The sequence below is a fragment of the Luteolibacter sp. genome (assembly GCF_039920825.1).
Lineage (GTDB): Bacteria > Verrucomicrobiota > Verrucomicrobiia > Verrucomicrobiales > Akkermansiaceae > Luteolibacter.
This window is the reverse complement of sequence record NZ_JBDSCX010000039.1, coordinates 57672-115342: the sequence shown is the minus strand read 5'-3', so window position 1 is coordinate 115342 and position 57671 is coordinate 57672. Positions and strand designations below refer to the sequence as shown.

Annotated in this window: 30 protein-coding genes and 1 tRNA gene (2 of these 31 cut by a window edge); 25 read left to right on the top strand and 6 right to left on the bottom strand. The window is 59.9% G+C overall.

Translation table 11 applies throughout. From position 1 onward, the window contains the following. From ABIQ96_RS10855 to ABIQ96_RS10800, 12 genes are all read left to right on the top strand, one after another. On the top strand, positions 1-111 hold the 3' portion of the coding sequence (locus ABIQ96_RS10855; protein WP_348214605.1) for a CAAX prenyl protease-related protein. The gene continues 729 nt to the left of window position 1, outside the view; only the last 111 of its 840 coding nucleotides appear in the window; its start codon lies off the left edge, out of view; it ends in the stop codon at positions 109-111. Continuing rightward, a complete protein-coding gene (locus tag ABIQ96_RS10850) occupies positions 108-1310 on the top strand; it encodes an NAD(P)/FAD-dependent oxidoreductase (RefSeq protein WP_348214604.1) in 1203 nt (400 codons plus the stop codon). The genes ABIQ96_RS10855 and ABIQ96_RS10850 overlap by 4 nt, the downstream gene beginning before the upstream one ends. Positions 1311-1409: 99 nt before the next feature. Beyond that, positions 1410-1495 (top strand) — tRNA-Tyr (locus ABIQ96_RS10845). 895 nt (positions 1496-2390) lie between these two features. Continuing rightward, positions 2391-6479: a discoidin domain-containing protein gene (locus ABIQ96_RS10840; RefSeq protein ID WP_348214603.1), complete on the top strand. Its 4089-nt coding sequence runs from the start codon at positions 2391-2393 to the stop codon at positions 6477-6479. Positions 6480-6609: 130 nt separating this feature from the next. Continuing rightward, positions 6610-6900 carry a hypothetical protein gene (locus ABIQ96_RS10835; protein WP_348214602.1) on the top strand — a complete coding sequence of 97 codons (291 nt, stop codon included), beginning with the start codon at positions 6610-6612 and terminating at the stop codon, positions 6898-6900. A gap of 24 nt (positions 6901-6924) precedes the next feature. After that, positions 6925-8361, top strand: a complete 1437-nt coding sequence (locus ABIQ96_RS10830; protein WP_348214601.1) for a family 43 glycosylhydrolase — start codon at positions 6925-6927, stop codon at positions 8359-8361. Between the two features lie 107 nt (positions 8362-8468). Continuing rightward, positions 8469-9329, top strand: a complete 861-nt coding sequence (locus ABIQ96_RS10825; RefSeq protein WP_348214600.1) for a hypothetical protein — start codon at positions 8469-8471, stop codon at positions 9327-9329. Between the two features lie 104 nt (positions 9330-9433). Continuing rightward, positions 9434-11392 carry an RICIN domain-containing protein gene (locus ABIQ96_RS10820; protein WP_348214599.1) on the top strand — a complete coding sequence of 653 codons (1959 nt, stop codon included), beginning with the start codon at positions 9434-9436 and terminating at the stop codon, positions 11390-11392. A 58-nt stretch (positions 11393-11450) separates the two neighbouring features. Continuing rightward, positions 11451-12248, top strand: a complete 798-nt coding sequence (locus tag ABIQ96_RS10815) for a hypothetical protein (protein WP_348214598.1) — start codon at positions 11451-11453, stop codon at positions 12246-12248. Positions 12249-12368: 120 nt separating this feature from the next. Continuing rightward, positions 12369-12578, top strand: coding sequence for a hypothetical protein (locus ABIQ96_RS10810; RefSeq protein WP_348214597.1), 210 nt, complete (start codon positions 12369-12371; stop codon positions 12576-12578). Between the two features lie 96 nt (positions 12579-12674). After that, positions 12675-16091: an autotransporter-associated beta strand repeat-containing protein gene (locus tag ABIQ96_RS10805; RefSeq protein WP_348214596.1), complete on the top strand. Its 3417-nt coding sequence runs from the start codon at positions 12675-12677 to the stop codon at positions 16089-16091. Positions 16092-16352: 261 nt separating this feature from the next. After that, positions 16353-18767, top strand: coding sequence for an SGNH/GDSL hydrolase family protein (locus tag ABIQ96_RS10800; protein WP_348214595.1), 2415 nt, complete (start codon positions 16353-16355; stop codon positions 18765-18767). A 611-nt stretch (positions 18768-19378) separates the two neighbouring features. On the opposite strand, the gene ABIQ96_RS10795 is transcribed toward ABIQ96_RS10800, so the two are convergent. The 4 genes from ABIQ96_RS10795 to ABIQ96_RS10780 form a co-directional block, all read right to left on the bottom strand. Continuing rightward, the gene (locus tag ABIQ96_RS10795; protein WP_348214594.1) at positions 19379-24082 is read right to left on the bottom strand and encodes an autotransporter-associated beta strand repeat-containing protein; all 4704 of its coding nucleotides are present in this window, start codon (positions 24080-24082) and stop codon (positions 19379-19381) included. A gap of 224 nt (positions 24083-24306) precedes the next feature. Next, the gene (locus ABIQ96_RS10790) at positions 24307-24942 is read right to left on the bottom strand and encodes a response regulator transcription factor (RefSeq protein ID WP_348214593.1); all 636 of its coding nucleotides are present in this window, start codon (positions 24940-24942) and stop codon (positions 24307-24309) included. A gap of 281 nt (positions 24943-25223) precedes the next feature. Further along, positions 25224-25766 carry a response regulator transcription factor gene (locus ABIQ96_RS10785; protein ID WP_348214621.1) on the bottom strand — a complete coding sequence of 181 codons (543 nt, stop codon included), beginning with the start codon at positions 25764-25766 and terminating at the stop codon, positions 25224-25226. An 89-nt stretch (positions 25767-25855) separates the two neighbouring features. After that, positions 25856-28399 (bottom strand): histidine kinase, encoded by a 2544-nt coding sequence (locus ABIQ96_RS10780; protein ID WP_348214592.1) that lies wholly within the window; start codon positions 28397-28399, stop codon positions 25856-25858. A gap of 261 nt (positions 28400-28660) precedes the next feature. On the opposite strand from ABIQ96_RS10780, the gene ABIQ96_RS10775 reads away from it, so the two are divergent. The 5 genes from ABIQ96_RS10775 (at position 28661) to ABIQ96_RS10755 (ending at position 34515) form a co-directional block, all read left to right on the top strand. Further along, on the top strand, positions 28661-29020 hold the full coding sequence (locus ABIQ96_RS10775) for a hypothetical protein (RefSeq protein WP_348214591.1): 360 nt from the start codon (positions 28661-28663) through the stop codon (positions 29018-29020). Between the two features lie 17 nt (positions 29021-29037). Next, a complete protein-coding gene (locus ABIQ96_RS10770; RefSeq protein ID WP_348214590.1) occupies positions 29038-30579 on the top strand; it encodes an MFS transporter in 1542 nt (513 codons plus the stop codon). Next, positions 30576-32144, top strand: coding sequence for a glycoside hydrolase family 43 protein (locus ABIQ96_RS10765; RefSeq protein ID WP_348214589.1), 1569 nt, complete (start codon positions 30576-30578; stop codon positions 32142-32144). Before ABIQ96_RS10770 ends, ABIQ96_RS10765 begins: the two co-directional genes overlap by 4 nt. Beyond that, complete coding sequence (locus ABIQ96_RS10760; protein WP_348214588.1) at positions 32141-33217, top strand: serine hydrolase domain-containing protein; 1077 nt, start codon at positions 32141-32143, stop codon at positions 33215-33217. Before ABIQ96_RS10765 ends, ABIQ96_RS10760 begins: the two co-directional genes overlap by 4 nt. Before the next feature lie 191 nt (positions 33218-33408). Then, on the top strand, positions 33409-34515 hold the full coding sequence (locus ABIQ96_RS10755; protein WP_348214587.1) for an alginate lyase family protein: 1107 nt from the start codon (positions 33409-33411) through the stop codon (positions 34513-34515). Here ABIQ96_RS10755 and ABIQ96_RS10750 read toward each other — a convergent pair. Then, entirely contained in the window at positions 34512-35795 is a 1284-nt protein-coding gene (locus tag ABIQ96_RS10750) for an IS4 family transposase (RefSeq protein WP_348214586.1), read from the bottom strand. The genes ABIQ96_RS10755 and ABIQ96_RS10750 overlap by 4 nt on opposite strands. 86 nt (positions 35796-35881) lie before the next feature. Between ABIQ96_RS10750 and ABIQ96_RS10745 the strand changes: the two genes are divergently transcribed. The 5 genes from ABIQ96_RS10745 to ABIQ96_RS10725 all read left to right on the top strand — a co-directional run bounded on the left by ABIQ96_RS10745 (position 35882) and on the right by ABIQ96_RS10725 (position 50521). Further along, a complete protein-coding gene (locus ABIQ96_RS10745) occupies positions 35882-39052 on the top strand; it encodes an autotransporter-associated beta strand repeat-containing protein (protein WP_348214585.1) in 3171 nt (1056 codons plus the stop codon). A 91-nt stretch (positions 39053-39143) separates the two neighbouring features. Continuing rightward, complete coding sequence (locus ABIQ96_RS10740) at positions 39144-43070, top strand: glycoside hydrolase family 97 catalytic domain-containing protein (RefSeq protein ID WP_348214584.1); 3927 nt, start codon at positions 39144-39146, stop codon at positions 43068-43070. 141 nt (positions 43071-43211) lie between these two features. After that, positions 43212-44372, top strand: a complete 1161-nt coding sequence (locus tag ABIQ96_RS10735) for a glycoside hydrolase family 88 protein (RefSeq protein WP_348214583.1) — start codon at positions 43212-43214, stop codon at positions 44370-44372. 147 nt (positions 44373-44519) lie between these two features. Continuing rightward, entirely contained in the window at positions 44520-48782 is a 4263-nt protein-coding gene (locus tag ABIQ96_RS10730) for an autotransporter-associated beta strand repeat-containing protein (protein WP_348214582.1), read from the top strand. Between the two features lie 107 nt (positions 48783-48889). Then, a complete protein-coding gene (locus tag ABIQ96_RS10725) occupies positions 48890-50521 on the top strand; it encodes a hypothetical protein (RefSeq protein WP_348214581.1) in 1632 nt (543 codons plus the stop codon). A 2-nt stretch (positions 50522-50523) separates the two neighbouring features. Here ABIQ96_RS10725 and ABIQ96_RS10720 read toward each other — a convergent pair whose 3' ends face one another. Further along, entirely contained in the window at positions 50524-51573 is a 1050-nt protein-coding gene (locus tag ABIQ96_RS10720; RefSeq protein WP_348214580.1) for a LacI family DNA-binding transcriptional regulator, read from the bottom strand. A 627-nt stretch (positions 51574-52200) separates the two neighbouring features. On the opposite strand from ABIQ96_RS10720, the gene ABIQ96_RS10715 reads away from it, so the two are divergent. From ABIQ96_RS10715 to ABIQ96_RS10705, 3 genes are all read left to right on the top strand, one after another. After that, complete coding sequence (locus ABIQ96_RS10715; RefSeq protein WP_348214579.1) at positions 52201-53784, top strand: beta-xylosidase; 1584 nt, start codon at positions 52201-52203, stop codon at positions 53782-53784. A 115-nt stretch (positions 53785-53899) separates the two neighbouring features. Next, positions 53900-55696, top strand: a complete 1797-nt coding sequence (locus ABIQ96_RS10710) for an ABC transporter ATP-binding protein (RefSeq protein WP_348214578.1) — start codon at positions 53900-53902, stop codon at positions 55694-55696. A gap of 87 nt (positions 55697-55783) precedes the next feature. Beyond that, positions 55784-57671, top strand: the 5' portion of a protein-coding gene (locus ABIQ96_RS10705; protein WP_348214577.1) for an autotransporter-associated beta strand repeat-containing protein. The gene runs 1403 nt beyond the window's last position; the window shows 1888 of its 3291 coding nt (coding positions 1-1888); the start codon lies at positions 55784-55786; its stop codon lies off the right edge, out of view.

The window sequence follows — 57671 nt, the reverse complement described above, 5'->3', positions numbered from 1 at the left end:
CTGTTATGCGTCTGGAGCAAGAATCTCGGTGCCTGCGTCATCATGCACGGCACTGCGAATTTCCTGATGGGCGTTTACATCATGCGCACCGGCAATTTCGGACTGTGGTGAAACCTCCGTCACTCCGCATCGCGATCGTCGGCTGCGGCACCGCGGGACCGGCTGCGGCGGTGCTTTTGAAACGGCTCGGCCATGAGGTCGTCCTTTTTGAACGGGCCGACGAGTGCAAGGCGGTGGGTGCCGGTTTCCTGCTCCAACCTTCCGGGATGGTGGTCCTGAAAGAGCTTGGCATCCTCGATGAAGTCCTCGCCCATGCCGCGAAGGTGGATCGTCTGCATGTCCTCGATTCCACCGGAGACACGCTGCTTGACCTTCGCTACGGCGAGATCGGGAAGGGGAGTTTCGGAGCCGGGCTTCATCGTCCCGTTTTGCTTCATCACTTGATCGCCGCGATGAACGAGGCCGAGGTGGATGTCCGCTGGGGTTGGGAAATCGAAGATGCTTCCAAGTCCGACGGTCGCTGGATTTTGAAATCGACCGATGGAAACAAGTGTTCTGGATTCGATCTCCTAATCGTGGCCGATGGCGCGCGCTCGAAACTCCGAGACCTCGCCGGAACCGGCGGTGTGAACCGCGGCTATCCATGGGGCGCGCATTGGTTCATTGGAAAAAACGACGGCGTTTTCCCCGAAAACGAACTTTACCAGGTCGTCCACGGCACGCGCCGGTTGGGAGGGTTTCTCGCCACCGGCCGTGATCTCGACGGCGGCGATCCTTTGGTCAGCCTGTTCTGGAGTATCAAAATCGGGGACGACGCCGCATGGCGGGCCCGGCCCATCGAGGAGTGGAAACGGCAGATTCTCGACATTTGCCCGAAATCCGCAGGCCTGCTGGATCAAATCACCGGTTGGGATCAAGTCCTCACCGCCCGCTACGGCGACGTCAGGATGCGGCGCTGGTATGGCGAGGGAATCGTCGTCCTCGGAGATGCCGCCCACGCGATGAGTCCGCAGCTCGGCCAAGGAGTGAATCTCGCGCTTGCCGACGCCTCGTGTCTTGCGGATTGCCTGGCTCGCCACCCGTTGCCGGAAGCGCTGGTTCTGTACCAACGCCGCCGGCGGTTGGCGCTCCGCTATTACCAGTTCGCGACCCGCTGGCTGACCCCGTGGTTCCAATCCGACCACGAGTGGCTATCTCCGATCCGGCGCGTATTTTTCGGCATTTCCCGGCGCATTCCATTGGCGAGGCTTCTCATGACGCTGTCGATGGCCGGTCTCGTTGGCACCGGGCGCTGTTCTTCGGAAAAATAGGCAATGCGGGATCGCGTAATTTTTTCCCGTCGCGGGGAAGGTTTTTCTTGTCAGGTCCGGCCCGCTTCCTCATACCTCCGCCCCGCGTTAAGCGGGAATGGGTAGATGCCCGAGTGGCTAAAGGGGGCAGACTGTAAATCTGCTAGCGAAAGCTTACGTTGGTTCGAATCCATCTCTACCCACCATTTTTATTCTAAGCAACTTAGGGGGCCGAGAGGTCTCCTTTTTTGTGCATCGGTTCTGAGCGAAGAGTGCAAAAAGAGTGCATTCGTGTCCGGCATTAACCCACAGTTCGTTCGATGGTTTGCAGGCTGCGGATCCGGTTGATGCTCCTCCTGCGCGGATCCACGCTCTCCGAGCCCGACTCCCTGCGGATGTCGTGAGCATAACCCGGCGCTTCATGCCGTCGCCTCTGAGTTCGTGAATCGTCTGATCGCCCTGCAAGGCACCGTTCCGGCGTAACTCACCCGCGTCGAGGCCGGCAGGAAGTGGGAGAATATCGACGTCTGGGCCGAGATCAATGATTCCCATCCAGTCGTAATCGAAGACAAGATCGACACCATAGACCACTCGGATCAGTTGCCCCGATACCGCAGGATCGGGGAGGGCTGTTGCCGGGAACACGGGTGCGAGCTGATGAGAATGCGGGTAGGCGGCACAACGGATGCAACACCAGTGTCGCCAAGGCTTGGGGAGGCCGATCTTCCCAAGGCGAACCCAGCCGTAGTCAAGCGGGTCCGCGTGGGAACTCGACGAAGAACAAATGCCGATCCAAATCGGACCGGTGTCATTTGCCGGGGCCGAGCATCCGGAACGACCTGCTGCCAACTGGACTCGACATGGTAGTGGTTCCATTTGCTGGGCTGATTGGAAGGCGTGCCTCCGGGCAACCATAAAAATCGCTTTTGACGAGGGGAACGGAGCAAGCGAAGGAGGAATAGGAGTTCAGCCCCCCCTTTCGTGTGGTGGACGTAAATGTATTTGCCCGCCTGAACTCCCGCACAGAGAAAGACGGGTTTAAGAATCTCCTGCCGCTGGAACCGACCCTTCGTTTCGCCGGCACGACCTCCGCGCCATCCAATGAATATTCCTCCTGTTCTCAGCAAGCTTGCCGCGGTGCTGGCGCTGTCTTCCTTGGATGCCCGGAGCCAGACGTTCGCCCCTTATGCGATCGATGCCACGACGCTTCACCTTTGGCATCTGGACGAAACAGCCGCGCCCGCCAACGACGTCATGAACGGAAATCTGCCGCTTGCAGGCCTGTTGAACGGGGCTGCTCTGGGAGCCGCTTCATTGGCAGGCTTCGGCTCCACCTTGAGCCCTAACACCGGTAACAACATCGCCGGGCTGCTTGCCGCGACCGCCGCTGCCGAGGACGTGACGTTTTCCCACGCCGACCCGACGACAGGTGCGTTCACTTATGAAGCGGTCATCAAACTGGATGCCGGATACGATCCCCTCGCCCAGGCGACGAGCGAGCGGAAAATGCAGATTGTCTCAATGGACAACGAGGTCACTCCCCGGATTTTCCAGTTCCTCTATGTCGGCCGGACAACGACCGCAGTGCCAAAGTTGCGGTTCATCAACATCGGCAACGGCAGCCAGACTTTGGAGGCGAATCTCCCGATCTCCGGCACCGATGCCGTGACTAACAGCGACTGGTTCCAGGTGGCGGTCACTTATGATGGAAATGCCGGGGTAACGGGGAACATGCGCTTGTTCTGGACCAAGCTCTCCGGTTCGCCAACCCAAGCCGCGCAGGTGGCAACCCGCACGATGACCAGCGATCTCCTCACGGGAACTGCGGATTTCGCCATCGGAAACGAGGCCCGTGACGCGTCAGGCGAAGGTTTTGCCGGCTTGATCGACGAGGTGCGCGTCAGCGGCGTCGCGCGCGCGGTCACGGACTTCCTGTTCTATCCGACCGTCACGGTTACGGCCAGTTCCTTCCAAACCGGGAACGGCCCGGAGAATACCTTGGATAACAATCCGGCCACGCGCTGGGCGGCGGATGGAAACGGCCAATGGATCACTTACGATCTCGGCCGCACGTTGTATGTCCCGTCGATTGACATCGCCTTCCACAGCGGCACGGACCGGATTTACACGTTCGATGTCCTTGTTTCCACGGACAACTCCACCTGGACGCCGGCATTGAGCGGAGCCCGGAGCAGCGGTGTCACGACGGCCTCGGAAAACTTCGTTCTCCCGGAAATCACCACCGCCCGCTACGTTAAAATCGTCGGCCACGGCAGTACCGCCGACACGTGGAACAGTTTTTATGAAGTCGCGGTCCGCCGGACGACTTCGGGCCCTTCGTCGGATACGGATGGCGACGGTTTGCCGGACGCTTGGGAAAATCTCTATTTCAACACGCTCGCCTACGGCCCGGCCGATGACCCGGACCACGATAGCTTCACCAATCTCGCCGAGAAGGCCGCGGGCAGCAATCCCAACAACGGCGCCTCCATTCCCGGTGATGTCGATGGCGACGGCCTGCTGGATTCGTGGGAAATGGCGTATTTCAATTCGTATTCCTACGGCGCGACAGACGACCCGGACGGCGACACTTTCGAAAATGCCGCCGAACAAGCCGGAGGCACGAATCCCGGAGACGCCTCGTCCTATCCGGGAGCTCCACCGGACCCCGGCAAGCCGGACGGCCTCATGGTGAACCTGCTGCGCTACCCGGCCCGCACCACCGTGCCGGACACCCAACCGAAGTTCTCATGGATTTTTCATCCGGTGAAACGAGGCGAAATCCAGAGCGACTATCAGATCATCATCTCGTCCACGGCCCTGCTCGCCGGAGCCGCCAATGGCGACGTCTGGTCGAGCGGCCGGATCACCTCGCCCGAATCCGTTAATGTCGCCATGACCGGCAGCGCGCTCGCCCGCGGCTCCACGTATTTCTGGCGTGTTAGAACCTGGGGTATTTCGCCCACTCCCAGTTCGTGGTCGGATCCGCAGGCGTTCACCATCGAGCCGACCTCCCCGCCATCGGGAGCGCGCACGATTTATAACAGCTCGACAAATATCTGGTCCGGCCGCTATCAGCCGGGCTTCGATACCAGCGTGGCTCCCGTCTCCGTGGTGAACAAGGGCGGCGGGAATTTCTTCATCGACTTCGGCAGGGACGCGTTCGGTTTTGCTGGAATCCGCCTCAACGGCAATTTCGCCGGGCAGTCAATGGAAGTCCGCATGGGCGAAAAAGCGATCGGCAACAGTGTCGATACCGCGCCCGGCGCGACCATCCGCTATGGGACGACCACCGTGGCGCTTTCCAACGGCGACGTGACTTATGACGTCCACAAGGCGAGCACCACCACCGGCATCAGCATTTCATGGTCCGGTGGAGTCATGCCATTCCGCTACGTGGAATTGCTGAACTGCCCGGCCACCTTGACGGCCGCCGACATCCGCCAGCAGATGCTGCATTACCCGTTCGATGACACTTCCGCCGGGTTCACCTCATCCAGCACCACGTTGAACTCCGTGTGGGACCTCTGCGCCCATTCAATCAAAGCCACCAGTTTCTGCGGCGTTTATGTGGACGGTGACCGCGAGCGCAAACCCTACGAGGCGGATGCCTACATCAACCAGCTAGGTCACTACGGCTTGGACCGCGAATACACGTTGGCCCGCTACAGCTACGAATATCTGCTGGACCACCACACCTGGCCGCTCGAATGGCGCTTCCATTTCCCGCTGATGGCATGGGCGGACTACATGCAAACCGGCAATGCCGATGCACTGGCGAAAAACTATCCGGCGATCAAGGCCTTCCTCCGGACCGACCGGGAGCGGGTGTCCGACAGCCTGTTCCAAGGCTGGTCTAACAACGGCACCAGCGATCCCTCCGACATCATCGACTGGCCTTCAGGGGAGCGCGACGGCTACGTCCAGACCAGCTATAGCGCGGTGATCAACGCCTTTCATTACAACAATCTGCGGGTGATGGCGCAGATTGCGACGGTCCTGGGAAATACGGCGGACGCCACCGATTTCACCACCCGCGCGAACACCATCCAAACCTCCTTCAACTCGGTATTCTGGGACGCCGCCAGCCAACGGTACAAGGACGGCGAAACCTCCTCTCACATTTCCGCCCACGGCAATTTCTTTCCGATGGCCATGGGAGTCGTCCCGGCGAACCGCGTGGCTGCCGTGATGAGCTACCTCAAGACCAAGCGCATGGCACCGAGTGTCTATGGCGCACAGTATTTACTGGAGGCGCTGTTTGCGGGCGGCGAGGAAGATTACGCGATCGGCTTGATGGCGGACAACGACTCCTCCTACAAACGCAGTTGGAACAACATGCTGACCGCCGGCTCCACCCTCACCATGGAAGCCTGGGACAACACCTACAAATCCAACCAGGACTGGAACCATGCCTGGGGAGCGGCCCCCGCCAATATCATCCCGCGTTTCGTGCTCGGCGTGAAACCTCTAACACCCGGCTTCAGCCAGGCGGAAATCAAACCGCAGCTTGGCACCGGCACTGCCACCGCCGGTCTAACCACGGCTTCCGGAACTGTTCCCACCATCCGAGGGCCGATCACCCTCAAGGTGGAGAATTCCGCGACCACCTACAAGCTGCGCGTCAATATTCCCGGGAACATGACCGCAAAAGTCCTCATGCCGAAAAAGGGCTACCTCAACCCGGTTCTTGTGTACGACGGAAAAGTCGTCGCCGCCGCCACCATCGACGGACGACTGGTGCTCGACAATGTTTCCAGCGGCGAACACGCCGTCTGGCTTAGTTCAACGGCCACACCGACCGCGGCCGTTCTCAAGGACAACTGGCTGGCAGCGATGTTCGGCGATGACGCCTCAAACCCCGCGGTCGCGGGCGATTTGCTAGACCCTGATAACGACGGACAGTCGAACGAAAACGAATTTCTAGCAAACACCAACCCTCTCGATCCGGCGGACCGGTTCGCCATTGAAGTCATCCATTTCGAGCAACCCCACACGTCGTTCCAAGTCACCATCCAGGGCAAAGCGGGTCGCCGCTACGTGTTGGAACGCACTCTTTCGCTCGCGTCACCGTCATGGACAGAGATTGATTCTTCCACACCCGCCCAAGACGCGGATCACCTCACTCTATCGGACACGTCCCCGCCGATGCCTAGTGCATTTTTTCGCGTCCGCGTGGGACTGCCGTAGTTGCCCCCCTTTTGGTGTGGGTCACGCGAATTGAATGGTTTGGGGAGATTTGGAACCCGTATGTTCCACCGATCTCAAGGTGAAGCTGCCTCCGCCTCGTTCAACTTGCAGCCAATCCTCCAAAAAACCCATGAAGGCCCGCACGACATCCAACCCGTTCCTCCGCGTCTCCAGCCTTGGCCTAACAGCCATTGCCGTGTTGATGTGCAGTCCGCAATCCGCGCAAGCCGCGAACCTGACTTGGGACATCACGACGGGAGACGGGGCTACAATTACTCCGGGCAGCGGCACTTGGGGCAACCCACCCTCGCCGTGGCATCGGTCATCTCCGCCGGACGCCCGCATTGCGTCAGACGTCCCTCCAAAGAGGGATTACAACCGGTCCTACGAGGTCCAGGGTCAGAGTCACCGCCACAGGTAAACCCATCATTGACCGCCAACCCATATGAACATTCCACACCGCGCCTGGCGCATCGGCTCGCCGATACCTCGCGCTTTCGTCACCCGTGCATTCGGTCTCAAACCGAAAGCAATCGCTCTAACGGCTCTTGCAATGCTTCTAACTGTAGCGTTGCTGCCGTCCCGGGCTTCGGCCGCCAACCCCGTGCTGCCGGGCTACAACGCGGATCCCTCGATGTATTATTTCGCCGGGAAGTATTGGATCTATCCCACGGCCCAGGAAGTGAACAGCTACTCGCAGTTTCACGCTTTTTCGTCACCAGACATGATCACGTGGACGGATGAAGGCGTGGTTCTGAATTCGCAAAACATTCCGTGGACGGGAACCAAGGACTGCTGGGCACCGGCCGTGGCCTTTCGGAACAACACGTATTATTTCTATTACTCGGTCGACGGGAGCGGAAGTGACAGCAAGATCGGCGTGGCCACCGGTCCGACCCCCAAGGGTCCGTTTACCGATGCCCTCGGCCAGGCGCTCGTTTACACCTCCATCAGCCCCCACAGTTGCGAAGCGATCGATCCTTCGGTGTTCATCGATGACGATGGGCAGGCTTATCTGGCGTATGGCGGCATGTGGGGATGGAAACCCGGCATCGTAAAGTTGAACGCGAACATGATCTCCTTGAACGGGGCGTCCACTCTCTTTCTGAGCGGGTTTACGGGTTACACCGAAGGACCGTGTCTGACCAAGCGCAACGGCATCTACTACATGTCTTATTCCTCCGGCCAATGGTTCGACGGCACTTACAATGTGCGCTATTCGACCGCGAGTTCGCCGATGGGCCCGTGGACTTACAAGGGGCAGATCATGGTCTCCGACGCCACCCGGAAGGGTCCGGGCGGTCATACCTTCATCCAGTTGCCGAACTCGGAACATTGGAGAATCTGTTATCACTATTGGGATGCCGGCATGGTGGCGCGTCGCACCGCGATCGATTACGTCGGCTACAATTCCGATGGGACGATCCGGCCAATTATCATGACAGGCGGTAACGGGCTGGCCGACAACCGCACCTTCCGCATTCGGAACCGCCATAGCGGCATGGTTCTCGGGGCAGTGGCGGGCAGCGCCAACTCCACCCCGTTGACGCAAGACACCTGGACGGCCGGCACCAATCAAGATTGGGTGGCCCATGCCTTCAGCAACAACCAGTATTGCTTCACCGGCGTGGCCAGCGGCCGGGCGGTGGACGTCCCCGGGTGGTCCACGGCTGATGTTCAATTAAAACTGTGGGATTACAATTCCAGTAACGCGCAGAAATTCACCGCCACGCCCACGGATAACGGTTTTTACCGGCTAACGAACGTCAACAGCGGCAAAGTAATCGAAGTCCTGAACCAGTCCACGGCCAGTGGTGCCGCGGTCTATCAATCCACCTGGTGGGGCGGCAACAATCAGCAGTGGATGTTCCTGCAGAAGTAATCGTGGAAATTCGGCGGGCGTGCCATTTCGCGCGTCCGCCATCCACCCTCGAAACAATGGTGCGGCGACGTTGCCAACGCCGCCGCTTCGCCAGCGCAATGACAGCCATGAAACGAATCCCTTTCACAAAAATCATCGCGGCTGCCGCAGTCGGTGGCGCGTTGATGATTTTCGGCATCGTTCTCTGGATCAGCGTGCCGGAATCGGACGCTTCATCTGATGCCGGGCGATCGGTGTCCGCACCGATGGAGACGGCTGCGGCACCGCTTCCTCTTGCGGAACCCGGAGAGCCTGATCGCTCCACGGAATTTTCCGCAGAGGACGACATCGGCACACGAATGGCATCGCTGGCGCGCCTCGCAAGCAGCGACCCTGCCGCCGCGGCGCTCTCGCTGGACGGGATGCCCGCGGGGGAAGAGCGCACGACTGCGATGCGCACGGTTTTTCGCCAGTGGGCCGCGACTTCTCCGCGGGATGCGCTGGCGTGGATCTCGACGATGAATGCGGAGCCGGACCGGAACAAGGCTCGCGAGTTTCTCTGCCACCGCGTGGCGGAGGACGATCCGAAGCTGGCACTCGACTTCGCGCGGGAAGCCGGCGCGGACACGGCGACCTCCCTCGTTCAGGACCTCGCCCAGCAGTGGGCTGGCTCGGATGCGGCGGCGGCGCGGGATTGGGCGCTCGCGCTTCCCGCCGATGCGGATCGCGACCAGATTCTGGCTCGGGTCTGCCAGGTGTTGTCGCAAAGCGATCCCTTGACGGCTGGTGCGATCGTTTCCGGCGAGATCGCCGCCGGTTCCGTGCAGGACGAGGCGGCCATGAGCGTGCTTCACCAGTGGGCGATTCGCGATCCTGCCGCAGCCCGGGAATGGGTCGCCCGTTTTCCCGACGGTCCTCTGCGAATCCGCGCGGAGGGAGAACTGGCGGGCATTCGAGACTATCAGGCTAACACGAACGAGACACCGTGACGTAGAGCCCCTATCGCATGATTGCACGCATAAACCAGGTCCGACCGCAAAACCACCTCTCCTAGCCAAAACCACAAAAAACCAAACCTACACAAAACCCAAATATGAATATACTCCACTCCTCGTGGCGCAACAGTTCGCTGATGCTACGCGCTTTTGTCACCTGCGTATGCGGCCCCCTGGCTTCCACGGCTTCGGCCTGGACGTCCACGGATGCCACCACGATCTTCAACTCCTACAACACCGCGTTCTACAACGCCAACGGCGGAAACGCCTATTACAAGAACGACACCACTGGTGGGGTGTCGGGCTTTTGGACGCAGGTGAACATCATCGAAATGGCGGAAGACGCCTACGATCGCACCGGAAGCACCGCCACGCGCGACCAAATCACCGCGCTGTGCAACGGATTCACGAGTTCCAACGGCACAAACTGGTCCGGGAACACCTTCAACGATGACATCATGTGGGCGTGTATCGCATTCAGTCGCGCCTATCAAATTACCGGGAACACCGCATTCCGAGATCGGGCGAAGGCGAACTTCGACATCGTCTGGACCCGTGCCTGGAGCACGGCGCTCGGCGGCGGATTGTGGTGGACGACGGCCCAAGCCTCGAAAAACGCGTGCGTCAATGGACCGGGTGCCATTGCCGCCTGCTACATCTACAAGATGTATAACGACTCCGCCTATCTCACGAAGGCGCAGCAGATCTTCGATTGGCAGCGCAACACGATTTTCAATCTAACGACCGGAGCCATCGCGGATTACATCAACGCATCCGGCACCATCGGCTGGGGCTCGCTCAGCTATAATCAGGGAACGTTTATCGGCGCGGGCAACTTCCTCTACCAATACACCGGCAATCGCCAGTATTACAAAGACGCCTGGCTGGCCGCCAAGTATTTCCGGAGCTCTCTCTGCGACGCCGCCGGCAGGCTTTATGTCAACGGCACCGGGTCCAATGACGGATCGGGATTTGGCGGAATCGGGGTTCGCTGGATGGCGCGTTTCGCGAAGGATCAGAACCAGTGGGCCTATTTTTACCCTTGGCTCAAATATAACGCCGACCTCGCATGGAATGTCCGCCGGGCCGACAATCTCTCGTGGAACCAATGGGCTACGGCAACGGCCACCGGCACCCGGTATGCGTGGGAGTGCTTTCCCTCTGTCACCGCGCTGCAGGTGGTCCCGGCGAACAACCCGGCACCGACCTTCATGCTTGTGAACAAGAACAGCGGCAAATGCGCTGATCTCCCGAGCGGAAACACCGCCAACGGCACGCTGATCCAGCAGCTGACCTATAGCTACAATCACCCGAACCAAAACTGGTCGATCGTGCCCAATGAAAATGGAGATGGCTTCCTCATCGTTCACCCGGCCTCGACGAAAGTCCTTGGCGTGGTGGGAAATTCCACCGCCACAAATGCCGATGTCGAATTGTCGACCTACACGGGAGCCACGGGACAGCAATGGGCCCTCATTCCCACGGGTTCCGGTTGGTTTAAGATTCAGAATATGAATAGCGGACTCATGCTCGAAGTCACTGGTCAGGGCATCTCCGATGGCATCCTGCTGCAGCAATACACGGACAATGGGGTCAACGCCCAACGCTTCCGGATGCAGCCCTCGGGTGATTATTTCGTCAAGGCGACGCACTCCGGCAAATACATCTGCATCACGAACAGCGGCAGCTCAAATGGCAATGCGATCGTCCAATATTCCTGGGAGAACAATCCGTGGTTCAAATGGAGATTCGAATCCGTTGGCGAAGGAACGCTGAAAGCTTCCAGTCTCAATGCGCTGACGCGAACGATCAGCGTGGTGGGAGGTACCTCGGCCAACGGGAGCTCGTGCGAGCTCAGGGATTACAACGCGGCCAACAATGGATACCAGAAATTACGGATCGAGCCGCTGCTTGATGGCCGGTTCAAGATCTTCTTCGTCCATTCGTTGAGGAGCTGGGACATCCCAGGCGGAGCGACCGGCAACAGTGCCCAGATGGAGCAGTGGGACTACGTCGGCAATCCCTGGCAGAAGTTCCTACTGGAGCACACCTGGTGATAAAATGCGGGGGTCGGATTCTTGCCGGCCCCCGCATCCCTGCCTTAAAGTTTTTTTTATGGAGCGATTGATCATTGGCTCGGCGATTGCCGTCACGCTCGCGGCGGGTGCCATTCTCTTCTGGTCGACGATGGATTCGACGGAGACGCGGAGTGGTTTGTCCGCCGTGCCCGCGCGCAATGGGATTTCCTTGCGCGCGGGCACGGCGGATCGACCCTTCACGAAATCGAAGAGGAAGGCCCCAACCCCTGCTGCTACGGATAAATTCGAGGAACGATCCGCCGAGATTGCCGCGACGCCGCGAACAACCGAACGCGAAAATGCCATTCGTGAGCTTGCCCACGAGTGGGCGGCAAAGGACCTCATCGCCGCCGAGCGGTGGGCGGCGGCCTTCGTCGATCCGGAGGATTGGGAGAGGGCGATGACCCACGTTTGTCTCGAAGCGGCGGGTCGCGATCCACAGGAAGCGATCGAAATTGTGCAACGGCACAAACTCAACCCAGGCACAGTCGAGTCGATCGTCGAGCAGTGGGCGAAATCCGACTTCGAGGCGGCGGCGGATTGGGTGGGTGAGCTGTCCGCCGGGAAATTTCGGGACAATGCTCTTGCGAGGCTTGCGCTTGTCCGCGCAGAGACCTCTCCGGCCGAGGCGGCGGCGATGGTTTCCACGTCCCTTGCGGCCGGAACCGCGCAGGAGGAAGCGGCGATCTCGGTCTTGCATCAGTGGCTGCGGCAGGACCCGGAAGCCGCGCGTCAGTGGGTGGACTTGTTTCCCGATGGAAAGCTCAAGGAGCGTGCTGAATCAGAGATCCAGGGAATGGCGGCCCATCGCGCTGAGTTGCAGGCCGCTCAATAGTCGACATATCGCGAAGGCCGCGACGTTGAGCGTGACATTCTCCGCTGTGGCTTCAGGAGCGGCTCCAAGATCCCGGAAAGCTCTTTGACAGTCACGCCTCCAAGCTGAAACCGGTTCTCGATGAGGTCCAAAAGAATCGGGCGTCGCATCCCCGGCGTGCTCGGCGTGAAGCCTCTAACTATTGGATTTAGCCAAGCGGAAATCAAACCGCAACTCGGCACCGGCACTGCCACCGCCGACCTAACAGCAGTTTCCGGCTCTGTCCCGAGCATCCTCGCGTGGAACTGCCGTAATTGCCCCCCCCCTTTTGGTGTGGGTCACCCGAATTGAATGGTTTGGTGAGATTTGGAACCCGTATGTTCCACCGATCTCAAGTCGAAGTGGCAACCGCCTCGTTCAGCTTGAAGCAAATCCTCCAAAAAACCCATGAAAGCCCGCACGACATCCAACCCGTTCCTTCGCTTCGCCAGCCTTGGATTAACAGCCATTGCCGTGATGACATGCAGTCCGCAATCCGTGCAAGCCGCGAACCTGACGTGGGACGTAACGACAGGAGACGGGTCCACGATTACTCCGGGCAGCGGCACATGGGATACCGTTGCGGGCAACTTGAAGTGGAATAACGCAACTACTAACATCGTGTGGGCTGCGGCAAACGTTGGCATCTTCGGAGGAACGGATGGCACCTATGCGATTGCGCTTGGCTCTTCGTTTTCGGCTCAGGCGATTACTTTTAACAACAGCGGTTACACTCTGGGCGCCACCAGCGCTCAGACCCTATCACTGACTAACGCTTCCGGCAACCTCGTCACCGTGGCAGCGGGCAAATCCGCCACGTTAGGCAACAATGTCACCGTGGCATTGAATGCGAACGCCGCCACTTCCACGACCGCAACGGCAGGAAACGACTCGACCCTCAACATCGACAGCGGCGCGACCCTAACCAAGAACGGCGCAGGGGGGACCGGGCAACTCCAGTTTACCACCACCACTGCCAGTACCAACGGCATCGTCAACGTGGCCGGGACCGTGAAGTATGAAGTTACCTCGGGCACGGCGGCCATCGTCATCGGCCAGACCAGCGGGACCACAACGATGAACGTGAATTCCGGAGGCTTGTTGACCACCAACTCCACGGGAGCAGCTGCCACCTCGGGGAGTATCATCCTTGCGAATAACGGTGCCACGGCGGTCCTCAACGTGGCGAGTGGCGGCGCGGTCACCATATCGAATACCGGCACGAATTCAGGCTTGAATATCGCGAGATTGGCAGGGGGCGTCGGCACGGTGAATTTCAACGGAGGAACCATCACGACACCCCGCGTTTTCAAGGGCACCATCGGCGTAACCGGAACTTCCAGCGGGACCTTCAACTTCAACGGCGGCACCCTTACCGCCAACGTGACGAATAACAGCGATTTCATGACCGCTCTGACTCGGGCAAACGTGCGCGACGGCGGCGCGAAGATCGACACGGGCAGCTTCAACATCACCATTGCCCAAGCCCTGCTTCACTCTAACATCATCACAAATAATCCGGTCACCGGCACCCCGGACGCAGCCACCGACGGCGGCCTGACGAAGAGCGGCTCCGGAGTGCTGACCCTGAGCGGCGCGAACACCTACACCGGTGGCACGGCAGTCAACAATGGCACCCTGAGTCTCACGGGTTCCCTCACCTCGGCCATCAATGTCGCCAACGGTGCCACCATCACCGGCACCGGCAGCACGACCGGATCGCTGACCATGAGCGGCGGATCCACCTTCGCCGCCAATACCTCGGGGAGCGCTTTGACGGCCAATGGAGTTACCTTCAGCGGTCCGACGAGCCTCATCTTCAACGGTGCCACCACCAACGGTTCCACTTACGATCTGTTCACCTATGGCGCGGGCGGCGTAACGGGACTGGCCAACCTCTCCTCGACCTTCCGCACCACCTTCAACGACACCGGCACCAAGATCACCGGCACGGTTTCCACCGGCACACGCACGTGGAACACCACCAGCGGAGTTTGGGAAATCGGCGGGGCCGGCACCAACTGGTCCGAGGGCGACCAGAAATACTTCAACGGTGACACGGTGATCTTCGGCAATCCGGCCGCTGCAAGCACGATCACTATCAACGGCACCCTGCTGCCAGCGGGCGAAGTGACGGTGGACAATACCAATGCCTACATTTTCAGCGGCAGCGGCTCCATCGGCGGCGGTGCGGGACTGACCAAGACCGGCACCGGCGATCTCACGATTTCGAACGCCAACACCTACACCGGCGCGACCACGGTGAAAAACGGAACGCTCGTGCTCAGCACAACCGGCAGTCTGGCCAGTTCCGGCTCGCTGATTCTGGGTGACGGCACGACCAACACCAGTGGCATCTTCCAACTGGGTAACGCGGGTGGGGCGGCCAGCGCAACTTTAGCCAGCATTGCGGTCGCGGGCACCGGCACCGGCAACGCGGTGGTGGGCGGTAACGCTGGCGTCTCGACACTCACGATCAACAGCGCTTCCAACGTGACGTTCGCCGGCATCCTCGGCGGTGCCGGAACCAACCAGAACAATCTCGGACTGACCAAGTCCGGCGCGGGCATCCTGATTTTGTCCAACACTGCTAACAGCTACACCGGTCAGACCATTATCAGCGGCACGGGATCTTCCGGCACCGTGCAGATCGGCGCGAACGAGGTCATTCCGGATGCCTCCGAGGTGGTGATTTCCAATGGTGGCAAATTTGTAATCGGCCTCGATACTCCGGGAAATTATACGGAGACCATCAAGGGACTCAGTGGTGCTGCTTCCGCCGCATCCTTGGTGCAAGCATTCGACGCCGGGACCGGCGGCACAGGCATCACTGGCAATTTGATCATCAACACCGCGGGCGGCACCTTTGACTTCGGTGGATTTGTACGTGACCGGGGCGGCAGCATCATGACTCTCACCAAAAGCGGCGCCGGCACGCAGATCCTGTCCGGTGCCAATAGCTACTCCGGCCTAACAACGATCAGCGGTGGAACCTTGCAGATTGGAAACGGCGGAACCACCGGCTCCCTCGCCTCGACCACCGCCATCACCAACAATGCGACTCTGGCCTTCAACCGCTCGAATGCGCTGGCTTTTAACAATGTCATCTCCGGGACGGGAGACGTCACCCAGATCGGTGCGGGCACCACGACCCTGGGCGGCGTCAGCGACTACACCGGGGCTACCACCATTGTCGGCGGTACGATCGCACTCACCGCGACCGGCACGATCGACGCCACCAGCGGGGTTTCCCTCGGCACCAGCGGGACTTTCGATGTTTCCTCCAAGGGCGGGGCCGGTTACACGGTGAGCAAGCTCACCGGATCGGGCAATGTCGTCGGTTCGCTAACGGTTTCCACCCAGCTGGCCATCGGCAACTCTCCGGGCACCGTGAATTTCGGAGGCAATCTCACTCTGGGTGCGGCGTCCACCGTCGCCACGGACATCACGAGTGGCGCAGCTCCCACGATCGGCAGCGCGGACCTCGGAAACGTGGCGGGCAACCTGACGATCACCGCCGGATCAATCCTCGATCTCGTCCAGCTAGGGACCTACACGATCGGGAACAAGTTCACCTTGTTCGGCTACACGGGCACTCTCGCCGGAAACTTCCAGGACGTCTCCAACACCGTTCTCAACGACGGCGACATCTTCAACGATGCCGGCGGCGCATGGGTGATTGACTACAATGACGTCTCCCCGGGAGCTAACGGAGGCACTGGTAGCAATTTCGTGACCATCACCGCAGTCCCCGAGGCCGGACCCGCCGCGCTGCTTGGAGGGCTCGGGGTTCTCGCCCTGTTGCGCCGCCGCCGGGCACACTAACAGACACATCGCTCCCTGAGCGGCATCAGATGGAGAATTTCTTCCAACGGATCAAACGCAATCGAAGGATCGCAACGCGATCTGCGGAAGTTTGCATGAACTTCATTCTCCTCGCCGTAAGCCTCGACCGGATCCACTCAATTTAGGCTTTCAAACACTCCATGGAAACTGATAGATTGCTCCGGCGGGATTTTCCGCCAGCAAGGCGGGAACCCGATCTTCAAGTCCTCCCTCGAATCCCGAACTCACCCAATCATTTCCATGTTGTATCCCACCCTCCGGGGCATCTGCCTGTTTTCCGCAATCCTCTGCGCGGTGATGATCCCTGAACTCAAGGCACAGGGCACCGTCCGCGTCATGCCGCTTGGCGATTCGATCACCTACGGGATGGGTGCCGGCCAAGCGAAAATTCCCGGCGGCTATCGCGATCCTCTTGCCCAACTTTACGCCGCCGGGACGATTCCGTTCCTCTTCGTGGGCAGCGACTCGGGAAATACCACTCCCTATTTGGTCGCTAACAGTCAACAGAGCAACGAGGGCCACACCGGTTACCGCATCGACCAGATCCAGACGAATCTCAACGCCTGGCAATCCAGCGCCACTCCAGATGTCGTCCTGCTCCACATCGGCACCAATGACATCCTCAATAATATCAATCTCGGCACGGGCGTGGGAAATGACACCTCCACCGCCATTGCCCGCCTCAGCACTCTCATTTCCACCCTGTATACGAACAAGCCTTCGCTCAAGATCGTGCTGTCCACCCTCATTCCGATTCAGGATGCGCGCGACCTTTATGTGAAAAACTTCAACGCCGCGCTGGCGTCCACCGTCATCCCTAACTTCACCGGTCAGGGGCGCAGCATCGTTCTGGTGGACAACTACGCCAACTTCGTCCTCCCGGATTCGAATTGGGACACCAGCAAGTTCGCTGACTACGCCCATCCGAATGCCAGCGGCTACGCCGCCATGGCCAACACGTGGGCCACCTTTCCACTCCCGATGGTGGAAGGCATTGTGTTCACTCCGACAACGGCGAACGGCAGTGCCGGTCTGGACTCCTCCGTGGCGGTCAATCTCGTTAGAAATGGCCAGGGCACCCTCGGCAGTGTCAGCGCGCCCACCGGATCGATCAGCGGGACATTCCCCGTTTCGGGCCTGAATGACGGCAGTGCGGCGGGCTCTTCCAATTTCACTTACTACTCGGTGACGAATGCCGCCAACGGCGCCACGAAAATGCCGGATACCGTGACCTTCGAGCTGAACACCAGCGTCAATACCTCCGGCTACGACATCACCAGCGTGCAGGTGATCTCCGGCTGGGGCGATCACAACCTCGGGGCGCAACGGTTCCAGCTACTGCTTTCGACGAATCACGAGGAGTATATCAATTACGGCACCTATACCAATGCCGCTTATGTGAATGACGGAAACTCTTCCTTTCGATCCACCGTCGCCCACAGCACCGGAACCCTCGCCCGAAACATCACCGGCGTGCGTTATATTTTCATGAATCCGGACACTAGCAACGGCGCGACCTCGACGGGTGCCACGCAGGCAGTCTCCAGCGGCGGCACGGTGATTCGCGAGTTGCAGGTTTTCGGAACCGCTTCCGCGATTCTTCCTCCATCGCCCTATCTCTTCACCGCGGAAAGCAGCGCCACCAGCACGGGGAAAGACTCCGCCATCGCCGTGAACCTGCTCCGCGCCGGACAAAGCACGCTGGCCGGCGTCACGGCTCCGAACGTCGCTATCCCCGCCAATTTCACCATCGCCGGTCTCAATGACGGCAGCGCGGCGACATCTTCCAAGCTGAGCTATTACTCGGTCACCGATACCGCTAACGGGGCGCAGCCATTTCCCGCCACAATCACCTTTACCCTCAATACCACCGCCAATCCCTACGGCTATGACATCAGCAGCATCCAGGCGATCTCCGGATGGGGCGACCACAGTCTCGGTGCCCAGCGCTTCCAGCTTCTGCTAGCGATCGACAACGGACCCTACACCGATTATGGAACCTATCGAAATGCGGACGTCGTCAATGGAGGTAATTCCTCGTATCTGTCCACAGTCAGCAGCGCTTCGGGAACAATCGCCAGCCACGTTACCGGCATCCGCTTCGTTTTCAAAAATCCCGACGCCAGCAACGGCACCGCCAGCGTGGGAAGCAGCCAGGTCGTCTCCAGCGGCGGCACCGTCATCCGTGAACTCCAGGCGTTCGGCACCCCTTCCGCCAACCCATCGCCCTACCTCTCCTGGGCCAACGTGACTTACGGTCTATCTGGAAATGATGCCCTGCCCCAGTCCGACCCGAATCACAACGGAATCACCAACCTCGTCGAATACGCGCTTGACGGAAACCCGGTCAACGGCAGCACCGGCCAAACCATCCTGCCGGTTTCCCAAATCGTCGCCAACCACACGCAACTCACCTTCACCCGCTATCTCGACCGCACCGATCTCAACCTCACCGTCGAGGCCAGCGAAGATCTAGCAACTTGGACCGACCTCGCAAAAAGCACCGGCGGAGGATCTTTCGCCGTCATCGAAGCGGGAACCACCATTACGGAGACGGGTTCGGGGAATTCCAGATCCATGACTGTTGTGGATCCCGTCGCGGTCACCCATCCCTCCCAGCCCAATCGATTTCTCCGCCTGAAGGTTTTTCGATAGTCAATCGATTTGGGGTTTCACCCCGTGCTCGCCAACGAAGCGATCCGCCGGGTTGTCGCGATGAGTTCCAACTTGACGCGTCTCCAGCAGCATTGCTGTGAAAGTCCGTCTTAAAAATGAGAAGCGTCGATATTCTATCGACTATTTGCGCCCGACATCCTGTCGGACTAAATCGGAAATGCCGCCGGACAGGATGTCCGCTGCAAATAGCGTTCAGAATGAACGCGCTCCTTTTCGATTTTTCAGTCCGCCTCTGAGACCGGCACCGTTTTGAAAAACATCTATCGACTGAAAAAATGGCGGCCCGGAAACCCACCGGGCCGCCATCCCCTGAAACCCAAATCCAGGAATTCCCCACGGGATCTGTTTTCAGGAGATCCGGTGAAAATCTTTGTCGAAATTGGCGAAATGCCGGACGCCTCCGGTTCCGCGCCTGTGCCGTGTGCATTATCCTAGAAAAGAAAATGGAACCACAGATAGCTCAGATAAACACAGATAATGAATGAATTAAATCAATTGAGGTAACCACCCAAAGGGTGAGTGTCATATCTTTAGTAACATCTTATCAGTGTCCTCTGTGTAATCTGTGGTTCCTATCTTCCTTTTAAGCATTATTTCACAGCCTTGAGACGGCCGAAAAGCTGGGTATTGCCAGCCTTGGCCACGGTGACCTTCAGGTGATGGGTGCCGCCGCCGTTGTCCGTGACAGTCACCGGCGGACCGGTGACGAGGTTGTTGTTTGACGGGATCGCCACGGAGGACGGCCACGACGCCAAGGTGGTGCCGTATTCAAAGGTCAGTGTCACCTCGGCCACCGAATCATCCCTGCGGTCGAAATCGAAGTAGAAGTTGGAAGCATCCTGACTGGAGATCGGAAGTTTGCCGGTGTCGGAGGCCAACGGGTTGCCATTGAGAACGAACTCGAGTACATTGGAAATGCCGTCGAAGTCCGGATCCTGGGTCGCGCCGTTGTTGGCACCCGTCAGCCCTTTCGAAGAAGCCCAGGCGTCATAGGCACCGGAGGGACCGGTCGTGACGGTGAGGGTGCCCGTGCCGGAAAAGTGGGTGTCATCGATGTGCGCCGCTCCCGATCCGGTAGCACCGTAGGTCCCGGCCGCCTTGGCGACACCGGCAATCGTCAGTTCATCCACCGTGTCGGTTCCCGCAAAGCTGAGTTGGAGCTTGCCGCCGGCGGCGATCAGAACATCCGCGGAGTTTTCCAGATAGGAACTGGTAATTTCCAAGGTGCCGGCGTTGACGATGGTGTTTCCGGTGTAGGTGTTAGCTCCTGACAGTGTCGTGGTTCCCGTTCCGGCCTGCACGACCACGCCAGCCCCGGAAATGATGTTGGCAACGGTGAGAGAATCGGAGCGGTTGAAGGCAAGGGTCGCATTGTCCACCACAGCGGCGGTGGATGGGATGGAGCCGGAGGTGCCGCCGTTTCCGATTTGCAAAGTGCCAGCGGAAACGGTGGTGGTTCCGGTGTAGGTGTTAGCGTTGGTGAGCGTCCAGGTGCTGGAATTCGATTTGGTCAGGCTGAGGACGCCCAAGGTGTTGGAGATCACACCGGTGACGGCGTTGCCGCTGCTGGTCCCATCCAGGGTCAGGGTCTTGGCGAAATTGGTCGCGTTGTTGAATGCTCCGATGGCGAGCGAGGCTGTCGTCGGGTTGAAAACAATGGCACCGGCGAACCCGCCGGTCGCGCTGATCGAGTTCACTCGGAGGTTGTAGCCATTGGCTCCGGTGACGTTGAGAGTCGCGTTGCCGAAGTTGCTCACCGTGCCGTCGAGACTGATCACGCCGTTGGTGCCGCTGCCGTTGTTGTTCACGTCGATGGTGTTGACCAGGCCGGTGCTGCCGCCCAAGCCGATGGGCATGCTGATGCTGCCGCCGCCGTCGATGTGCAACTGCGCCGTGGAGTTGTTAGAGCCGGCGGCGAAAGCCAGCCGGCCGGTTCCCGCGGCCAGCGGATGGGTGATGGTCAGCACCGTTCCGGCAACGTTGAAAGTCGTGTCGCCGCTGTAGTTGTTAGGTGCTGACAGCGTCGTGGCAACCTTGGGATTGACTCCCGCCGAGCCGCTGATGGCGTTGTCCACCGTCTCGGTCAAAGTGCCGCCGGTGATCGTCAGGGTGTTCTGACTGATCGCCCCGGCTGCTTGGAGACTCAGCGTCCCGGCGCTGAGTGCGACGGGAGTATTGCCCAGAGCCCCGGTGATGGCGAGAGTGCCGCCCGTGACAGAAGTGGTGCCGGAGTAGCTGTTATTCCCGGCGAGGGTCAGCATGGACGTGCCGTTTTTTGTTAGCCCTAAAGTCCCGACGCCGCCGTTTTGCAGGACTCCGCCGTAGATCGTGTCGACCGTGCCGTCGACGGTCAGCGTGGCGGCCGCAGCTCCAAAGTTTTCGATCGATTCGCCATCAGCACCGCCGGTGAGCGAGGAAACAGTCAGAGAGTTTCCGTTCAACAGGAGCCTGCCTGCGCTCAAAGCCGGGAAGGTCAGGGAGTTCGTGACCGCTCCTGAGGCACCGGCAACTCCCACGTTCAGGACGCCGTTTTCATCGAGGGTGATTCCCCCGCTGAAGGTGTTCGCGGCGTTCAAGGTCAGGGTTCCTAAGCCTTTGACGGTAAGGCCGCCGGTGCCGCTGATCACGTTGGGGTAGCTCTGGTCGTTGCCGGCGAGATTGTAAACCAGGCTGCCGTTGTTGATGATCGCACTGCTGCTGGCGATGGAACCGTCGGTGGAGCCGTTTCCAATCTGGAGCGTGCCCGCACTGATGGTTGTCGGACCGGTGAACGTGTTGTTAGTGAGGATCGTCAGGGTGTTGGTTCCGCTTTTGGTGAGGTTGCCCGCGCCGGCGATGCCAAAACCATTCGAGCTGCCAAGCGTGTAAGCCTTCGTACTGTTGTCAAAGGTGACCGCGACGGGGCTCACATAGGCTGCGGAGATATTGGGCGTGGTCGTGGTCGCTGTGTCGTCGAACAACACGATATCTCCCTGAAGGTAGTCGGTGGCGGTGCCGGCAGTGATCAGTTTCCAATTCTTCGGCGCGGTGAGCGTGGCGGTGGACCAAGTGCTGTTAAGCGCTCCCGTCCATTTCGGACTGTCACCCGCAATGGCGACCTTAATGAACCCGCCGGCCGAGGAGAACGTCGGCGTCTGGCGGGAGCTGAAGCCCGTGCCCTTCTGGAATGCCGCGACATTTCCCACGAAGGAGCCGTATCCGATCAAGTTGTAGGTCGAGCCGTTCACCAGCGGCGTGCCGGGCGTCACATTCACCGTGATGGTGTTGGCGGTGACAGGTACCGTTAGGGCGCCGGTCACCGTAAGCGGCGCGGTGGTCAGGGTGGCTCCGCCGATGGGCGAAAGCGCGAGCGAACCCGCGCCGTTGAAGGTCAGCGACGATCCGAGGGTAAGGGTTCCGGTTCCGGTGCCGCCGTCGCCGTTGGCGACAATGCCGCCGGTGCCGGCCCCGACGGTGACCGCGCCACCGACCGTGGTCGTGCCGTCGAGCGTGCCTTGAGTGACCGTGATCGGAACATTGAGGCTGGCCGAGCTGTCCTGAAGCAGGAGGGCGGTTGGACCGTTGATAGAAACGCCGCTGCTGCTGTTGATGGCACCCGTGCCGCTCAGTTTAAGTGTTCCCGCTGTCACCGCGGCGGCTCCGGTGAAGCCTTGGCTGGCCGTGACGTTGAGCAGGCCCGCGCCCGCCTTGGTGATCGGGCTGGCGAAACTGCCTGACACGATCACGGTCGAGCCGGAGCCGACTGTGGTCGAACCGGTATAGCTGTTAGCTCCCGAGAGCGTGGTGGTGCCTGCGCCGGTGAATCCCATTCCACCGCTGGCATTCACGCCGGTGGTTCCGACGGCCGCCGTCGCCGCCGTCACGGGGGAACCGCCGGTTAGACTTGCCGCGGTCGGAAGGACGGTGAAATCCCCCGGACTGGTGATGGTGATGGTTCCCACCTTGTAAGTTCCATTGCCCGATCCGTCATCGACCATGTTCGCAACCGCGGTTGCGGCCCTCCCCGTGCCCCCGGTGAACTGCACCACCGGCGCGCCGATGTAGCCCGCGCCCTGCGTGCTGACGGTGACGGTTTGGACACCGCTTCCGGTCGGCGCGGCGAGCACTTTGCCGACCGTGATGGATGTGCCGTTGTTATCGATCGAGCCGCCGCCGCTGAAAACGGTGACGCCATCGATATTCGCGCTGTTGAGGAAATTCACTCCCGCGTTGGTGGCTGTGGCCTTCAGCGTGCCGCCGTTGAAGTTGATGAGCGCCGTGGCGTTGGCGGTGGCTCCGAAGGCGGTGGAAACGGTCAGCGTCCCGTTGGTCAGGAGGTTCACTGCATTGGTCCCCGTCGCATTGAGCGTCGCCATGGAGAGTCCGACGGCGGTGGTGGCGGTGCTGCCCGTGCCTTGCGTGACGGCTGCGGGATCCACCCCGCCACCCACATTGAGGACGGCGAAGTCTCCCGCCTGATAGCCCATTTCCAAGGTCGCGACGCTGGTACCGGCGAAGGTGACGGTGCCGCCGGTGACGTTGAGGAGGCCCAGATTGGTGCCGCTGCCGTTGCCGCGGGCGATGTTGAGGCCGGTGTTGGACGTCGCCAAAGTGCTGGCTCCGCTCACTTCCATGACCCCGGTGGTGCCGTTTGCCCGGGCACCGATGCTGATCCGCCTCGAGGTCAACGTTCCGCCGGTCATGCCGTAGTAACCGTAGCCGGCGGTACCGGTGCTGCCGGTGGCTCCCAGCGAGAAAATCCGGTCGGAAGAAGCCGTGCCGGAACCGGCGGTGGTATCCGTGAGGCTCACGGCGCCTCCGCTTTGATAGATCGCTCCCGCGCCGGTCGTCGCACCGCCAACAGACAGGTTCAGGGCGGTTAGGTCGGAGGAGAGGGTGACCATCGATTTGTTCCCCGCCGCGACTCCGACGGAAACGTTGCCGAACGAGGTCAGGACGTCGGTCGTGTTAGGAGTGGCGGAGATCCCGCCTGAAAGGGTGGTGCGTCCGGAATTGTTGACGGTGAGCGTGCCGATCAACTGGCCGCCATTCAGATAGACCGTCTGGCTGACAACGCTGTTGTTTGAGGTGATGTCGAACACCGCCGACTCGGTGGTAGTGGGGATGGCGAGGGGATCAGGCGTGGCCGCGCCGGCGGCGGTGGACCACTTGGTCAGGTCGTCCCAGTTTCCGGTGCTGCCATCCCAGTAAACCGGGGCGGCGGAGCCGGATTGCGGGCCGAACGCCATCACGGCGGCGGTGAAGCCAAGGGTGGTGACGCGGAGGAATGGGTTTGAGCGGCGATTGGGTTTCATGGAGTGGTGGATTTGGGAATTGCGCGAATGGCAGAAGTCCGGAACAGCGACACGATTTGTGCGCCTGTCAGAGGATTTGCCGGGAACTATCCCGGAAGACTTCGCGCAAGCAATCCAAGACCACCTTACCCAAACGAAAAGGGGGGGGAGTTCTCCTCCCTTGGAAATCGCGTCAAATTGCGGCTCGCGCCCCGCGGTGGAAGGTTCCCACCGGCAACTCCGGGTCACTTCCCGAAATATTTCATCACCGCCTCCGTCCGGGTCCGGACGTGAAGCTTTTTATAGATGTTATGGAGATGATAGCGCACCGTTTCCGTGCTAATCGCCAGTTCGTCGGCAATCTCCTTGTAGAGCTTTCCCTTGGCGAGCAAGTCGAGGCATTCCGTTTCCCGCGGCGTGAGATTGAAATCAGCACCGGGCTGGGCAGGAACCTCCCTAACGAAATGTTGGAAGACCTTGCGCGCCACGGAACTTGAGATAGGGGAGCCTCCCGCCAGGATATCGTCCAGGGATTCACGCAAACGGGTCGGGACGTCGCGTTTCAACAAGTATCCCGAAGCTCCGGCGGCCAGGGCGTCGAAGACCCGGTCGGAATTGTCATAGACCGTGAGCATCAGCACGTGAAGATCCGGATATTTCGCCGTCAGCGCGGCGGTGCATTCGATGCCGGACATCCCAGGAAGCTGGATGTCCATCAATACCACGTCCGGCGGGTCGGCCAGCAGCGCGGGAAGGGCAAGCTCGGCATTGGGATAAAGTCCGGCGATGATCCACCCCGGGTTGGCGGAAAGGGTTTCGGAAAGCGTCCGGCGGAGCTCGGATTCATCTTCGACAATGGCGACGCTGCGGGTTTTGCTCATGAGGGTTTGGCGGTCCTTTTGGGAAGAGGGCAAGACATGATGACAGAGGTGCCTTTACCCGGAGTGGACTCGATCTTGCAGATTCCGCCAAGATCATTCCTCCAGTGGTCCTGATTTACCAGACCGTTTCCGGCATCGGGCAAGGCGGTGTCAAAGCCTTGTGTTGTTACCCCAGTCTGCGGCTGATAGTTTCCTGCCACCTGGCTTGCCTCTGGCGATCCCTTACTGAAAGGATTTGTTAGAGTTATGGAATTGATGGCCGGCTCACGCGGCGGCTTCGGTCACTTCCCGAAATATTTCATCACCGCCTCCGTCCGGTTTCGGACGTGAAGCTTTTTATAGATGTTTTGGAGATGGAAGGCCACCGTTTCCATGCGGATTGCCAGTTCATCGGCGATCTCCTTGTAAAACTTTCCCTTGGCAAGCAAGTCGAGGCATTCCCTTTCCCGCGGCGTGAGATTGAAATCAGCACCGGGCTGGGCAGGAACCTCCCTAACGAAATGTTGGAACACCTTGCGCGCCACGGAACTGGAAATGGGGGAGCCTCCCGCCAGGATATCGTCCAGGGATTCACGCAAACGGGTCGGGACATCGCGTTTCAACAAGTATCCCGAAGCTCCGGCGGCCAGGGCGTAGAAGACCCGGTCGGAATTGTCATAGACCGTGAGCATCAGCACGTGAAGATCCGGATGCTTCGCCGTCAGCGCGGCGGTGCATTCGATGCCGGACATCCCGGGAAGCTGGATGTCCATCAACACCACGTCCGGCGGGTCGGCCAGCAGCGCGGGAAGGGCAAGCTCGGCATTGGGATAAAGTCCGGCGATGATTCACCCCGGGTTGGCGGAAAGGGTTTCGGAAAGCGTCCGGCGGAGCTCGGATTCATCTTCGACAATGGCGACGCTACGGGGTTTGCTCATGAGGGTTTGACAGTCCTTTTGGGAAGGGGGCAAGACATGACGACCGTGGTGCCTTTACCCGGAGTGGACTCGATCTCGCAGGTTCCGCCAAGATCCTTCATCCGGTGGTCCTGATTTCCCAGACCGTTTCCGGCATCGGGCGAGGCGGTATCAAAGCCCGTGCCCTTGTCACTGATGACGATTTCCAGCCGATCGGTGGAGACCTTCAGACTCAATGTAGCCTCGCAAGGGCCCGCATGCCTCAGGATGTTATGAAGCGCCTCTTTCACCGCCAACGAGACATGGTTGCGGAAATCCGAGCGCAGCGTCAGCGCCGGCAGCACATGGGGGATTTCCACCAGACAGCGGATCTGGCTGTCGCGGAAAATTTCCTGCGCCAGTCCGGCAAGATACTGGCCGAGGTGATCGAGCGTGTCATTGGTGGGATCCACGACCCAGACCATGCCGTCCATGGCAGTCACCAAATCCCGTGCGGACGCGGAGAGGTTTCCGAGATGTCGCCGGGCTTCAACGGGAGAGCGCTCGATGTCCCGCTGCGCGAGCGAGGCATTCATTGTCAGCATGGTGACCCGGGTGCCCAGATCGTCATGCAGGTCTCTGGCAATCCGGGCACGATCGTGGACCAGCGCGCTCTGCACGCGCATTTTATGGAGTTTCTTCGCTGCCTTGTGCCGGAGGTGCGCCACGATTCCAACCGCCAGGGAACCTACCACGCACGCGGCTACCACCGCCCAGAACCAAGGCCGGTCGCTCAGCGGCGCGCGAATCTTGAAGGGGAGCGCAACGTGGCTGCCGGCGCGAGCATCGAGTCCTGAGGTGGCGATCGCCTCGAAGGAGTAATCTCCGGGCGGCAGATTCACAAAGGTGGCCCGTTGGAGACTGCCGCCGATCACGTTGTACATCCCGTTCCATGTTAGAAGCATGGTTTCACCGCCAGGAGCGATTTTCGGCAGGAGTTGGGTACGGGTCCAAATCCCCGAGGCCGCCTGATCGCCATCCACCAGAGCGAGGGAAATTCCCGACGAAGTCTTCGCCACCCGGGCGATGGTCGGTGCCGATCCCCCGCGAAGCCAGTTTTCAGGAACTCCCGCAGGACTTTCCATCTGCATTCCCTTGTCGAACCCCGGATTTTCCCACACGGGAACCGGCTCCTTGCCAAGCTGCTTCATGAACAGATTCAGATCATCGATGACAAAAATCCCGGTGGTATCGTCGGCGCCGGATGCGAGGGTGATCCGGATTGACTTGCCGGACGACGGCACTTGGAACGGCTCGCTGCGCCGGGTCATGGTCGAATCCTCGACGCTGGTTTGCCAGCCCCGGCTGGCACCGAGCACTGGAAATTGCACGGCGGAAACCACTGCGTCGTGCTCATCGAGCACCTCGCACGTCATGGCCATGCCGCGTCCGCTTTCATTCCATCGCTCGTCCAGTCCCTTGAGCCGGCAGCGGAAAGTCGCCGGTTGGTTCAATTGCTCCGGAGGGATGCCGAAATCGAGGCTCACCCGGTGCAATCCAGGCGACAAGCTCAACGCCGAACCCGGCGATGGCAGATCCACTTCCTTTCCATCGACGATCATCCCGGACAACCTGAGGTTCAGCGGTCGACTGTCTCTGCCGGAAGTAATTCCGGCCCGGCTACGAAGACCCGGCGCGACAAACAGAAACTCCGCCGGATCGCGTGCCACCGAGCTAATCCGGACTTCATCCACCACGCCACGGAACGGCTCGCCTTCCGCGTTGCCTTCCCAGGTCCGCGCTTCGTTGCCGATCGCAAAATCCCCGGTCTTCACCCCGAGGTCATCCGCCAACGTTCCCCGACCGATGAGATGAGCCGATGGATGGGTGGAATCAAGCCGGGTCCAGTATAGCTTGAGATTGTTAGCGAGCCCTTCATTTCCGTCATAGGTCACGGCGATATGAAACCAGTCGCTGGTATTTACTGCATTCGGCCCGGTCGTGGGGATCGCCGCCAAGGCTCCACCACGGGAGGACAGCGGGACAAACGCGAGAAATCCCGAGGACTCCACCCGGAAATTGAAGACGCGGTCGTTTCCTTCCCCGTCCATCGAAACGAGATCCATCGCCACCGAACCGGCATCTGAAGGAAGCACATCGAAGTGGACGATGGCTTCGATCGTGAACGCACCGTCCCGTCCCGCATACCGGAAGCTTCCCGGAGCATTGTCCGCTGTTCCGTCTGCCAGCTCGGGCGCGGCGAGCAGAATGGCTCCCTTGAATTGAAATGATCCCCGCTGGCCGCCAGCATCATGATCGAAAGACAACCCTGTTCCAAGTCCGCTCATCGACGGAACACCTGCTTCGGCATTGTTGAGCAATCCCTGCAAGTCCAACCCACCTTTGACACGGTCCCTGAACGGTGGTTTCAGCTCATCAAGATGCCACAGATGGAGCGTGAATTCATCCGGCTCATAAAGGGTGACCACCGCGGGCTCCGCGAAGGCCAACGGTCCGCTCGCGAGAACCAGTCCAAGAACAAGTGACCACGGAAACCGGGACTTTTTCAGGGAGCAACTCATAGCGTGTGGCAAGCTACTGCGGAAATTTCTTCCAGCGCAATCGACTTTGTCCACAATGCTCGGAATTAGATCCCTCCATGGAAAACCCGGCATTCACTCCGTCCACGCTCCGCGAAGGAAATTTTCAGATGCTTCGCCGTCCGTGTTTTCGCTCACGCTGCCGACGTTGCCCGCAGGGCGCTTCCCGCAACTATCTAACGAAAGGAACGGCGGACAGCATCCGGACCGGAGACCTCACCGGCGCCGGCTCCACCCCTAACAGTGGCGGAGCTGCCACTCCAGATGGGACTGATGCACGTCACGTTCAGCACCGCAAGCCTGACCATCCGCTTCGACGACTTCGCGCTCAAAGTCAACGGCGCGCCCCGGTTGCTCCCAACTCCTGATGAGTCGTGGACCCGCGCCATTTTCGGAGCGAACTCCGGGAATCCTGATATCGCGGGCCCTTCGGCGGATCCGGACGGCGACGGTCTCACGAACACCAACGAATTCCTGACCTTGACCCATCCGAACGACGGCAGCGATGTTCCCGTGGTGGCGCTGGTGGCTTCCATTAAAAACGCGTTGGTAACCATGGAAACCCATGCGCGATGCGCGTTTTCCACAAAACCTGCGTTTTGATTCCCGGCAACTCCGAAATGACGTCATCCAGCACAGGTCAGAAGCCCTACCTCGCCCCGCCGCATGACATTCGCGCTTGGGCCATCGGCGGCATCGCCACGAACGTCCTGATCTGCCTTTACGGACAGGCGATGAACTTCTTCACGGTCGGCTTCGGCTGGAGCGCGGCGATCGTTGGCACCGCGATGGCGTTTCCCCGAATCATCGATGCGGTGCTTGATCCGTTCATCGGTCAGTTTTCCGACAAGACCAACACCCGCTGGGGCCGCCGCAAGCCGTTTCTCGTCGCCGGATCGGTTCTAGCAAGCGTCTTTATTTTCAGCCTTTGGTGGGGCGATAGCAGTTGGAGTAAAAACGCCCAACTCGCCTATCTCGCGGTGATCGGCACGCTGTTTTATATTTCGTGGGGCGTCTATGCCATGGCGTGGACGGCGCTCGGCTACGAGCTGACAGATGACTACAACGAGCGCTCGCGGATCTCCGCATTTGCCGGCTATTTCACCACGGGTGTGCTTTTGTTGAACGCATGGACCTACTGGTTCGCCCTGAGGCCGGTCTTCCACCACGGTGTGATCGCCACTGTGAAGGATCTTTTCTCGCAGGGCCTTGATTCAGCACACATGGGGAAAGTTCTATCAGTCGCTTTCACCACGGTTCAGGGCGCGCCCGCCAACGAGGTCAACGGTATCCGTTGGATTACCAGCGCGGCCGTCATTGTCGCCCTCGCCTCCGCGTTCTACACAACGCGGAATTGCAAGGAACGCTTCAAGCAGGCAGCGAAGAAAAACCACACTCCGATCCTGAAGGCGCTTTCGGAAACGTTCAAGAATCGGCCGTTCGTGATCCTCATGGCTTACAAGCTTTTCCAGCTCTTCGGCGAGCGGGTGTTTCAAGGCATGCTCTTTTACATCGGTGTTTATTATATCTTCAGCGGAGACAAGGACAAGGCAGGGGCTCTCACCGGGAATGCCGGGGTCTATGCCTGCATTCTCAGCTTCTGCGTGCTGCCCCTCATCCGCCCTATCAGTGTGAAGCTCGGCAAACGCGCCGGGCTGGTGATACCGTCCTGCGTCGCGCTGGTGCTGCTGCTTTGCCAGCCATTTCTTCTGACTCCGTCCGCACCGTATCTGTTGCTCGTGCCCCTTCTCGTTCTCTCACCTTTGTCGGTGATCAGCACCACCATGATGAACGCCATCGTGCCGGACATCTGCGATCTGGACGAGTTGGAGCACGGCGAACGCCGCGAGGGTTTGTTCACCTCTGTCACCGCGTTTATGAACAAGCTGGAAATCTCGCTTTCCGTGTTGATCGTCGGCTGGCTCGTTACCTTTTCCGGCGTGGATTCCTCGACCACCCTCCAGAAGCCGGAAGTGCTGCAAAAGCTCCTCTGGTTCGCGATCGGCCCGGGTATTTTCTTCGCTGCCGGTGCGCTGGTGATGGCCTGCCGCTTCAAACTGAACGAAGGATCGATGGATGGCGTCCGCAAAACCCTCGAAGCACGCAGGGCCGTGAACGTATCCTTCGACGAACCTCGCGATCCGGTATCATCAATTTCATGATTCAAAATCCGATCATCCCCGGCTTTCATCCAGACCCGTCGTTTTGCCGAGTTGGCGATGATTACTACATTGTGAACTCCACCTTTGAATGGTTTCCCGGCGTGCCGGTCCATCATTCACGGGATTTGAAAAACTGGCGGTGCATCGGCCACATCCTAACGCGCCGCAGCCAGTTGGACTTGCGCGGGGTGGTGGATTCCGGTGGCGTGTGGGCACCATCGCTGAGTCATGCTGATGGGAAATTCTGGCTGATTTACACCAATCTCCGCAACACGGGCATGGGACGTCCCTTCAAGGATATCAAAATCTTCCTCACCACAGCGGATGACATTCTCGGGCCGTGGAGCGATCCGATAGAACTTGATTCCATCGGCTTTGATCCATCGCTTTTCCATGATGACGATGGACGGAAATACCTGCTCAACATGGAGTGGGATTTCCGCAAAGGACACTACCGCTTTTCCGGCATCGTGCTTCAGGAATACGCTGTCGCCACCTCGAAGCTGATCGGTGAGCGGGTGAAGATTTTGCATAAGGACCAGATTCTCACGGAGGGCCCGAATCTCTACAAACACGGCGGTTGGTATTATCTCATGCTCGCCGAGGGTGGCACCGGTTGGAACCACGGGATCTCCATGGCGCGGAGTAGGAATCTGCTAGGTCCATACGAACTCGACCCGCAACCCTCGGTGATCACCACCCGCCACGACGAGTCATGGCCGTTGCAAAAGGCGGGCCACGGCGAGATCGTGGAAACGCAGCACGGCGAGTGGTTCATGGCGCATCTTGCCAGCCGCCCGATCGGCGAGCGGCGCTGCACGCTCGGGCGGGAAACCATCCTCCAGCGCGTGATATGGCAGGACGGATGGCTGCGCTTTGCCCACGGCGACGTGCGCCCGCTGCTGGAAATTGAAGAACCTGTTGGACTGTCGGAGTGCCAGTGGCCGGAGGCTCCGGCTCGCGACGGATTCGATGCACCGACGCTTGATGTTTCGTGGAGTTCGTTGCGTGTGCCGATGGCGGAAAGCTGGCTGTCGCTCACTGCGCGTCCGGGTTGGCTGCGTCTGATAGGTCGGGATTCGCTGCATTCGTTCTTTGATCAAAGTCTCGTGGCAAAACGTTTGCAACGTTTCCATATCGTCGCGGAAACTTGTGTGGACTTCCAGCCGGCGCATTTCACCCAGATGGCCGGGCTGATCTTTTACTATAACACCCGCTTTCATTATTACCTGCGGATCACCCACCACGAAGAGCGCGGGCGGATCGTCGGTGTCGTGCTGACGGACAACGGTGCTTACGATGAATTGGAGGAAAGCGAACTCGTCATCAATGATTGGGGTCTCGTCCACCTCCGGGCTAACATCGACGAAGACAAACTCCAGTTCAGTGCCTCACCCGATGGGGAAGCCTGGCATGCCGTCGGTCCCGTCCTTGATGCGTCGAAAATCTCCGATGACTACGCCAATGGTTTCACCGGTGCGATGGTGGGGATCTGCGCCCAGGATCTCAGTGGAAACCGCAAGGCGGCTGACTTCGATTGGTTCGAGTTGAAGCCAAATCCATGAAAATTGTCGTGCTCATCGCAAGTCTTGCGTTTGTCGCTATGTGTCCGGCGGCGGAAGACGCGTTTCCAACCGTCACGAAGCAAGTCCGGAATTGGGTGGATCGGGGTTATTACACCGGGTGCTCGGTGTGGATCGCGAAGGGGAACGGAGTTCTCTATCAAAAGGTATTTGGCGACCACACGGTAGACACCGAAGTTTACATCGCATCCGCCGGGAAGTGGTTGTCCGCCGCCGCCGTTCTCGCAGTGGTCGATGAAGGGAAACTCTCGCTGGACGATCCGGTTTCAAAATGGCTGCCCTCTTTCAAAGACGATCCGAAAGGCAAAGCCACCCTGCGGCAGTTGCTTTCCCATACCTCCGGATTTCCTCCCTATCAACCGGATGACAAGCCGCGCGATGGCTATCAGACTTGTGAGGAATCGGTGAAACATCTCCTGCCGCTGCCGCCGCATTTCGCACCCGGGGAGCAATTTGAATACGGCGGACTCGCGATGCAGGTCGCCGGACGGATGGCGGAACTCGCGACCGGCAAGGATTGGGAAACGATCTTCCTGGAAAAAATTGCCAGGCCGCTGGGCATGACGAAGACCCGCTTCACGCCAGTCGATCCCGGCCACACACCGATGCTTGCGGGTGGCGCGGTGAGCACGCTTCATGACTATTCGCGGTTTCTAACGATGATCGCGGACGGCGGGACATTCGAAGGAAAGCGCATTCTTTCCGAAAAGGCGGTCGCGGAAATGGAGTCCGATCAGGTTGGCAAGGCCAAGGTCAATCCCAGTGAGTTTGTCGAGCGCGCGAGAGGCAACAAGCACAACGGCATCTACGGTCTCGGCATGTGGCGCGAGGAACTTGATGCAGCAGGAAACGCAACACTCATCAGCAGCCCGAGCTGGGCTGGCACCTATCCATGGATCGATAAGCGCACAGGAATCCGCGGAGTCATCATGGCGCATGTCGATACCGAATCGGAACCGCTGAAGAGAGACAAGTTCTCAGGCTTCTGGAGCAGTCCCGTTCTTGTCACCATGGTGCGTTCCCAACTGGCTGCCGAGCCTCCCGCCAAACCTTAGATTTTCCCAATCCTCATCCTCTTGATCGCGCGCTTACCGAACGATCGGTTTACTGGGTGACCGCAATGTGGGTATCCCGGCGGGTGGAAATGTGCTCCTAGTCAGACAGGCCGCAGTCGTGCGGTGGCTTTAAAATCCAATTCAGTTCAATGCCCCGACCCAAATGGCTATTCTTTTGGCTATGCGCTGCCATGGCGATCGTTTCAAACGTCCGTGGCCAGGGGTTCGTCCATCCGGGCGTCATTCACACCCAGGCGGACCTCGATCGCATCCGGACCAAGGTCGCGGCAAATGAGCAGCCGTGGGCGAGCGGTTATGCAGCCTTCTCCGCCGACTCGCGCTCGTCTTCCACCTATTCGATGCAGGGGCCGGCGAGTTTCATCCGCCGGCCGGCGGCCGGGGAGACGGCCTATTTCCTGAGCCAGTGGGAAAACGATTGCGGCGCGGCCTATCAGAACGCGATCCGCTGGATCATCACGGGAAACACGGCCTACGCCACCAAGTCCCGCCAGATCCTCATCGGTTGGGCGTCCACCTGCACCCTGATCACCGGTGGCGACGCGCGGCTGACGGCCGGCTTGCAGGGACACAAGTTCATCGCCGCGGCCGAGATCCTCCGTTACGGCAAATCGAATGGCGTGGTCTATAGCGGGTGGAGCGCCTCGGATACCACGACGGCATCGAATTTCATCCGCAACGTCCTGCTTCCGCTCAACCGCATGCACGGCGGCGGCAACTGGGGCATCATCGGCGCGATCAGCCAGATGTCCGCCGGCGTGTTTCTCGATGACACCGCCGAGTTCAACGAAGGGCTCAACGCCATCAAATACGGCTCGCCCATCGAGGCCGACATGGGGATCCCGAACTACATTCCTCCCGGCGGCTGGACGATGGAGGCCGACCGCGACATCGGCCACTGGGCGCTCGGCGTCAACAACCTCACCATCGGCGCCCACATCGCGTGGTGCCAGGGCATCGACCTGTGGACCTATCAGAACAACCGCCTGCTGGTCGCTCAGGAATACATCAACCGCTACAACAACGGCAACACCGTCGCCTACACGGCGGGTGTGCAGGCCGACACGCTGCCGAATGGCAACCTCACCAACATCGGCCGCGGGCGCTGGGATATTTCCTGTCAGGAGGAGGCCTATTATCCCTATCAGCACTACTTCGGCATCCCGGCGCCCGAGACGGAAAACGCCGTCACGCTGACCCGCGCGTTCTTCGCGGGAAACACCACGATCACCGCGGAAGATGGCACGGTTTACAGTGGTTGGTCATTGGCGTCAATTTAAGGTCTGAAGCCGTTGCCGTTTTGCTTGAGGGATTTCCGTTTTCGTTTGCAGCGACAGATGTGTCTCGGGTCGAGGGGCAGTTCTGCCGATAATCTCCGGATGATCTTCAAGCGGCCTGACAACCAGGCGAAAAGTTTTTCCACGCTGGCTTGCAGTCCCGGTATCTGTTGGATGATGAGTCGGTTGATGCGGATTGCGAGCGTGGAGAAGATCATCGCCGCAAGCATCAGGGCATGGAGGTGAATGCGGCTGGTAATCCGATGGAGCGCCTTGTGCATTTGCAAGGATTGCTTCCACGCCCGGAAGTGGATCTCGATCTCCCAGCGCTGCCGATAGAGCCTGAAAAGCTCTTCCGCGGAGCATTGTTCCGGTGTGATGTTTGTCACCAGGATGGTCCAGTCTTCCCGGACCAGTGAGCGCTTGCTTGCCTGGGTGCCATTTCGTTTCCGCTTGTCCTTCTTCTGCTGCCGACGCCGGGACGCGACCTCGGGACTCGACCGGAAGGCGACAAGGCGCGCGCGATGCGCTTTCTGGGTCAACACGACTTCCAGATCCAGCAGCTTACCTGATGCTTTTGCCAACAGGGATTCGAGTGCCTCGCCGTCTCCGGATGTGGCGCTTGCCTGGCCATGGAGACGGCTCAGCCAGAAGGCTTTCCTGGATTCCACATCGGCAAACGCGGAGACATCGAAATAACCCATGTCCCGCAGCACCAGATCCCCTTCGCCGACCATCGGAAGCAACTCCGGCCCCAGGGTCCGGTCTTGGACATGACCTTCGGTTTCGAACAGCCGGAGCAGTTGACCACTGATTAGATCCAGGACGACATCCACCTTTGCGCCAGCAGTGGGCCCACTGTTGTTAGCCACGGCCCGGAACGAGGGGTGGTTGCCGGGATGCATGCGGAACTGGGTCGCGTCTTCCAAGAGGATTCGACGGAAGGGCAGCTTCCAGTCCTTCCTTCCGGCGGCTGCGGTGGACGCCGCAGTCTGTTGCAATACGGACTGGAGAAAATCGATGGCCGCTGGCTTCATCCTTTGATGAAGCGCTTGTCGGGACAAGGTCTTCGACTCGCGCTCCCCGAGGCAGCTGGCCATCTGGCCGAATGAAGCATGGCCTGTTGAAACCGCCTTGAGCAAGGTCAGCAGAAATCCTTCCGCAGAAAACTTGTTGGATTGCCGGACGATCAAACCGGAGAGTTGGGCGGTCTCTTCGAGGGCAGGGAGGGCATTGGAAAAACTAACGAAACCTGCCGGGAATTTGGAAATGTCTCTGAACATGCCAAGCCTGCCGACCCACAAAGCACGTCAAGAATAAATTTCGTTATTTATTAATATTTAGATGGTTATGACTTAAATTGACGCCAATGAGTGGTTGGTATAATGATGGGATTCAGGCCGAGCGCTACGACCGTGATCACGTCGCGTTCGGAACCCTGGTGTTCGCCTTGCCGGTGCGCAATGCGGATCTTCCCCAGGTGCCCGCCGCGCCTTCGGCGACCTGGGGAAATGCCACGGTCACCGTCAGTTGGCCCGCGAGCACGGGGGCCGCGACCTACAACGTGAAACGCGCCACGTCGCGAGGTGGCACGCTTGTCCAGATTGCCACCGGTCTCACGGCCACGAATTTCACCGACACCACGGTTACCAACAGCAGCTATTATTACTATCGGGTCACCGCCGTGAACGCCGCGGGTGAAAGCGCGGTTTCGGGTTTGGTGGAAACCTATCCGTCGGGTTCCGCTCCCGCTGCTCCGGTCTCCCTAACTGCAAGTTCCACGGGCCAGAGCCGCATCGACCTGGTGTGGCCTATCAGTCCCGGTGCCACGGGCTACACGATCAAGCGGGCCACGGCGGCGGCCGGGCCGTTCACGACCCTTGCCACGGGCGCGGGGACCACGTTTCCCCGCTATGCGGCGACCGGACTGCTGGCCGGGCGGAGTTACTACTTCACCGTGTCCGCGACGAATTCGATTGGGGAGGGCTCCCCATCCGCGATCGCAACCGCCGCGACCCTGCCGGCGCTGCCCGCGGGGTGGACCTGCGACGACATCAGCTATCAGACCACACCGGCGCGGGCGACTTATTCGGGCGGCACTTTCACGGTGAAAGGCGCCGGCCTTGATTACGGTGGCGGCGTCGTGGACATCTTCGGGTTCACTTCCAGGGATTTCACCGGCAATGGCGAGATCGTCGTCCGCCTGGCCAGCCGCGAGAAATACAGCGTGCTCAGCAAGGTCGGCATTGCCATGCGGGAATCGACGGCCGGCGGATCAAAGCACGTCTTCCTGCGCATCGACGGCTCTGACACCGCCGACATGACTTACCGCACCGGAACGAATGGTGGCGGTTCCTCGACGGGGACCGTGCCGGTACCCGCAAGCACCGTGCCGTGCTGGCTGAAGCTGTCCCGCACGGGAAATGTTTTCACCGGTTCCGTGTCCGCCGACGGCGTGGCATGGACGCAGGTCCATTCCCTAACGGTTTCCATGGCGTCCACGATCAAGGTGGGGTTCGCCGTATGCTCGCGTAACAACGGAATGCCCGACACCGGCGTTTTCGACAACGTCGCCATTACCGGTTGGACACCTCCGGAAAATGCCGACGTGCAGAACTATGATTCTTCCAGTAGTTCGAATGTTTGGAGTCTCACCGACGTAAATTGGGATTCCAGTACCGTCTCGTGGATCAACGGCAACAAGGCGGTCTTCGGTGGAGTGGGCGAGACCGTCACGGTTAATGACGGCATCGTGACCGGAGGCATGACCTTCAACTCCGACGGCTACAATCTGGCAAACGGCACCGCGGCCGCCATCACGCTCGATGGATCCATCACCGTGACGACTGCCGGGCAAATCGCGACGATCAATGAAATACTAACCGGTGTCAGCGGCTTCAACAAAGCTGGCGCGGGCATCCTTCACCTTCGCAACGCCAACACCCACACCGGCGATACTTTGATCAACGCCGGGATCGTCCGTGTGGGCGACGGCACCACCAAGACCTTCCTCGGCGCGGATTCCGCGGGCGGACTGAACCGTGCCATGGTTGCGAGCGGCGCCACCTTGGAAGTCTCCGGCAACAATTCGAAGATGGATCGCAAGGAGATCCGCCTTGCCGGAAACGGTGCGGGCGGAACCTTGGGCGCGCTGTATGCCGACGCTACCGGGACGACCAACGGCATCCGCATCAACCACCAGAACACGAACCCGGCAACCGTCTTTATGGATGCGGACAGCTCCATCCGCATCGATGGCGCGGGTGTCGCGGGCGCGAACGTGGCAACGGTGTTGCTCGGGCGGCTGGCCCTCGGCGGATTCACCATGACGAAGACGGGTCCGGGAGCGCTCAGCTTCGAGATCACCAGCAACGGCATCACCGGGCCGGGGAAAATCGTAGTTGCGGATGGAGTCTTGAAATCGAACCAGAACGACACCTTTAACAATAATTTCGACCTCGAGATCCAAGCCGGAGCCGCCGCGTGGGCGAACCAGACCGGCAATGTCTTCAACAGCATCACGGCGTCGGTCATCGTAAACGGAACCCTCGTCCTCAATTCACGTGGCGACGGAAATCCCGGCAACGGCACCGACACGACCAGCGCCACCAACACGCTCGGCCGCTTGTCGGGCAGCGGCACGATCACCTCCGGCATTTGGGACAACACCGGCAGCAACACGCTGATCCTTTCGCCGTCCTCGGACTGTTCGTTCGGAGGCACGATCACGCAGGCCAGCGGTACGGTGAATCTAACCAAGACTGGCACGGCGACCGTTACGTTGACCGGCAGCACGAACTACAACGGTGTCACCACCGTCAGCAACGGCCGGCTCAAGCTGCTAGGTGTCCATGCCAACACGGGCAACACCATCATCTCCGCCGCCGGCTCGCTCACGCTGTCGCATCCCTGCTTGTCGGACACTGCCACGCTGACCATCGCCTCCGGCAGCCAGCTCCAGCTTGATCACCCGTCGTCCGATGTGGTGGGTGCCTTGATCGTGAATGGCACCCCGATGCCGAATGGTCTCTATGGTGCGTCGGGATCCGGCGCGACGAACATTGTGCCCTACATCACCGGCACGGGGCGGATTCAGGTCGGTCCGGTCCCCGCCGGATATTTCTCGTGGGCCTCGGGTGTTCCCAACGGGCTGACAGCGGGCGTGAACGACGGCACTGGTGACGACCCGGACGGCGATGGGATTGTGAATCTGTTGGAGTACGTCCTGGGTGGAACCCCAGCGGGCGAGGGTTCCGCCAACCCCTCCATCCTGCCGACGGCTTCCCTGACCCCGGACAACTTTTTCCTAACATTCAGGCGGTCTGATCTTTCGGAAATCGACACGGTGCTGAAGGTGCAATGGAGCACGGACCTGGTAACCTGGCTGCCGGCGAACGAAGTCGTTATCGGACCGGCGAGTTCGGGCAACGTGACGGTGTTGGAAGATTCGCCTTCCGCATCGCTCGATACCGTGACGGTCGCCATTCCGCGCGGAAATGGCGGAAAGCTCTATGCAAGGGTGGTTGCGAGTTTCCCATGAGACGGATTTCCTATTTCTCGATCTTGCGCGAAGATCCTGTCGAATCGTTCGAATCCTGCTTTTCAAACCAGACTCAATATCCAAAAAAAACATGAAGCCCGACCGATCCACATTCCACGGCTTACATGCTTTTGGAGTCTCGCTGCCCAAATTCCGGATGACCTCGCCCGCCCGTGCCGCCAACGTCTCTGCAACCCGTCATTTGAAGCGACTCGCAATGGCATTGCTTTCACCGCTGCTTTTGCTGGGGACATTGATTTCCTGCTCTGCCGATCCGGTTTCTAACAATAAATTCGCGCCAATCGGGCTGGTGCATCCGGGGTTGCTCCACAGCCGCCGGGATCTGGAGCGGATCAAGGCCGCCGTCGCGGAGAGGACGCTCCCGACCTATGCCGGGTATGAGGTCTTTCGTGCCGACCCTCACTCGCAAGCGGACTACAAGATGCGCGGTCCCAAGGCGATGGTGGGTCGCAATCCCACCGTCGGCGCGGAAGATTACGATAACGACGCCACCGCCGCCTATCAATGCGCGCTGATGTGGACCATCACGGGTGACATGACCTATGCCAACAAGGCGAAGGAAATCGTCAATGCCTGGTCGGCGACATTGAAATCCATCACCGGCAAGGACGCGGTGTTGATGGCAGGTCTCGGGCCGTTCAAGATGGTGAATGCCGCAGAAATCCTGCGCCACACGAACGCCGGTTGGGTGCCCGCGGAGGTCGCGCGAACGGAGAAACATTTCCGCGAGGTGATCTATCCGGTAATCAGGGATTTTGCTCCGTTTGCGAATGGGAATTGGGATGCGGCCGCGATAAAAACTGTGCTGGCCATTGGCGTCTTCTGCGATGACCGCACGATCTATGAGCGTGCCCTGCGCTACTACGTGGACGGCGCGGGCGACGGGCGGCTCTCGAACTACGTGATCAACGAAACCGGCCAATGTCAGGAAAGCGGGCGCGACCAGCAGCACACGCAGCTTGGCCTTGCCCATCTTGTCGACTGCTGCGAGATCGCTTGGCACCAGGGCCTCGATCTCTATGGCATCGACGACAACCTGTTGCTGAAAGGCTTCGAATACACGGCAAAATACAACCTCGGCGAAGACGTGCCGTTCGCGGAGACGCTCGACCGCACGGGGAAATATCGACATGCCGCGATCTCGGCGGAAGGTCGGGGCCGTTTTCGCGCCGTCTTCGAACAAATCCTCAATCACTATCAAAACCGGGCGGGGCTAACCGCTCCTTCAGTGAAACGTGTCGTCGAAGGAAACCGCCCCGAAGGCCCCGGCGGCAGCGGTGCGGACCACGTCGGATTCGGCACGTTGTTGTTCACGAACGATGCCGCGAAAACGGTGCCAGGCATCCCTGCCGCCCCGGCCGGGCTGGTCGCGCAAAGTTCGCCGGAGAAGATCACACTCACCTGGATTGCTCCCGTCGGCACGAAGACCTACACAATCAAACGAGGGGCGGAAACCCTCGCGCGAAACGTGACGGCGGCGACCTTTTCCGACGGGAAGGTTCAGGCGGACGAAGTCTATCAATACGTCGTGTCGGCCGCGAACGATGCCGGTGAAAGTCCCGATTCGGTGCCGGTTTCCTTCGCCGCGGGTCTGCCCATGCCGTGGACGCATCAGGATGTCGGTGGGCCGTCTGTCGCGGGCGGCGCGGGCTTTGACGGCGAGGTTTTCACTCTCGAAGGCGGAGGTGAAAAGATCGGTGGCAAGAGCGACCAATTCCAATTCGCGTCGCTGCCGGTGGACGGCAATGCCACGATTGTCGCGCGCCACCTGCCGCAGCTCAGCTCGCAGCTTTCGCGCTTCGGCGTCATGATGCGGGCGGGCACCGGCCCGGATGCCGCGCAGGTTTCCTTGCTGATCGATGCGGATACGAAGGCCAATCTCGAAACGCCTAACTGGAAGGTGCGACTCACGACCCGCAACGCGATCGGTGCGGAAGCCGTGGACCATGATGGCAGAAATCTCGTCGATCCGACGGTCTCCAACGGCAGACTAACGGGCGTCTGCTGGCTGAAGCTCGCGCGCGCGGGCAACAAATTCACGGGCGCTTGGTCCGTCGATGGAAAAACGTGGATCCCGGTCGGTACGGCCACGGTTTCACTGCCGTCCGAGTGCCTCGCCGGTCTTGCCGCCTGCTCGGGCATCCCGGTCACGACGAGGGTGAAATTCGACCACGTCGCGGTGACGAATCCATCAGGTGCCACCGGGGCCAATCGCATCGTCTCGCCGGATGGCAAAGTCGCGGTGAATTTCGCGCTGCAAAAGGGCGGTGTGCCCGCCTACGCGATCGACTATATCGGCAAGCCGATCGTGCTTGAGTCAGCGCTGGGACTGTTGCCCGGCCACCTGGATGGATTCGAAATTGCAAAGGTGTCCCGCAGCGAAATGAAGGACGAATGGACGCCGGTTTATGGCGAGCGCAAGACCGTGCCTAACAACTATCGGGAGCTGGAAGTCGATTTGAAAAAGCCGGAAGGCGGGATGATGCGTCTCACGTTCCGCGCGTATGACGAAGGAGCGGCGTTCCGCTATTCCTTTCCGGCGCATGCCGGAGCGGTGATGGAATTTGCCGGCGAGCGGAGCCAGTTCCGTTTTCCGGCGGACACCTTTGGCTGGCACGAAATCGCGACCGAGGGTGAATATCGACGGCTGAGGATTCGGGATTTCACCCCGTGGTGCGAGCGGCCGCTCACGCTGGAGTATGCGAGCGGCGTTTTCGCAAGCCTCGCCGAGGCGGCGAACGACAACTATCCGCGGATGCTGATCTCGCCGGTGTCCGCATGTTCTGACACGCTCGTCACCGCGCTCGGAGGAACGACTGCGAACGAGGCCAAAGTCCTCGGACCTGGGGATCCCCGCTTCACGTTGAAGCCGGGGCAGGCGACTCCCTGGCGGATGTTCGTTGTGGGCGCAAAGCCAGGCGATCTGTTGGAAAGAAATTTCCTGATGTTGAACCTGAACGCGCCGCCCGCATCGAAGGACGTGTCGTGGATCCAGCCCGGGAAGATCATGCGCGACACGGCGCTGAGCACCGAGAACGCCAAGGCGATCATGGATTTCGCAGCGGTGGGCGGGCTCAACTATGTGCTCTTTGACGCCGGTTGGTATGGCCCGGAGAATGCGGAGGAGAGCGATCCCACGAAGGTGGCAAAACCTAACTTGGACATCCCCGAAGTCGTCCGCTACGGGAAGGAGAGGGGAGTCGGATTGTTCCTCTACGTCAACCGGCGGCACGTTGAAAAACAGCGCGATGTCATTTTTCCGCTCTACGAAAAATGGGGCATCAAGGGCGTGAAGCTCGGGTTCGTAGAGGTCGGTTCGCAGGCCGCGACGGCATGGGTCACCGAAACCGTGGCCAAGGCGGCGGAGAGTCATCTCATGGTGAACCTCCACGACGGCTACCGCCCGACGGGTATCGAGCGGACCTATCCGAACTTGCTGACGGTGGAGGGCATTCGCGGGAACGAGAATTTTCCAACAGCCGAACACAACTGCACGCTGCCATTCACGCGTTTCGTCGCCGGACCGGGCGATTACACCATCTGCTACTACGACAAGCGGTTGAAATCGACTCACGCGCACCAGCTCGCGATGTCAGTGGTTGCCTACAGTCCGCTGCAAACCGTCTTCTGGTATGACCGCCCGGCAGCCTATCAGGGAGAGCCTGAAATCGAGTTCTTCCAACACGTGCCGACCGTATGGGACGAGACGAAGGTTGTCAGCGGCGACATCGGAAAATACGCGACGATTGCGCGGCGAAGCGGCAACGAGTGGTTCGTCGGGACGATCAACGGCAGCGAGCCGCGCACGCTCAAGGTGCCGCTGACTTTTCTCGATCCCCGGAAGCGCTACGCCGCACATGTGTATGCGGACGAGCCTGCAACTACGACCCATACGAAAGTGGGAGTGACAACCCTGCCTGTGGATGCAGGTGCTGTGTTAGATGTGCCGCTGCAAGCCGCCGGCGGCCAAGCCTTGTGGATCACACCCGTGGACTAGATGGGATTGCCTGACGGATTCCGCCTCGGGAAAAGGTATGTCCGGCGCGTGTTGTACACTGAAACCTGTTCGGCCATTTGACCGGCCCAAGCGCACGGCACTACCGTCGGATGCTTTCAGCCTTTCTGAGCAACCCATGTCATGAATACCTCTCCTATCACCTCCAGCCGCCTGTCTCCGTCCCGGTCGCTTGCCTACGAAACCCTCATCCGGAAGACCCGCAAAAACATCGCGGACCTCGCCACGCAGCCGACCACCTGGTCGTTCGATCCCGGTGGGGATTTCTCCAAATGGGGCGAAGGCTTTTTTGAAATCGGCAACTGGACGACGTCTTTCTTCACCGGCATGGCGTTGATCGGCTGGAACGAAACGGAGGACGAGCATTTCATCAGTTCGGTGCTGGCGCTGGATCCGCTCTACCAGAAAAAGGTGGGCGAGTTCGCGGCGGAGACCATGCACGATCTCGGCTTCCTCTATTCGCTGCACTCGGTTGCCCTGCACAAGCTGACCGGTGAGGACCGTCATCGCGAACTCGGACTCAAGGCTGCCGGGGTGCTTGCTAACCGATTTGTGCCGGAAGGAAACTACATCCGCGCCTGGGGCCGGATGGACGAGCCGGACACGGATTACGCCGGGCTGGCGATCATCGACTGCATGATGAACCTGCCGCTGCTCTACTGGGCCACTCAGAAAACCGGCGATTCAAGGTTCCGCGAGATCGCGATCCGCCACAGCGACACTACATTGGCAACGTTCATTCGGGAGGACGATTCGGTTTTCCACGCCCACCGGTTTGATCTCGTGACCGGCGCGCCGACCCGCGGTGACAACTACTGCGGTTATGGAATCGACAGCCACTGGGCGCGCGGTACGGCATGGGCGATTTACGGTTTCGCGATGGGCTATCGCCACACCGGGGACGAGCGTTACCTTGACGCTTCGCTGCGGATCGCCCGAAAATTCATCTCGTTGCTAGACGACGAAATCGTGCCTGTCTGGGATTTCATCCTTCCGGACGACCCCGCGCTCCACATCCGGGATTCCTCGGCTGCTTCCATTGCAGTCTGTGGTTTCCAGGAATTGGAAATGTTAGGTAAAGCCGGCGCCGTCATCAGCGCGGCTAAAAACGCATTGCTCGACCGCCTTTGCTCGCCTGGCTATCTCGATACCGATCCTGCGGTCCGCGGCACCCTGAAGCATGGCCAGGTCGGAATGGCCGTGAAAGCCTACACCAGTTGGGGCGACTACTATTTGATGGAAGCGCTGGCCCGCGAAAACGGGATGAACATCACCTGGTGGTGAATCGAAATAAACCATCAGTCACCAGTGTGACCTAAGTGCCACCTATCCAGCCGGGGTGCGCGGTATGTAGTTCAATCCTACCGCAAAGATCCGGTGCGTATCTCTCGAATCCTGCTTTCCAAACAAAACCCAATACCCAAAAAATATATGAAACCCAATCGATCCACACTCCTCGGCTTTCGCGCCCTCGGACTCTCGCTCCTGGCATTCTGGATGACGTCGGCCGCTCGTGCCGCTAATATTTGGGACGGTGGCGGTGCGCCTGATGGAAACTGGGGCACGATTGCCAACTGGGACGATAATCTCCTACCCGTCTTTCCGGTGGCGCTCAACTTCGCAGGCACCGCGCAACTTGCCTCGGTCAACAACCAGACCGGAATCGCCGTCAACGGTATCGCGTTTGATGCCAGTGCGGGTGCTTTCACCATTTCGGGAAATAGCATCTCACTCGGTGGCAACGTCACTAACAATAGCACGAGCCTCCAAACCCTCGGGCTGCCTCTCGGTCTCACCGCCGCCCGGACTTTCGACGCGGCTTCGGGCAACATCGCCGTCGTCGGCGCGATCAGCGGCTCGTTCGGATTCACCAAAATCGGAGCCGGCACGATGACCGTTTCCGGAGCTAACAGCAACACGCTCGCCACCACCATCACCGCAGGCACCCTCAAACTCGGGGCGAGCAACGCCCTCACCTCCACGGCCGGGATCACGTTCGGCACAAACTCCACGGGGACCCTGGATCTTGCCGGATTCACCCAGACCACCGGCAATTTCACCGCCACCACCAACACCGCGGCAAATGGCGGGACCGTCACCAGCAGCGCGGCCGGAGGAAATCTGACAATCAACACCGGTGCCACCAACGGCGCGCCGTTCAGCCAGACCGCTTTCACCAATGGCACCGGCACGCTGGCGCTCACTCTGCTCGGCAGCAACCCCACGGGCAACGTCCAGATCCTGAACACCACCAACTCCTTCAGCGGTGGCCTGACGATCAAGAGCAGCAATGTAGGCAGCCTCACCTCCGCCAATCTTGCCACCGCCGGCGGCCTAACCGCGCAGACACTCCAAGGCGTGCGCTCCAACGCCACCGCGGCCATCGGCAGCGGCGGCATCTCGATCGACAACGGCCAGCTCTTCATCATCGCCAGCCTGAACGTCTCGAACTCCCTCAACTTCACCGCGCGCGGCGGCGTGCTGCACATGGAAGGCACCGGAGCCGCCACTGGCGGCTTCACCGGCACCATCACCAACCCGGGCGGCCTGGTCGTGGCTAACAGTAACTCGGGAAATAACAACATCGTCAAGCTGGGCAACGTCAGCGGCTTCACCGGCACGTTGGCGATCGACGCGACGAACATCGGCGGCCTCGCCTTCAACGAAACCAGCGTGGGCAACACGGCGATGAATCTTCTATGGTATGGCAACGGCACCAATGGCGGAACCGGCCGCGTCCAGTATCGCGGCACCGGTGATGCGACGCTGATCTTCGGCGACCTCAACAACCTCAACAGCGGCGCGGTGGGATCGGCGATGAGCGGCATCATCGAAAACGCCATCGCCTCCACCACGGCGACCTTCGCCATCGGCAACAGCAACGCCACTCCCGCGACGTTCCAAGGCTTGATCCGCAATGGCACCGGCACCGTCGCGCTGACCAAGAACGGCTCGAACACCCAGACGCTCACCGGAGTCTGCTCCTTCACCGGCGCGACCGCAGTCAACGGTGGCATCCTGCGTGCGAACAATTCCTTTGCCAGCGCGGTGGATGTAAACACCGGCGGCACCTTCATTGCGAACGGTTCGGACAGTGGTTCAGTGAATGTCCATGGGGGGGGCAGCGTCGGCGGTACCGGCTTCATCAATGGTGTTGTCACGCTTGCCAGCGGTAGCAGTCCGGCGAATCGGGCCACGGTGAACGTCGTGGACGGAGCGGTCGGCATCCTCTTTGCGACCGACAGTGGTGGAATTCTGCTAGGCGGAACGGCGGGAAATTCCGTCAGTTTGAACATGGAGGTCGGTCCATCCACCGCCGACCTGATCAGTTTGTCAGGTGATCTCAACGTAGGGGCCGGCGGCGCGGTGATCACCATGACCAGCCTCGGCGTCGCCGCGAACCAGACCTATGATCTGATTAGTTTCGCCAACGGCACCGGAGCCGGCTTCACCACCGGCAGCGGCACCACCATTGGCGGCCTCACGCTTGCCAATCCATCGCTTGGCTTTGGCGTCACCGGCAGTCTCAACGTCACGGCGAACGCCGTCCAACTCGTCACTACCGGAGCGGCCTCGCCTGCCGCTGCCTATTGGTCGGGATCGAAAGGCACCTCGTGGACCAGCAACAGCAGCGGCCAGGGGAACTTCACCACCACCGCTGCTGGCGGCACTTTCCTCGCAGCGCTCCCAGGAAGCACCACGGATGTCTTCTTTTCCAATAACAGCCCGAGCAACCTGACCAACACGCTGGGTGGCAACTTCGCGATCAACGGCCTCACTTTCCGGGGAACCTCCGCAGCTGCGAGCATCGGCGGGGCCAATCAACTTTCCCTTCAATCGGGCGGCATCACTCTGGAATCGGGAAATGGCGGCGCAACTCTCGGCATGACCACGCTGTCCCTCGGCGACAGCCAGACGTGGACTAACAACAGCGCCAATCCGCTCGTCGTTACCGCAGCAGTTAGCAGCGGAGCCAACGGGCTGACCCTCTCCGGCAACGTGATCAAGCTCGGCGGGTCGTCGCTGGCAACCGGAACGCTAACCATCGATGCCAGCCTTGATGTTGCCGGCACCGCCATCACCACCGGTGATTTTTCGGGCAGTGGTTCGGTGAACAACACCGGAGCGGTCGCGGCGATCAACGCGACCGTGGTCAACGATTCCGCGTTTTCCGGCACGATCAGCGACGCGGGTGCTGGCTCGGCTTTGTCGCTGGTGAAAAACGGATCCGCGACCCTCACTCTCGGCGGCGCGAATGGCTACAACGGCTCCACTTTGGTCGGTGGGGGAACTTTGGTGTTGGGAAATGCTTCCGCCTTGGGAGTTCCAGGCACTGTGGCTTCCGGAAGCGGGACCACTGTGGCGAACGGCGCGAGCCTCGATTTGAATGGCTTGACGATTTCTGAAAGTCTCAGTGTCGCGGGAGCAGGCTACGGAAGCAGCGGCGCGCTCGTTAACAGCAACGTCGGAACTCCGGCCGTGGTGAATTCCGAAATGCTCTCTAACGGAAACTTCGCCGTCGATGGCGCGGGTGACATCACCCTGCAGCGTGTGCAGACCACTTTTGCCACTCTGACCAAGAACGGAGCCAACACCCTGACCTTGGGAACTCCTGCGGCGACGGCACCCAACAACCTGCTGGTCCTGGTGGTGAACGGCGGCAAGGTCGTCCTGAACATGCCGGGCCAACTGGCAGTGGACCGCGGGCTCACCATCAACAACGGCTCCAACGTCCAACTCTCCGGCACCGCCGCGGGTGGCGGACAAATCCAGGACGATAACGCGGTCGCTCTGAACAGTGGGACCTTCGATCTTAACGGTCGTTCGGAAATCATCGGTGCGCTCAACGGCTCCGTTGGAACGTCGGTCACCAACACCGCCGCCGCCACCGTCAGCACCTTCGGCGTCGGCGGTGTGCCCGCCACTACTAACACCGGCAGCTTCGCCGGCGTCATCAGCGATGGCGCTGGAAAAGTGGCCCTAACCAAGAGCGGGCTTGGCACCCAGACGATCGCTGGAGCACAGACCTACACCGGTGACACCCGCGTCAACGGCGGCATTCTGTCACTCGATACCGCCTTTTTCGCGAACACTGCCGACGTTTACATCGCCACCGGTGCGGTGCTGAACCTCACCCACTCGGGTACCGACGTGGTGAACGCTCTTTACTTCAACGGCGTCGCCCAAGCCAATGGCATCTACGATGCGGGCAATTCCGGCGGACTCATCACCGGGACTGGCAAGATTCAAGTGGGCGCCACCCCGGCAGGCTACGCGTCCTGGGCCGTCGCGAAGGGGCTGACCGCGGGCGTGAACGACGGCGTCAATCAGGACCCTGACTTCGACGGCATTGCCAATCTGCTCGAATACGTCCTCGGTGGCCTGCCGATCGGCGCGGGTTCTTCCAACACTTCCATCCTGCCGACTAGCTCGCTGACTACCACGGACCTTGTCGTCAGCTTCAAGCGCTCCGATCTATCGGAAAGCGACACCACGTTGAAGGTTCAGTGGTCCACCAACCTTGGCACTTGGGGTGCGCCGGATGAAGTCACCATCGGTGCGACCAGCGCCGGTATCGCTACTGTCACCGAAGACTCGCCGAGCGTTGACCTCGACACCGTGAGCGTCGCCGTTCCCCGCACCAATGCGGCCGGAGGCAAGCTCTTCGCCCGCGTCATCGCCACCAAGCCTTGATCAAGCGCTTCATGCCGCGGATCCTGGTGTTCCGGGATCCGCGGCAAGCTGCTATATTTGAACGGCGTTCTCATTGAGCAGAGCGCAATTCATTGAAAAAATTCCCTATGTTTGCGAAAATCCTTTTGGTGTTCCTAACACTAGGTGCTTCCGCCTCTGCCGCCGTTTGGCAGTGGTCGGCTCCGGTGGCGTCCGTGATTTCTGACGAGACGAAGGATCATCCGCGCGCTTACCTCTGGATTCCCGAAAACTGCCAGCAGGTGAGGGGAGTCGTGCTCGGCCAGCACAACATGCTCGAGGAAGGCGTGCTGGAGCATCCGGTCTTCCGCAAGACGCTCAGTGAGGTCGGTTTCGCGGAGATCTGGGTCACTCCGGCCTTCAACCCGTTCTTTCGCTTTGACCAGGGCGCTGGTGATCAGTTTCAGGAAATGATGACCGCGCTGGCGAAGGAGTCCGGCTACAGTGAATTGGAGACCGCGCCGGTCATTCCCATCGGCCACTCGGCGATGGCGGGTTTTCCCTATCACTTCGCGGCATGGAATCCCGGCCGGACGCTGGCGGCGATCTCGCTCAAAGGGACGTGGCCGGATGCCCGCGATGCTAACAGTCCACCTTGGAAGGATGCTGACCTGAAGGACGTCCCGCTGCTGTTTGTTAGCGGCGAATACGAATGGGCGGACGAACGCGCGGGTAAGGCGCTCGCGTTCCGGAAAAACAATCCCGGGTCACCGCTGACCATGCTGGCCGATCCCGGCGGCGGGCACTTTGACATCCACGACGACCTCGTCGAATACCTAGGCTTCTATGTAAAAAAAGTCGCGGAGCATCGCCTTCCCGAGCGCACTCCGGCAAGCGGCGAGGTGAAGCTCAAGCCCGTCGATCCCGAACGCGAAGGATGGCTGGTGGACCGCTGGCGGCAGAACGACAAGGCTCTTGCCGAACCGGCCTCCGTGAAGGACTACGCGGGAAAGAAAGACGAGGCGTTCTGGTGTTTCGACAAGGAGCAGGCGTTCGCCACCGAGGCCTTCGGAAAGGCACAGCATCTGAAGAAACCGCAGCTCGCGGGCTATCGTCAGGACGGGCAGCTTGTCCCGCAGGACAAGGAAACGCACCAGCAGGTGACGCTGCCATTCAAACCGATCGGCGATGGTCTCACCTTCAAGCTCGAAGGCTGCTTCCTCGACGCCGTGCCTGACGGTCGGCCGGTGCGCTGGACCGGCCTCGGTGTGAACTCGCCGGTCACCCATGCCACGGGACCGGTCGTCATCAGCCGCATTTGCGGACCCGTCGAAAAACTTTCCGACGACACCTTCGCGCTGCGCTTTGATCGGTTAGACTTCAACAGCACCAAACGTTCTAACGAAATTTGGCTGATGGCCGTTCACCCCGGCGACGGGGAATACAAGCGGTGCGTCCAGCAGTCGGTGCTGCACTTCCCTCTGCGCAACACCGCGGGCGAAGACCAGACACTGGAGTTTCAGGAAATCAAGGACCAGCGCGCCGGGGCGAAACCTCTGAAACTCCACGCACGGTCGAGCGCGAAGGATGCGGAAGTCCGGTTCTATGTTAGGGAAGGCCCGGCGGAGATCAATGGCGATGCCCTGATCTTCACCCGGATACCGCCGCGCGCGAAATATCCGGTGAAAGTCACCGTCGTTGCCTGGCAGTGGGGCCGCTCGATCGAGCCGAAGCTCAAGACTGCCGAACCGGTCGAGCGGACGTTCCTTATCGCGAGGTAGGGTTATCTTAGATCGGGGAGGCTCTTGCCATCGACCCACGAACCTTCGACGAGGATCTGGCGGAAAATAGGCGGAATGCCGCGTGCGCGGTCATTGATGAGCGAGTTGAGCATGAGGAATCCGACGCGGCCGATTTCCTCCGGATGCTGGTCGATGCCGGAATCCAGCTTGCCGTCGAGGATCGAAGTTGCTGCCAATCCCATATCGCCGGGAATTTCATATCCGAGCTCGGCGAGCAGCGCTGGGATCTTGGGGTCGGGGGTGAAAATCGCGTCGGGCTTGTATTTTTTCAGCCAGGTCTTGAGAGCGGGTTTGGGATCGGAACTGGACGCTTCCCTTTGAATCAACACGGGAATGGGATTGGGATCGCGGATCAGGCGTTGTCCGCCGAAGAAACCCAACTCAAACTGGACGCCGCGCTTGCTGAATTCTCCCTCGGTGGCTACGTAGCCGATGCGCTGGTATCCGCGCTCGTGGATTTTCTGGACGGCGAGCATCGTGTTGGAAATCTGATCCGCAGTGACAATATGACAGGCCGGTTCGAGGAGCGACCTGCCGAAACGGACGATGGAATATTCCGACCACGGGAAGTCCTTCCAATCGGGATAGGGTGGTTGGTGAGGTGGCAGCAGGATGCCACGGATGCCGCGGGTGGAAAGGATTTGGTGGAGTCGTTTGGGACTAAGGTCACCATTGAGTTGGAATTCTTCGAGGCGGTAACCGAATTTTTCCGCCGCCTTGAACGCGCCATTCCAGTAAAAATCGAACTCCTTGAATTTCCTCAGGTCATGCGGTTTCTGCCAGGCGTTGATCCATGCGATTCCGGCGGAAACGGAGTTTTTGTCCTTCCCTAGACGGTAGTTCGCAAGTGCGGCGAGCATTGGATCCGGGCGATATCCCATGGCTTCGGCAGCTTCCCTGACGCGCGATTTCACCGCGGCGGAGATCCTCGGATGATCGCGCAGGGAAAGTGAGACGGTGGAGTGGCTGACTCCCAGTTTGGCGGCGATATCGCGGAGATTGACGCGTGGCGGAGTCGAGTCGGAGTTCATGGCAGTGCAACCGTGGCGGCGGGTTTTGTAGGGGCAGGCTATCGGGACTTGACCCGGGTTCAAAAGAAAACGGCCGCGCGGCTGGTATCGTGGCGGCCGTTTCTGATTGTCGTCCGGATCCAAGAGGCCAGCGCATTCGGTCGGAGTGATAAAGACATCAAGCCCGGCGGCGGTGCTGTTAGTTACGGTGCCTCGGGGGATTTTGCGGCGGGCTGGTGAGGTGGTCGGGGCGTTCGGGTTTCATCGGATGGATGGTGGTGGAAATAGGTTTGGAATCGCTTAGCACGGGAACCGATCCGGTAGAGGTCTCGCATCGGTCACCCTGTTGACTTGCTGAACCCAATCGGATTACCAATCGACAATGTTAGGTCGCGCAAGGTCAGCATGCTGCGAATTTCCGCCGCGAATTCAAGAGGCCGGCGCACCGGGGCGGGGTGGCAATGGGCCATGCTCTGTAAGAGGACGATCCCTCCGACATCGTGCCAACTTCCGACCGTCGAACCCATCCGCTGTTTCCAAGGTAACTCATGAACGATGCATTAAATGGTGAAAGGCGGCGTTTTATTGATCTCTCGTCGTCCCACCCCACCGGATAAGAAGTTGTCCATTTCTCAGCCCACGAAACCAATGTCTTCCCTAACTCTTACAGCCGATGCCCGTTCCGCAGGAACGCGCTTGCATCACCACTGGAATCTCTGTGTCGGCGCGGGCCGTGCGAATGAGGGACTTCGCGCCGATTGGCAGGAGCAGATGGATTTCGCAATCGAACAATGTGGCTTTAAATACGTGCGCTTCCACGGGCTGTTCCATGACGATATGTTTGTCTACAAGGAGGTGGATGGCCTGCCGGTTTACAACTTCCAATACATCGACACGCTGTTTGACCGGCTGTTGGAGCTCGGCATCCGTCCGTTCGTGGAATTCGGATTCTGCCCGGCGGATCTGGCGACCGCATTGGGCACGGTCTTCTGGTGGAAGGGCAACGGATCGCCGCCGAATGACTATACGAAATGGTCGGAGTTGATCCGTCGAACGGTGGACCATTGGGTGGCTCGCTATGGCATCGACGAGGTGCGGGAATGGTATTTCGAGGTGTGGAACGAGCCGAATCTCAAGCCGTTTTTCCGGGGAACGAAGCGCCAGTATTTCGAGCTCTATCGCGCGACGGTGACGGTGATCAAAAAGATTGATAGAGAACTCCGGGTGGGCGGTCCATCGACTAGCAATTTCGTGCCCGACGCCCGTTTCGATGGAGAACTTGAGGATACCCGCCAGCATCAGGTGGTGTTGAAGTCTGAGGATCTCGATGCTCTCAACTGGCGTCCGGTTTGGTTGGATGAATTTCTCGCGTGGTGTGTGAAGGAAAAGTTGCCGGTCGATTTTGTTTCCTGTCATCCCTATCCGACGGACTGGGCGCTCGATGAACACGGTCACGGCAGCAAGCTGACCCGTGGCGTAAATGCAACTCCGACGGATTTGAAACTGCTGCGCTCGATCATCGATCAAAGCGCTTTCCCTGATGCGGAAATCCATCTGACGGAGTGGAACAGCAGTTCCTCGCCACGGGATTTCACCCACGATTTCCTCCAGGCCGCGACCTTCATTGTGAAGGCGAATCTGGAATCGATCGGTATGGTGGATTCGCTCGCCTACTGGACCTTCACCGACATCTTCGAAGAGGGCGGTGCGGGTGATACGATTTTTCACGGCGGCTTCGGCATGATCAACGTGCTGGGAATCGTGAAGCCAAGTTTCCACGCCTATCGCATGCTGGGTGGGCTGGGTGATGAATTGCTCGTTACGTCCGATTGCGGCGTGGTGACCCGGGATTCGGTATCGGGCAAAGTGCGTGCGCTGGCATTTCACTATCCGCCGGAGATGCCATTATCCGTTCCCGCATCGTTTGGAGACCGTGAAAAAGCATATGAAACCCTCGGACTCGGGCGGGAGGAGGAATTTCACCTGGAACTCTCGGGCCTGAAGCCGGGAGCCAGCCTGCTGATAGAATTGCTCGATGCGAACCATGGCAATGCCATGGCTGCTTGGAACGCGATCGGCGCGCCTGAAGAACCCACCCGCGAGCAAGCTGGATTCCTTCGTCAGGTTTCCACGGAAACGCAGAAGCTGAGCGCTGTCGCCAACGACTTGGGACATTACCGTCTCATTCAAAAGCTGACGCCGTGGAGTGTGATCTCGGTGCGGGAGCTGTAATTTTCAACCCCATTTCAAGATGACCCCGTCCCTTGCGCCTTTCCTGATCGACATCGATCCTCTGCCAACCGGCGGTGATTTTTCAGGTGGCGTCTTGTTATTGGAAAGATGAACGATGCATCACGAATCGATCAGCAATGATTTCCAATCGGGCAAGCCGTGGCGAACTCTGTGGGCGCTCTATCGACCGCAGAGAAGGGATCTGATTCTCGGAGAGTTGATCTATATTTTGAAGGCGAGCCCCGTGTGGGGATTGCCTATCATCACCGCGAACATCATCGACGTGTTGGCAAAGCATCCCGCCGATGGAATGAACAAACTGGTCTGGAACGCTTCGATCGGTGCGGCGTTGATCATTCAGAACATTCCGAGCGGCATGCTTTATGCGCGCTTCACCAGCCGGGCGTTGCGTGGTTTGGAAACATCGCTGCGCTCTGCTCTGGTACGGCGTCTGCAGTTGTTGTCCATCGGTTTTCACAGTCGCAAAAGTTCCGGCACACTGCAAACCAAGGTGCTCCGCGACGTGGAATCGATCGAGCAAATGAGCCGCCAGTTGATCGATGCCGGGACCTTCGCGGTAGTCAGCGTGCTGGTCGCGCTCACGGTGACCGCCATCCGCATCCCGGTATTTGTTCCGGTGTTTTTCCTTCTGATACCCATCGTGGTGGGGATCCGTCTGGCACTGAGCGCGAAGATGAAACAATTCAACTCGGAGTTCCGCCACCGCATCGAGTCCATGAGTTCGCGGGTGCTAGGAATGATCACCATGATCCCGGTGACCCGCGCCCACGCGGCGGAAGACGAGGCGATCGCGCGGGTGGAGAGCAGCTTTGATGAGGTGAGTCAGGCCGGACAGCGGTTGGACCGCCACGGCGGGTTGTTCGGCGCGGTGGCGTGGGTTTCTTTCATGCTGCTTCAGTTGGGCATTCTGATGACCGGGGCGATGCTCGGCTATCAGGGGAAGCTCGCGCTCAGTCCCGGTGATCTGGTGCTTCTATCAGGCTATGTCGCCGCCATTGTCGCGGCGGTGATGCAGTTGAACGCGATGCTTCCGGTCATCACACGCGGTTTCGAGGCGATCAACAGCATCGGCGAAGTGCTGGAGGGGCCTGACCTTGAATCAAGCGTCGGCAAATTGGAACTGGCGTCGGTGAAAGGAGGGTTCACCTTCGAGAATACCCATTTCGAATATCCCGGAGAACAAGGCCAGGTGGCGACGTTGCGCGGTCTCGACCTTTGTGTTTCCGCAGGTGAAACGATCGGTATCGTCGGCCCTAGCGGTTCGGGAAAGTCCACCCTGATGAGCCTGATCATCGGCTTCTATCATCCGACCGCCGGGCGCGTTCTGCTGGATGGAAACGACATGACCTCCATCGACCTGCGCAGCTACCGCCGCAATCTCGCGGTGGTGGGGCAGGAGACGATTCTCTTCGAAGGAACATTGAGGGAGAATATCACCTACGGCACCCGCGGCATCAGCGAGGCACGGATCGATGAAGCCGTCGGAGCTGCCAACGCCTCGGATTTCATCGGGGAACTACCGCAGGGGCTGGATACCGTGATCGGAGAACGTGGCTCGCGACTCAGCGGCGGCCAGCGCCAACGCATTGCGATCGCACGGGCTCTCTTGCGCGATCCGCGGGTCCTCATTCTCGACGAGGCTACCAGCGCGCTCGATGGCGGGAGCGAGGCTATCGTTCAGGAGGCCCTGGATCGCCTCATGTTAGGCAGGACGACCTTCATCGTCGCCCACCGCCTCAGCACCTTGCGCCGGGCCGACCGTGTGGTGGTGCTCAATCGCGGCCGCGTGGAGGCAATCGGCAGTCCCGCCGAACTTGCCGGCAGGATGCCCGCCCGATTTAGGGATCTTGCGACAAATTCCGGGACATCCGAACTGGCGGACGCCCGTTGAAAGGCTCATTCCCTCGATTTTTTGGCTTCCACTCGTCTCCCTCCGTCAGCAATCCTTGGAGCAGTGAAGCTCCCCCCCAGCTGGCTCATGTTCCCCGCCCTTCGAATCACCGCATTGAAGATGGTGGTTATCTTGGGCGTCGCCATGATCGGCCTTCCTGCTGTCGCTGCCAGTATCACGTGGGACGGCGGAGGCGACGGCGGTAGTTGGTCCAGTGGCGGAAACTGGATCGGCAATGTGGCGCCGGTCGCAAACGACGTGCTGGTCTTCGATCGGGACTCCACCGTTGCGACCTTCAACGACTTTGTCGCGGCGACCTGGTTCAATGGCTTTATCTTTAACTCCAGTGCCGGCCCGTTCATGCTTACCGGAAATACGGTCACGCTGAACGGTACGATCACCAGCCACTCGGTGAACGTCCAAACCGGTTTGGCGGCGAATACCCAAACCATCAACAACGCTCTTGTGCTCGCCACCGCACCGACGATCCATATCTCCAGGAAAAACGGAGCGGTCACGCTCGGTGGCTCGGTTTCAGGACCATTCGGTTTCACCAAGACGGGACCCGGAAATGCGGTGCTTGCTGTGACAAATACGTTCACAGGCACAATCAACGTCACCAGCGGCACGCTGAGCTACGGCGGTGGCGGAGATCGACTGGGTAACGTGAATAACAGTATTGTTCTCAACGGTGGCACGCTGCGAACCACCACCAGCGCCACCATTGTTTCCTCGCACGCGATCACGGTCGGCAATGCCGGAGGCGGATCTGGAACCATCGATGCCCAGAACAACATCAATTACTCTGGTGTCATTGCCGGGGCCTCCGCCGTGAGTGCTTTCACCAAGACCGGTTCAAGCACGCTCACGCTGACTGGGCCTAACACCTACACCGGAATCACGACTCTCACCCAAGGAGCGCTGACCTTGGATTTGAATGCTGCGGCAAGTGGCGTCACATCCATCATCAACAGTGGCAGCCCGCTGGTGATGAATGGCTACGGAACCTCACTGAATACGGTTTCCAACGGAACGAATTCGCCAGCAGTTTTTTTCCAAGGCCGGATGGATACGGTCAGCGCGCAGACGTTCAACGGAGCCACCTTGAATCAAGGCAACGCAACGTTGGTGAGCCGGTCGGTTGGCAATCAGGCCGCCACGCTTAATCTGGGAGCCATCACCCGCAGTGCGGGTGGCGTGGTGAATTTCAGCAGGATCAAAGCCAGCGCGGGTGATTCGGATCCGGCGGTCATCACCACTTCGTCCAACACTAACGGAATCCTCGGTGGTTGGGCGACCACATCCGCCGTGACCGTCAGTGCGACCGGACAAAGCGGGACGGATTGGGCCGCCATCTCCGGTGGCAACGTGATTGCCTTGCCGTTGGCGGGCTACGTCATTCCCGCCGGTGCGGCTCCCGTCCTGGCAAACAGCGCAGTCGGCAACGTGCGGCTCGACACCACTTCTACGGGCAATATTTTTCTAACGAATGCTGCCAATATCAACAACCTGAACACCCTCCAGATGACCGATGTGTCTGCGAGAGTCATCGATATCACTTCGGGAAACACCCTTCGCCTCGGAGTATTCGGCGGGCTCTGGAAAACCCAGGGCAATGGCAATGCTCTCACCATCGGCACCTCCGCCAACACCGGCACGCTTACGGCGGGTGGAACGGTGAATACCGCGGGTGAAATTGTCTTCAACGCAAATGCGACGAATTCCTCCACCACCGGCATCGCGGTGAATTCCGTCATCGCCAATAACGGCTCGGGAATTGTTAGCATCACCAAGACCGGACTGGGCGTGGTGGATCTGGCCGGCACGAATACCTTTACCGGAAACACCTACATCAATTCCGGCCGCATCAGTGCCCCCGGCTCCCGTTCCTTCGGTGGTGACGGAACTCCCGGTGGCTCCGGTACGGTTTACATCCAACCGGGCGGCCAAGCATACCTCAGTGGAGCCGCCACTT

Bases quoted from the DNA above. Each gene is read 5' to 3' on its own strand.
- ABIQ96_RS10840 (WP_348214603.1), top strand. From the start codon at position 2,391: ATGAATATTCCTCCTGTTCTCAGCAAGCTTGCCGCGGTGCTGGCGCTG.
- ABIQ96_RS10725 (WP_348214581.1), top strand. From the start codon at position 48,890: ATGTTTGCGAAAATCCTTTTGGTGTTCCTAACACTAGGTGCTTCCGCC.
- ABIQ96_RS10760 (WP_348214588.1), top strand. From the start codon at position 32,141: ATGAAAATTGTCGTGCTCATCGCAAGTCTTGCGTTTGTCGCTATGTGT.
- ABIQ96_RS10750 (WP_348214586.1), bottom strand. From the start codon at position 35,795: ATGTTCAGAGACATTTCCAAATTCCCGGCAGGTTTCGTTAGTTTTTCC.
- ABIQ96_RS10730 (WP_348214582.1), top strand. From the start codon at position 44,520: ATGAAACCCAATCGATCCACACTCCTCGGCTTTCGCGCCCTCGGACTC.
- ABIQ96_RS10740 (WP_348214584.1), top strand. From the start codon at position 39,144: ATGAAGCCCGACCGATCCACATTCCACGGCTTACATGCTTTTGGAGTC.
- ABIQ96_RS10795 (WP_348214594.1), bottom strand. From the start codon at position 24,082: ATGAAACCCAATCGCCGCTCAAACCCATTCCTCCGCGTCACCACCCTT.
- ABIQ96_RS10820 (WP_348214599.1), top strand. From the start codon at position 9,434: ATGAATATACTCCACTCCTCGTGGCGCAACAGTTCGCTGATGCTACGC.
- ABIQ96_RS10790 (WP_348214593.1), bottom strand. From the start codon at position 24,942: ATGAGCAAAACCCGCAGCGTCGCCATTGTCGAAGATGAATCCGAGCTC.
- ABIQ96_RS10715 (WP_348214579.1), top strand. From the start codon at position 52,201: ATGTCTTCCCTAACTCTTACAGCCGATGCCCGTTCCGCAGGAACGCGC.
- ABIQ96_RS10830 (WP_348214601.1), top strand. From the start codon at position 6,925: ATGAACATTCCACACCGCGCCTGGCGCATCGGCTCGCCGATACCTCGC.
- ABIQ96_RS10720 (WP_348214580.1), bottom strand. From the start codon at position 51,573: ATGAACTCCGACTCGACTCCGCCACGCGTCAATCTCCGCGATATCGCC.
- ABIQ96_RS10800 (WP_348214595.1), top strand. From the start codon at position 16,353: ATGTTGTATCCCACCCTCCGGGGCATCTGCCTGTTTTCCGCAATCCTC.
- ABIQ96_RS10770 (WP_348214590.1), top strand. From the start codon at position 29,038: ATGACGTCATCCAGCACAGGTCAGAAGCCCTACCTCGCCCCGCCGCAT.
- ABIQ96_RS10815 (WP_348214598.1), top strand. From the start codon at position 11,451: ATGGAGCGATTGATCATTGGCTCGGCGATTGCCGTCACGCTCGCGGCG.
- ABIQ96_RS10835 (WP_348214602.1), top strand. From the start codon at position 6,610: ATGAAGGCCCGCACGACATCCAACCCGTTCCTCCGCGTCTCCAGCCTT.
- ABIQ96_RS10810 (WP_348214597.1), top strand. From the start codon at position 12,369: ATGAGGTCCAAAAGAATCGGGCGTCGCATCCCCGGCGTGCTCGGCGTG.
- ABIQ96_RS10735 (WP_348214583.1), top strand. From the start codon at position 43,212: ATGAATACCTCTCCTATCACCTCCAGCCGCCTGTCTCCGTCCCGGTCG.
- ABIQ96_RS10780 (WP_348214592.1), bottom strand. From the start codon at position 28,399: ATGAGTTGCTCCCTGAAAAAGTCCCGGTTTCCGTGGTCACTTGTTCTT.
- ABIQ96_RS10825 (WP_348214600.1), top strand. From the start codon at position 8,469: ATGAAACGAATCCCTTTCACAAAAATCATCGCGGCTGCCGCAGTCGGT.
- ABIQ96_RS10805 (WP_348214596.1), top strand. From the start codon at position 12,675: ATGAAAGCCCGCACGACATCCAACCCGTTCCTTCGCTTCGCCAGCCTT.
- ABIQ96_RS10765 (WP_348214589.1), top strand. From the start codon at position 30,576: ATGATTCAAAATCCGATCATCCCCGGCTTTCATCCAGACCCGTCGTTT.
- ABIQ96_RS10745 (WP_348214585.1), top strand. From the start codon at position 35,882: ATGAGTGGTTGGTATAATGATGGGATTCAGGCCGAGCGCTACGACCGT.
- ABIQ96_RS10710 (WP_348214578.1), top strand. From the start codon at position 53,900: ATGCATCACGAATCGATCAGCAATGATTTCCAATCGGGCAAGCCGTGG.
- ABIQ96_RS10755 (WP_348214587.1), top strand. From the start codon at position 33,409: ATGGCGATCGTTTCAAACGTCCGTGGCCAGGGGTTCGTCCATCCGGGC.